This window comes from Nostoc sp. NMS7, assembly GCF_017115085.1.
Taxonomy (GTDB): Bacteria; Cyanobacteriota; Cyanobacteriia; order Cyanobacteriales; family Nostocaceae; genus Nostoc.
Window position 1 is genome coordinate 21,294 of the sequence record NZ_JABXKJ010000229.1, and the last position, 45,791, is coordinate 67,084.

The window sequence follows — 45,791 nt, forward strand, 5'->3', positions numbered from 1 at the left end:
AACTCGGAAGTTGAGCCTCTGAACTCGGAAGTTGCACCTTTGAACTCGGAAGTTGAGCCTCTGAACTCGGAAGTTGAGCCTCTGAACTCGGAAGTTGCACCTTTGAACTCGGAAGTTGCACCTTTGAACTCGGAAGTTGCACCTTTGAACTCGGAATTTTCAAAATTATAAAAGAACAAGTGAAGATTTTGTTTGAAAGAATATGAAATTCAAGCTACATATCACCTTAACAGGGGTACTCCTAACTCCTAACTTCTAACTCCCCAAACTTCGGACTCCACCAGCCTTTTGGCGTACTAAAATAAGCGACATCTTTATGTTTAGTATCCTGACGCGATCGCGGGTCAGAACATCGCAACATTTTCTTACTCTGCCCATCTTTGACATAATTGTACTCCTCTAGAGGTTTCTTACATACTGGGCAGGGATATGCTGTCATTTTCACCGGAGGCTTTTGTTGATTCTCAGCCTGGACTGCTTTCGTTCGTGGTGGCTCCCAAGTTTTGTTAAAGTCGCTCCAAAATAGCACGACATTTTCACAGCCTTTTGTGCATTTGAGAAAATATTTCTTTTTGAGTTTACTGCTCGGAATTTTGGCGAGAAAATTTTTGCATTCAGGGCATCGAGTCTTGGAAGTTTCATATTGGCGCTCGCTGATCACATTCGCTTTACCTGTTGAGGAACTCGCAACTACAGTTTTCGCTTTGGAGAGCGCTGGTACAAAATAATTCTGATTCCAACTAGTTAAATAATGCTGCCAAGAGTTTTTTCCTTCAGAAATTGCATCAAGAGCATCCTCCATTTTCGCTGTGAATTCCGCCTCTAATAAATCTGGTAATGCTTTGAGCAAAAACGCATCAACTTCTAACCCTAACGCCGTCGGTTGCAGATGGTCTTTTTTCAACTCCACATAATTCCGTTTTTTTAAGGTAGCAACAGTAGGAGCATAGGTACTTGGGCGACCAATTCCTTTACGTTCCATCAGTTGCACTAATTTAGGTTCACTATAACGGGGTGGTGGCTGCGTCTGCTTCTGCTCATGTCCAGCATTCTCCAGTTTCAGCGCTTGTCCCTGTTCTAATGAAGGTAAAATACTATCCTTGCTGAGATTGTTCCAGTACCGAGCATAACCGTAAAATTCAATCACTTGCCCTCTAGCTGACCAGAGTAGGGAACCAGACTGAGTAATCACCAAAGTTTTACGCAATTGGGCAGCACGACACTGAGAGGCAATTGAGCGTTTCCAAATCATTACATACAGATTAAACTCATCATTAGGAAGTTCAGAACGCAACTGAATTGAGGGACGAAATACATCCGTTGGACGAATCGCTTCATGTGCTTCTTGAGCCGACTTGCTACTACGATGCTTGGCGACTTGCTGCGGTACATTCTGGGGGTCATTTTGCTCTAACCATTTACGGGCGCTGGCACAAAATTCTGGACTTAGCATCACTGAATCTGTTCGCATATATGTAATCAGCCCTGCCTCATAAAGCTTTTGGGCAACAATCATGGTTTTGTCAGGAGCAAATCTCAGCTTTGAACCGGCTGCTTGCTGAAGGCTGGAAGTTGTAAATGGTGGCGGTGGCTGGCGGTTAACGATTTTTCCTTCAAAATGAATCACCTGATGAGGATGTCGCTGTGCTTCTTCAACTAAACGTGTAGCCTCTGCTTCGGAAAGAACACGCTTAGACTCCGGTGCTTCTGTACTATTACCTACCTTCGCGTCATCGTTAGTTTCAGTTTCTTGTTCTGCTGCATCTTTGGCAGAATCGACCGTCCCTTTGTAAAAAGCCCGGAATCCTTCAGCATAATCTACCCAGACACTCCAGTAATCTTGGGGGACAAAAGCCAGAATTTCGTTTTCTCGCTGACAAATCAGGTGTAACGTGGCGCTTTGGACTCTGCCAACACTCTTAGCCCCGTTATTCAATGCCCAAACTAAAGGGCTACCTTTATAACCTACCAACTTATCTAGGCAATCTCGGCACAGCCCAGCACCGATCAAATTTTGGTCTAGCTTTCTAGGATTAGCGATCGCACTCTGCACCGCCGATGCTGTAATCTCACTATAAATTACTCGTTTCGGTTCCCTTAGACCCAGCGTTTCTTTCAGGTGCCAAGCGATTGTCTCGCCTTCTCGGTCTGGGTCAGTTGCTAAGACAACTTCATCAACCTGCCTCACCGCAGACTTGAGTTTCTGGATTGTTTCCTTCGCTCGTTGGTCACGCGGGACGTAATTGCACCGGACATTACTACCGTCCATGACAAAGCCCAAGGAATCATCCCCTTCATTGCTGAGTTCTCGGATGTGACCACAACTGGCGAGAACTTTCCAATCTGCACCCAGAATTTGACTGAGTTTTTTGACTTTTCCGGGGGATTCTACCACAAGCAGGCGTTTGATCATAGCAACTGCGTTCTCGATTTTGAGCAAATAAACTGGCAATTGCAATCAGCGATGGCTGCGCCAACGCCAAAGGCGAACGCCTATTCTCGTGATATCGATTTTCTAGAATACTGTACCAAAAAGCTTTGGCAATTGCTCAACTCAGTTTAGAGATAAATGATGTTCCTCCAAAGCGATCGCTGTTGGAACTAGCTCAACTACTATGATTTTAGCCTCAACAACCTAGTTAAATTAGGATTTAACGACATCCGCCTACGAGACGAACACCTACCAGGTATCATCTCTGCACTTGCTTGGTATCAATGGAGTTTGGGTGTAATTTACATTACGCTGGTTTTATGGACACTTTCCCGCACGATTCCGGGATTTAATTTGCTGATTTATCTGAAGTAGCTGACTACGCGATTAGATAACAGCCATGAATTTATTATTTTGCCTTTTTTAATCTTTTTATAATTTAGTCAATAATTTTGTTATGAACGGAAACGCAGCGATATTGTTCAATGTTTCTGATCGCATCGATTCATGCGTTACGCAAGAGCTAATGCACGATATGAGATTAGTGATCACACTAACCTATTTTAAGCAACTATTTCCTGAATAATGTCTTTAATCTCTTGGTCAATTTCATCTTTCTCCATTAAACTTGCTAATCGAGAAGTATCTTTTTCTTTCTTAAAACGAACATTATATTTTTTACAAACTTCATCTAGTAGGATATCACCAGGAACTAAGTCTAACTTTTTAGATCGCCAAGCAGCGTTTATCTCATTAGATTTATTTGAATAGATAGTCTCTACATTGGTTTTTTCTAATTCTAACTGATCAATTATCTTTTGGATCGAGTCTATTATCCTAACAACAGTTTCTTGGTTAACAAAATCCTTAAAAATACCTTTTGCATCTGGATAAATAGGTTTACACGCAATTTTAGCAACTCTTTTATCTATGGCAAACTGCTTTAGCATTTCGGCACATACATGAATTTCAGTATTAATTTCGCTTTACGTTGGCGACTCCTGACTTAAATTACTTATTAATTTCTTTTTATACGCTATAAAAATTTTTATAGCTCTTGAGCATATTAAATAATTTTCAATTTCTCGTTTCTTTAAAACTTTAATTTTAGCGTTGTTACCAAGCATCTTTTGCATTTTAATAATTTCATAATCCTCTTTTTCGTCGCGATCAATAAGAAACCACATTTTAACTTGACGCTTTGTTAGAAACTCCAGAGTTGCTTCTGTTGCAAAGTGTGCGAAATTGCGCGCACCGCCCATATGAATAAATCCTACATTTGCTTGACTAAGGTTGATTCCTAATACAGAAGCCCATTCTCGAATGGCATCTTCATCTGATTGACCTTCTACAAAAATAAGACGATCAAACATGAAGAGGGAACTTAACCTAATCCCAAGCTCTTGTGGAATTTTTGCTTCAGCTTCTCCAACATCCAATTGCTGTATTTGAGTCGAGTTTGGTTTTGTCACCAAATACACATTATTCATCTCAGCAGTATCTAAGAAGTTAGTTGAATGAGTTGTTAAAAAAACTTGACAGTCACTACTGATACGTTTTAGATATCGCATCATGCTCGTTTCGATAGCAGGGTGTAAATGTATTTCTGGTTCTTCAACAAGTAGTATATCAGAATGTTCAAATTCAACATCTAGTAATAATCTCAAAGCCTCTTTAATTCCTGAACCATTTACTTCTACTAAAAAGTTATCAACGTCCATCTCAGCCGATGCTTGGCTTGTAGGCGAAGAAGGGCTACTTTCAAAGGCATCTATATGTACCCCCAGCAAGGCAGCAACAGTTTCTTGAATATTTTTAAGAATCTCATTTCCGCCTCGTTTTACTTTTAAGGAAAGAAGGCGATCTGCTTCTTCTTTACCTATCTCTTTACGTCTTTCTGTTAGATAAAGAATTTTTATCTTGCCTATTCTTTGCAACAGATTTTTTACATAATTAGGAATCGAAGAATCTTCACCAGAAAAAGTCCCTACCTTATTCTTCAATGGTTGGTTTAGAATTGCTTGAAATTCTTCCTTAAAATTAGATATAAGTTCTGAAATAATGTTTTCTATTTATTCAAAAGATGCTTTTGAACCAGATCTATTCTCGATTAATGACATAACTTCAGTATTAAAATTTAAAACTGAGGATAAATATTCCATTGGTGGGCGTTCACGTATTTGTCGTGGTAAATATCCTCGAAGTTTCTCGCTGTCAAAAGAACTTAATTCTTCTATTTTTTTACTCAATTTATGGCAGTATAAAAAATTACTATAAATTTCCAAAGCACTAGTTTCATCAATGCTTAAAATAACCCTTTCAGGATCAGAATGTTTTGTTCCAACCTTTCCTGTTCCTCCCAGACTGAGTTTCTTTACATAACTGAAAGATGATAATGAAGGCATAATAACAAGAGTTACAAATAGACGCAGTGAGGGATCAATACCATCAACTGCATTTTTCATTTGTGGCGATTCTGTCACAATGTCTCGAATCAAAACATCTCTTTCAGCCAGTGTTAAAGAAAAAGTATGAGAAATCTCGATAGGAACTTGAGTCTTCTTATCAAAAAAATCAATCTCCCTACCAATTTTCGGTTTAAGAGTAAGTACTTCACCATCATGTAAACAGTTGAAGAAAGCGTGTATAGCTGAAAGAACACTTGATTTACCAGAGTTGTTCTTGCCAATAAGAACGTTAAACCCACCACAATTAGTTAATTCAGAACTCTCAATGCTCCGAAATCTTTTGATAACCACGCTCTCAAGCTTCATAATGTTCTCTTATTTTAATTGCCTAAATTTTAATATTTAGTGGTTGAAATTTTTAATCAAGAAGCTCAACTTGATAAGCTGCCCTCTTGCAAGTAAAGTACAGATTTTTATGCTCAACTTGACTGAGCTTTGAAGGTTGGCACTCATTGCAATAGCAATTAGACTATAAATTCTTGCAGCTACACCATAGTCTTTAGATTGCCCCACCAGCAACTTTAAAGCTACACACCTACCAATAAATTAGCAAGCTAACTCTTATTGGATAGGTTTTTACTTATTATACCTTCAATTGCAGTAAATACATAGATTTCCTACTGTATATCTGCCACTTTTAGGTAAATTAGCAGTGAACTATGTGCATAGTAACTTGCTTTAAGTAAATATATAGTATAGGTGTGTATATCTTCCAAGTCATGTCTTCTTAATAGTATTTTTGTATTGTTAATTTTTTGACGCACTTGGCGGTTAAAAAATGCTGCTTTCAACGCAAAATCAGGCGATCGCACTTCCTGTTTCTCTAGCAGTTTGACTGACAGCAGTAGTTAGCAAAAATTGATGCTGTCCGCACCAAGCTATTCTTATGGAGACGGTTTGCGATCGCACTACAAAGTGGTGTCAAGCGACCTTAACTGAACTATACTGCTGCATCAGACTCCGCTTTGTATAGGTTTGGGTAGGTATTTGCGATCGCTTAATCTTAAATAGAAGGGTAAAAAAACCCGGCTTCTTTATCAAAACCGGGTTTTTAAGTAATTGTTAATTTATTTCTGGACAGTACAACAGGGCAATACCCTAATGAGGTACAGGCACTTGTGCATCGGCTACCTGCTGGGTATTATCAGCAACAATTTTGCGGAATAAATCGCCTTCAATAGTCTCCTGTTCTGCTAGCAAATCTACTAAACGCTCCAAAACTATGCGGTTTTCTGACAACAGTTCTTTGGACTTGATATAACAATTGTTGACAATTTCGCGTACTTGTGCATCAATCTTGGCAGCAATTTCTTCAGAATAGTCTGATTTATTCATCCAGTCACGTCCCAAAAAGACCTCTGCACTCTGGTTTTCCAAGGATAATAGTCCTAATTCTGACATCCCGAAACGTGTCACCATCTGCCGTGCCATCCCTGTTACGTGTTGCAAGTCATTGCTTGCACCTGTGGTCACTTCTGGCTTACCAAAAACGATTTCCTCAGCGGCGCGACCACCCAAAGTAGCAGTAATCCTAGCTTTGAGTTGGGAACGGGAAATTAACCCCTGTTCTTCGTTGGGAGTAAACCAAGTTAATCCTAGTGCTTGTCCGCGTGGGATGAGTGTAACTTTCTGCACAGGGTCATGCTCTTTGAGTAATGTGCCCACTAAAGCATGTCCAACTTCATGATAGGCAATCAAGCGCTTGCTCTTGCTGTCTACCAAGGCGGTACCTTCCATACCTGCAACAACTCGATCTATAGCAGCATCAACTTCTAAAATGGTGACAGCTTCTTTGCGTCTCCTAGCGGTGAGAATGGCAGCTTCGTTGAGTAAGTTGGCTAAGTCTGCGCCAGTAAAACCAGGAGTGCGACGAGCGATCGCTTCTAATGATACGCTAGGATCAACTTTTTTATTCCGCGCGTGGACTTGCAAAATTTCTTGTCGCCCTTTCAGATCCGGTGGATCGACCATCACTTGCCTGTCAAAGCGTCCCGGTCTGAGCAGCGCTGAATCTAAGACATCTGGGCGGTTCGTGGCTGCAATAATAATGATCCCTGTGTTACCTTCAAAACCGTCCATTTCGGTGAGCAGTTGGTTGAGCGTTTGTTCGCGCTCGTCGTTACCGCCACCGATACCAGCGCCCCGTTGTCTACCTACTGCGTCAATTTCATCGATAAATATGAGACAAGGAGCATTATCTTTGGCTTTTTTGAAGAGGTCACGCACGCGAGATGCACCTACACCGACGAACATTTCCACAAATTCTGAACCGGAAATACTGAAGAATGGGACACCTGCTTCCCCGGCGATCGCTTTTGCTAGTAAAGTTTTACCAGTACCAGGGGGGCCAATTAGCAGCACTCCTTTGGGAATACGTGCGCCTACAGCAGTAAATCTTTCTGGCTGTTTGAGGAAAGTCACAACTTCTTCAAGTTCTTCTTTAGCTTCTTCCACCCCGGCGACATCTTCAAATTTCACTCCAGTTTTTGCCTCCATTTGGAAGCGAGCTTTGGATTTGCCGAAATTCATCGCTTGGCTAGAAGCATTGGTAGAGCGACGGAGGAACAATACCATTAAAGCCAGTAGGGGCAAAATCCACATGAGATTGATCAACAGCCCAACAGCAGCTCGACTGTTAGCAGAGGAAACTTCGCCAAAATCAACATTTTTATCTTTGAGTATGTTAATCAACTCTGTGTTTTGTGCCAGAAGTCTCACCTGTTGCGGTGGTGTATCATCCTTTTGTCCCTTGAGATAAACCCTTGCTAGCTGTTCGGTTTCGTCCAGCTCTAGTTTTTGGATTTCTCCCGCCTTCGCTTTCTTGAGCAAGTCGCCATAAGTTAGAGGGGTGGTCTCTGCTTTTTGTGCCAAGACCGGAGTACTCCCGAAAATTCCTGGCAACATAATCAAACTAGCAGCGATTGCACCAACCCAAGCAACTCGCTTTGAGGACTGCTCTTTTCTCAATGCTTTTTTTCCCAAATTTGTCATAATAATTACCTTTTGTCTGCTGGCACAAGTTGAGCTATGGTTTTATGCCTATTCTTCTCTTCAAAATTGTAATAACTGGAAATTACACTTTTCTTATCTAGTCTAACTTCCACACAAAGTTCCGACACAAATCGCTAAAATAACTATAGTCATAACGATTCCGTTTTAGAAAATCAGGCGATAGTAGCTAGTTAATAGTTTGTGGGTTAATTATGGTGAAGATTGTTGGCATTGGTGGTAGTTTAAGACCAGGCTCCTATACCCAGGTTGCTTTACAAGTAGCAATGCAAAGGGTTGAAGCTGTGGGTGCAGAGGTAGAAATTCTCGATTTACAGCAGTTGCAGCTACCGTTCTGCACTGGCGCAAAGGAGTATCCAGAGTATCCAGATGTTCAGAGGTTGCAAGATACAGTCAGTCGCGCCGATGGGTTAATTTTAGCGACACCTGAGTATCATGGTGGCGTTAGTGGTGTCCTGAAAAATGCTCTGGATTTGATGAGTTTTGATCAACTGGCGGATAAAGTCACAGGACTAATCAGCGTATTAGGTGGTCAGTCTAATAGCAACGCCCTAAATGACCTACGGATAATTCTCCGTTGGGTACACGGTTGGGTGATTCCCGAACAAATTGCCATCGGACAAGCTTGGGGTGCTTTCAGTCCTGAAGGCAAGCTCTTAGATGAGAAACTCTCTCAGAGATTTGATCAATTTGCTCAGAGTTTAGTTGATAATACTCGCAAGCTGCGGGGCGTAAATTAGTTGTAGGGTGGGCAAAGCTTTGCTCATCCTACTAAACTTAGGGATTTACAACAAATAAACTATCCAATCTTGTGGGGCGGGCAGCGTTCGACTGAGCGCTCACGCCGAAGTCTTGCCCGCCTTAGCTTACGGGCGGGTGAGACACCCACCCCACAAGAAAATATTGGATGTTTTTGATTTGTCAGTCCCTTAATGGTGGTGATGGTGGTGATGGTGATCACCTGCTAGTTGGGGATTAACTACCAAAGTTTGGTCTGACAACAGCTGTGCAATATAAGCATCAGCCCATTGCGCCGCCATCGCCAAAAATTGCGGATGGTCGTTGACGCAAGCCATCTGCACGTAGTTCGTACCAGTATGCTGTTTTTCTAAAGTATGGATGATATGGTGTACATCCAATAAAGTTTCGTGGTTTTCTGTAGCAAAGCCAATTGGCATAAATATCACTACTTTCGCACCCAATTGAATCAGGTTATTTGCCGCTTGCTCTGCATTTGGCTGTGTCCAATCAATTAAAGGTGTATCGTGATTTAGCCAACCCACTGAGATTAAGGGATAACGATTAATCAACTTATCCCGAACCAAATCATACATCGCTTCACTTTCGGCAATCCCCGAAGTAAATCCTTTAGCTTTATGAGGACAACCGTGGTTCATTAACACAATGCCGATTTGAGAAGGTAGATAAGCTGCGGCTAACTCAGCAATTTTCTCCTCAACCAGATGAGCCATTAAATCGATGTAGGCTGGCTCGTTGAAGAAAGAAGGGATGTAGCGCTGTCCTTTAACCCAGTGTTCTTCACCATCAGTTAATTCAACCAGAGCCTTGTTAACTTGCTCGATCGCAATTCCACTGGTAAAGATAGAATCAACAACTAGCAGTGGGTAAATTAGCAGCTTATCGAAGCCTTGGTTTTTGATTTCTGCCAAGACTTGATTTGGTAGGAAAGGGGCACAGAAGTTGAAAGCCTTGAAAACTTGGACATTATCACCCCATTTTTCTTGTAAATTCTTCTCAATCCCAGCACGCTGCTGTTCAAAGATGGCATTGTGTGGGGAGATAAAATCGTGGTGTGTGTGTCCCCACTCGTGGCGGTCAAATAGCGCCAAAAGTTTTGCCAAGGGGGGATAAATCCAGGTTGGTACTGGTGCAAATTTTGCTGTCAGTAGATTTAAAGCCTGTTCGTTATAGTTGGCGAAATCTTCGTAGCTTTCGACTTCGCCGTAGCCCATGAGCAATACGGCTACACGGTCTTTACCTGATAGATGCTCGTGGGTATGTTGTACTTTTTCCGGCGTGGCAACCACAATCAGTTCCTCTATATAACCAAAGTGCAGAGAGATATGAAGTTAGGGAATAGTTGAACATCCCCCTTACTAGTAACATATTATCCCATCCAGGGGGATAGGATAGGTGGGAAAATGAAAATAATACATCAAAAGAGGTACTGTGATTATTACTGCGTACTGGGCAACTCTTTTCTAGTTAAGTGAGTTTTTGTTGTATATCAGCCAATTGCGGCAAATGGGACGGGTGCGGTAGTCAGGATAGTGCAACGGCTTAACCCAATAGACATCTCCAGAAATTAAATATGCGTTACCCAGAACCCTTGTAGAGACGTAGCAGTGCTACGTCTCTACTTGTTTAAGTAGAACGAGGTGAAAAAACCAAACTATGTAAAGATAAGTAAGTAGAACGAGACATAACGTGTTTTTTGTGAATCCCAATGGCATAGTTTTTGGTTCTAATGGCAGTTTAAATGTCGGTGGTTCATTTGTAGCAACCACTGCCTTCAATAAACCACTTATATAAAGAAAGTACCCAACAAAACAATGATAGCTGGCTTTACCCAACTCAAACCCCAGTTCGTAACTCATTTAGGATTGCTATATCAAAAGTTTTATTTAATTTATTTGACTTGTGTAAATATTAATCACCCGCTTCAGTGCATTCTCAAACTATGCCTTCTGGCAACAATTATTAACAGTCTAGCTGTCAATGTTGTTGCTGCTGAAGTACAAACTTTTGGCCAAGCTGGTAGAAATGGTGTAGATGGTCGGTCTGGACGAGACGGGAACTCTGCATCAGATCAAATAATTCGCGCTAGCGAACAACTACAAATGATTGACCTCTCCGGTACAGATGGCGAAGCCGGAGAATCTGCTACCTCTGGTGAACCAGCTTCTGGATGCCAACAGCCCCAGGATGTGACAGTGAATGTATGCGGTGCTAGAGGTGGTAATGGTGGTAATGGTGGTAATGGTGGTAATGGCGGTAATAGCGGTAATGCTACTGTTTACTTTGAGTCATTATCTCAACTCAAGAATGTGGTGTTACGTAATCGGGGTGGGAGGGCAGGTGTTGGAGGAAAAAGCGGACAAGCAGGTAGTGGATGTAACTGTACCCAACCGCGCTGGAGTGTAAATTATTGCACTTGGGCATTGATGGCGCAACAAATCAATGTAGAGAAAGCACAGTGGAAAGAAATTAAAAGAGAATTATTTCGCTGTACGGGTGATGCGTTCTATGACGAACAACAAAATCGACCCCAGCTAGCAATTTTAGATCCAAACTACCGTTATGGCTGGAAATATATTGGTCTATCACAGCAGAGAGATTTGACTTGTGAGAATGGACTTATTGGTCAACCGGGACGCAACGGTAGAGATGGGGAACTTAGTAGTTACGGTCAAGTATTGTTAGTCAAGGGTACAGAAATTCCTCAAGAACAAATTAGTTATAGCAATCGCGTTAGCCTGTTAGTTGATCGAAGCATTGGGCTGATCAAGAAAAATTTGTCGAAAAAAACGGGACTACGGAGTCTACTTGGTACTGGTTCGGATGTCCGAGATAGTTATCGTTTATTAGAAACCGTCTAAAGTTCTTTTAAAGTGTCTTGGCAAACTGTTAAACGCCCACAGGATTTAGGAGATCCTTCGCTAAAAGTTGAAATTACTGAATCGGGGAAATTGCAATTTTATATTCCAGGGACATTGGAATATAAACTCAATAATTCGCCAAACCAAACCGAAATTGCGATTACTGGAGGTATTCACCCTAAACGTTTAGGACGTTTTAAATTTAAAGGATTTGATCGCTTCTCCGATTCCCGCAATTTTACTCTTTTAGATGAAGGTAAGCTTCTGGGCGAGTTAAAAACGGTTAAATTGACAATTATTTTGTTCCAGAACAACTCCAAAGTCAGCGAGATGTCTTACCCACTTGTTCCACATCGACCCTATCCTCACTGGGCCGATGCTTACCAGATCAATTTGGGCGATCGCTTTGATTCTTGGCTTCAACCAGGGCAACCTGTTAAGTATGAAATTCGCATTGAACAAACTACCCGTTCTGGAGTCACCTATACATCTGGAATGAAAATTGGTTTGGTTGTAGATAAAGTTACTCATTCTCCCGATATTCAATACTACTCAGGAGCGACACTAACAAATCTCTTAAGGCTTATAAATAAGTAGGCAGTAAAAGTTTCGGAATTCAGTATTTTAACAAAGAGATTTTAAATATACTTTGGACACAAATATTTTCGATTCAGTTTGTAAAATCATTTCAAATAATTCTTGTTCTACTGAATCGGCAGACCAGAACCACATAAGAAAAAGAAAACTCCTGCTGGGTGGCTAAATAAAATTTAGCATTTAAGTAAGTCGTGGAGAAAATTTACAAGTATGTAACAAACAATTAAGCAGAAGAATTAGAGCAATTTTATAGACTTGCTCCAACTCGATTCTAGAAATCTATACCCTCCACCTCTTGATTGATCACAGCGAGGACAGATGCTGAGAGTGTCTCCAATCACTTTATAATTAGTTAAAGAACTGCATCTTAAGTAATATGAAACTACCTCAGATTATCGCTACAACAGTCGTAGCAATCGCCTTTGGATACGTCGGCTCTCAATATTTGAGTAGAAATATTATGTATATCATCGGCGGTGCAATGGCTGGACTGGGTGCAGTGGCGTATGTAACTCCGTCCAAATCTCAAGAAAAATTAGAACCGGAATTTCGAGAAGAGTCAACATCTACAGAACTGAAAAAATGAGTTGTAAGCGCTCAAACTCATGCCGAAATCTTTCTAGTAAGTTAAATTATTACTGATTGTAAAAGCTGCTAATACGATAGACGGATGAGTATAATTATTTGCCCTGGAATTCATCAGCCAGATTTAAGTGAAAGTTTTAGAGTAGAATTGTTAGATTTAATTTCTCATAGCTCAGTCAGTCAAAAGCCAGCTAATATACTGGTTTATCCGGGTCAGGATTTTTTAGTTTTATCAGCATTTCACATTTTGCAATTTTTGCGCGTTAGCAAGTCCCTTCAGCTAAAATCACCAATTATATTCATTAGCTTTAGTGCTGGCGTGGTCGGGGCAATAGGAGCAGCATATTTGTGGCAACTCTTGGGTGGTCATGTGAAAGCGTTTATTGCTATAGATGGATGGGGAGTACCACTAGAGGCTAATTTCCCGATTCATCGGATGAGTCATGATTATTTCACCCATTGGAGTTCCTGTTTGCTAGGTAGTGGGCAAGATAATTTTTATGCAGAGCCAGCAGTTGATCATTTGTCAATATGGAAATCCCCCCAAACTGTACAAGGCTGCTGGGTAGATTCGTCTATTGGTATTTTTCCACCCAAAGGTCATCTGACAGCATCTGAGTTTTTGCTTATGCTGTTAAAGCGGTATGAAGCAAATTAATCCGGACAATAGAGTTAGGAGTGAGGAGTTAGGAGTTAGGAGTCAGCATTTATTCTCCCCTCTGCCCAATACTTCTCTACCAGAGGCTGCACCAACGACTTCTCTACGAGACGCTGTTCAGACTTCGCTCAGTACAAGTGCCCAATACTTCTCTACGAGAGGCTACGCCAACGACTTCGCTCAGTACAAGTGCCCAATGCCCATCTACCCAAAGAAAGTATTTAATGTTTCCAACTGAACCTGCTGCTGTTAATAAAGGGTTTGGCTCACTGCTAAAAAACCGTGGTTTTATGCTCCTGTGGATTGGGCAATTGTTGTCCCAGTTAGCAGATAAAGTCTTTTTCGTTTTGCTGATTGCTCTGTTGGAGAACTACCCACCGCTTCCGGGGCTGGCACAAAACTCCATGTACTCAACTTTGATGCTGTCCTTTACAATACCAGCAATTTTGTTCGGCTCTGCCGGTGGCATCTTTGTTGACCGCTTGCCAAAAAAGCTGATTATGGTCGGCTCAGATGTCGTGCGGGGAATATTAACGCTATGTCTTCCCTTATTACCCCGACAGTTCCTGATTCTGTTAATCCTGACTTTTGCCATTTCCACGGTGACGCAGTTTTTTGCACCAGCTGAACAAGCAGCGATTCCTTTGTTGGTGAAGCGAGAGAATTTGTTAGCAGCGAATGCACTGTTTACCAGTACGATGATGGGAGCTTTAATTGTTGGCTTTGCGATCGGAGAGCCGATTTTGAGTTTGGCGAAAAGCTTGATGGGAGAAGAATACGGTCAAGAGCTTGTGGTAGGTGGATTATACATATTATCGGGTGCGATCATCCAACTGATTAAGTTTAAAGAACCCAAACGACCGAAGCAAAATCGGGCATCAAATAACCCTTGGGCTGAATTCACCGAGAGTCTGCGCTATCTCAAGAAAAACCCTTTGATTTTGAACGCCATGCTGCAACTGACAACTTTATATTGTGTGTTTGCAGCCTTAACAGTGCTGACAATTCGATTAGCCGCAGAGTTTGGTCTTAAAGAAAAACAGTTTGGCTTTTTCTTAGCAGCAGCAGGGGTGGGTATGGTATTTGGTGCGGCAATTTTAGGTAACTGGGGCGAAAAATTTCATCACAAGCCCCTACCTTTAATAGGATTTTTGATGATTGCACTAGTTTTAGGAGTATTCACTTTTACGCAGAACTTATTGCTGGCGCTAGGACTCTGTGCATTTTTGGGTATAGGTGCTGCCTTAATTGGTGTGCCCATGCAAACTTTGATTCAACAGCAAACACCACCTACGATGCACGGTAAAGTATTTGGCTTTCAAAATCATGCTGTTAACATCGCTCTGGCCTTACCCTTAGCGATTACTGGGCCATTAACTGATGCTCTGGGCTTGCGATTTGTACTTGTCGGAATGAGTATTGTTGTTGCAGTTGTCGGGGTTTGGGCTTGGAAAAATACCCGCAAAGTCTTGCAAGACGTAATTTAATTAATGTAGGCTAATAGTCTAGATTTATATTTAATCTAAAAAATTCTCGGATTTTGATTGAACTTTTCAATTAAAATGAAATACTAACTACAGAATTCAGCATTTATTTTAGCTATAGTCTGAGGTTTGACCGTGCCATCGCTTTCCGAAATTAGTCTCCTACAAACCGAGAATCACAAACAGTCTCGTATTTCTAGCCCACCAGTCCTACCCAAACGTGCATCTGGCGGTTTTGCCCTGCTTGACAGCCTTCATCGCCACGGTGTTGATTATATTTTTGGTTATCCTGGTGGAGCAATTCTCCCAATTTACGACGACCTGTATAAGGTGCAAGCAACTGGTGCTATGAAGCACATTCTCGTCAGACACGAACAAGGCGCAGCCCACGCTGCTGATGGTTACGCCCGTGCAACTGGCAAGGTAGGAGTATGCTTTGGCACTTCTGGACCAGGAGCAACTAACTTGGTGACAGGCATCGCCACAGCTTACATGGATTCGATCCCAATGGTTGTGGTTACAGGGCAAGTAGCACGTCCGTCGATTGGTACAGATGCCTTTCAGGAAACTGATATTTACGGGATTACCCTACCGATTGTGAAGCACTCCTATGTAGTGCGGGATGCCAAAGATATGGCGCGAATTGTCGCCGAAGCCTTTCATATCGCTAGCACTGGGCGTCCGGGGCCAGTTTTGATTGATGTCCCCAAAGATGTAGCTTTAGAAGAATTTGACTATGTGCCTGTGAAACCAGGTTCAGTGAAGTTACGCGGTTATCGTCCTACGGTAAAGGGAAATCCCCGGCAGATTAATGCCGCGATTCAGTTGATTACTGAAAGTCGCCGTCCGCTATTATATGTCGGTGGTGGTGCGATCGCAGCCGGCGCCCATGAAGAAGTCAAAGAACTAGCTGAATTATTCAATATCCCTGTCACCACAACCTTAATGGGGATCGGTGCCTTTGACGAACATCATCCCCTAGCTTTGGGAATGTTGGGGATGCACGGCACTGCTTACGCTAACTTCGCCGTTAGCGATTGTGACTTGCTGATTTGCGTTGGCGCTAGATTTGACGATCGCGTTACAGGCAAATTAGACGAATTCGCCTCCCGCGCCAAAGTAATTCACATCGACATCGATCCCGCAGAAGTCGGCAAAAACCGCGTTCCCGAAGTGCCCATCGTCGGCGATGTGCGGAACGTCTTAGTAGACTTGTTGCGTCGATGCAAAGAAACAGGCGTTAAGGCTACACCGAATCAAAACCAAGAGTGGTTAAATTTAGTTAACCGTTGGCGCGAAGAGTATCCTCTAATAGTGCCGCACCATGCCGACAGCATTTCACCCCAAGAAGTGATTGTAGAAGTCAGTCGTCAAGCACCCCACGCTTTCTACACCACAGATGTCGGACAACATCAAATGTGGGCAGCACAATTTCTGAAGAATGGCCCAAGGCGCTGGATTTCTAGTGCTGGTTTGGGAACGATGGGTTTTGGCTTACCTGCGGCAATGGGCGCAAAAGTGGCGTTTCCTGATGAAGAAGTCATCTGTATTAGCGGTGATGCCAGTTTCCAAATGTGTTTACAGGAACTTGGCACATTAGCACAGTATGGGATAAATGTCAAGACATTAATTATCAATAACGGCTGGCAAGGGATGGTGCGCCAGTGGCAGCAAGCCTTCTATGGTGAGCGTTACTCATGCTCAAACATGGAAGTAGGGATGCCAGACGTAGAGTTGTTAGCAAAAGCCTATGGGATTAAAGGGATGGTAATTAGCGATCGCAGTGAATTGAAAGATGCGATCGCCGAAATGCTCGCACATAACGGCCCGGTGATCGTGAATGTCCACGTCACCAGAGACGAAAACTGCTATCCAATGGTAATCCCTGGCAAGAGCAACGCTCAAATGGTCGGCTTGCAGAAGCAACCACCGAAAGCCGCAGTAGAAGCAGTATATTGTAGCCATTGTAGTGCGAAAAATGCTCCTACCCACAACTTCTGCGCTGAGTGTGGGACGAAGTTGTAACGCTTTTTGATAATTCTGGGCAGTTTAACTATTTTTATACGTAGAGGAATGTATCCTCTACGTATTTTTTATGAAAAAAGATTCATACCAATGTATTTCTCCGCATTCTTTTGGGAATCCTAAATTTAGGAAGCTTTATCAACTGCTAGGTATTACTTCCTGAAATATCACGTAACTTTTGAAGGATAATTATGTCTAAACGCAAGTTGCCCAAAGGCCGTAGCGCTAGTTCAGTTGCTCTAGAACCAGAAGTTGCAATCGCAGTTATTGGACTCTTTTCCGCAGCTGCTGATGGTGATGGTATAACCATAGAAGAACAATACGGTTTGAGTGAAATGTTGGGTGCCGTTTCCCAATTTGAAGATTTCTCTGATGAAGACTTTGAAGAGTTAACCGAGAAAGTCACCAGCTTACTAGAAGAAGAAGAAGCTGAAGTTCTAATGAAGCAGGCGATCGAATCCTTACCGAATAAAAATTATCGAGAAGCTGCATACACTACCGCTATCTTAGTCGTAGGGATTGATGAGGAAGTACCGGAAGCAGAACAGGATTATATCTCTGAGCTTCAGGAAGCCTTGAAAATTTCAGACAAGCGAGCGCAAGAACTCATAGACGAAGTATTCGGGGCAGAAGAGGAAGACGAGGAAGAAGAGGAAGACGAGGAAGACGAGGAAGACGAGGAAGAAGAGGAAGAACAAAAAGGAAAAGTAAAAGCAAAAGCAAAGCGTTAATTTCCTCCTGTCGAACTGACGTTAAAAAAATGCCACACCAAGGTATTATCATCAAGTAGTTTTAAGAACTATGTGATGACTAGGAAAATTTTTCTTAGCTTGATGCTGCTGTTTCTGGGTACTCAAATTGGTATTACCCAGCCAGCAGCTAAAGCACAAACCCCAGTTGTACCAACAACTACCACAAAATCAATTTGCTCTACCCAACTGGGAACAGCTATAGATGCTGTAATCAATCGTCCCTTATTCAGTCGGGGGCGCTGGGGAATTTTGGTGCAACCCCTGTCAACCGGGCAAACTCTTTACAGTCGGGATGCTCAGAAATATTTTACTCCCGCGTCTAACTTGAAGTTGCTGACAACAGCAGCCGCATTGCAGCAGTTGGGTGCTAATTTTCGGATTCGTACCTCAATTTATCAGAATGGCAAAGGTGTTTTACGTGTTGTCGGTAGGGGAGATCCCAGCTTAAGTGATACTCAACTCCAAACATTAGCACAGCAGCTAAAACAGAAAGGTATTACTCAAATTCAGCAATTGATAGCTGATGATAGTTATATTCAAGGGGATATTGTTAACCCCACTTGGCAATGGGAAGATGTGCAGTCAGACTATGGCGCACCAATCAGCAGCTTTATTCTAAATCAAAATATTTTTAGCTTAAAACTTGTACCGCAGGCTGTAGGTAAATCTTTACAAGTGCTGTGGATTGATGCTGGCGAGGCGAAACAGTGGCGGATAATTAATCAGTCAGTAACGGTTGCCCAAAATCAACCAATCTACGTCAACGTTACCCGCGAATTATCAGGAACAGCATTACGAATTCAAGGACAACTGACAACAAATTCGGAACCGTCTTTAATAGATTTGCCTGTAGTTGACCCTAATTATTACTTCTTACGACGCTTCCGTACTGCTTTGGCAAGAGAAAAAATTACCTTGGGACAAACATTAGTAGAAAGTGGTGGTGTTAATCAACAGGAAATAGCATTTGTAGAGTCGCCACCTTTATCTGAATTATTAATGGAAACTCTTCAGAATAGTAATAATCTTTATGCTGAAGCACTGCTGAGAGCATTAGCTGTGAAAAAAACCAGAGGGAAAAATCAGACTAGCGCTGATGCCGGTTTGGAAGTTGTCAAAGCGAGTTTAACTAAATTGGGAGTTGATCCAGCAAATTATGTTTTAGTGGATGGTTCGGGTTTATCACGTCGTGACTTAGTGACACCACAAGCTTTTGTACAAACTTTGCGAGGAATAGCAAGAACACCAACAGGATATGTGTATCGCGCATCTTTACCCGTGGCAGGTAAAAGTGGAACCTTGAAAGGGCGCTTTCAAGATACATCTGCTGAGGGCATTGTGCAAGCCAAAACAGGTACCTTAACAGGTGTACTTTCTCTATCTGGATATCTGAATGCGCCTAAATATGAGCCGTTGGTTTTTAGTATTATCGTGAATCAATCGGAACAACCTGCAACAGTTGTGCGGCAGGCAATTGATGAAATTGTTGTGTTGTTAACACAGTTACAGCGTTGTTAATATTATTGTCATCCAATTAAACAACAGGTTTACTAAACCTCATCTATGTTGAGAACCGTAGTTTTTGCCCTCACCCTAAATCCCTCTCCCAAATCTGGGATTCGGGGTTGGGGGATGAGGGCAAATCCTTTTGATCACCGAAGAACTACAGGTTTCAAGATAGACGCGGTTTAATTCGGAGTCCCATGATTACTAAGTCTCGTTCAACACTATCAATTTCGGCAACTTTAGGTAAATGTCCCCAGTGTTGAAAACCAAATGTTTCAAAAAGTTTTAAACTGGGTTGATTGTGGGCAAAAATCAAGCAAACTAGGGTCTTCAAACCCAAACTAGGACTTTCGCTAATTGCTTGTGCTAATAGTTGTCGTCCCAAACCACACCGATGAAAGTGAGGGGCTATGTAAATACTAATTTCGGCAGTCGTACTATAGGCAGGTCGCCCATAAAAAGATTGGAAACTAAGCCATCCAGCAATTACTCCCTCTACTTCGATTACCCAAATTGGGCGTTGTGAAAGCGATCGCTCCTTAAACCAAGAAAGGCGACTTTCCAAAGATACTGGTTCTAAATCAGCAGTTGCCATGCGGCTAGGAATTGCAGCATTATAAATTGCCACAATTGCAGGCAAGTCAGTTTCAGTCGCATGGCGAATAGTCATTGCTGGCGTCTTGGAGAAAATCTTGAGAAAATATTCAAAAATAATACAGCGTTACAGATAAATATGGGGTTCCCTTTCCCCTTTCCCCTCTTTTTCATTTTATATCCTATTTTCGTTTATTGCGTTTGTGTAATACAATCAAATTAAAAGACCAAGCCTACCATCTTTATGAATACCTTTTCCAGTATTATTACAGAAGCCGAAGCTGAGGCTATAAAGCAACTTGAACATATACTCAATCAGGAAAATAGTCAACTGAAATTAGTCGCGGCAAACGGCGAAGAAATGACTATTCCTGATTCTGTATGTTGTGTATTACGACAAGTAGTGCAGGCAATGGCATCAGGGAAAAATGTATCTATAGTCACACATAATCCAGAGCTAACAACACAACAAGCGGCTGATTTGTTGAATGTGTCACGTCCCTATCTGATTAAATTATTAGAGCAGGGTGAGCTTCCTTACATTATGGTAGGAACTCATAGACGGGTGAAATTTGAGGATTTAATCAAATATAAACAGCAAAGGGATACTAAACGTAGACAACTGCTAGATGAATTAATAGCCGAAAGCCAAGAGTTAGGATTTTATCAGTAGGGTGTTCTGATTATTTACTGAGTATTATGTATCGTGCTGTACTAGATTCTTGTGTACTGTTCCCTATGTACTTAAGAGATACCCTATTGTGTATGTCTGAGGCTGGTTTATATGTACCACATTGGTCGCAAGAAATACTTGATGGCGCAACTCGTAATCTAGTAAATACAGGTAGACTCACAACTACCCAAGCGATGAGACTGGAAGGGAGAATTAAAGAAGCCTTTCCCACAGCACTAATCGTAGTTCCTGATAATATTATTCAATTAATGACAAATTACCCTAACGATCGCCATGTTCTGGCTGCTGCTGTGGTAGGTAAGGCTAATATAATTGTCACCTCAAACCTAAAGCATTTTCAAGATCAGGATTTAGCACTTTGGCAAGTCCAAGCCAAATCTCCAGATGAGTTTTTAACTGAATTATATAATCTGTATCCGCAACAAGTCATTGAGGTATTACAGCGACAGTCTCAAAGTCTCAAAAAGCCAGCCATGAGTTTTTTTGAGCTTCTAGAATTACTCAGTAGAGAAGCACCAAGATTTACAAACAATATTAAATCCCAAACTTGATAGCTTAACGTTGACTGCTAATGTTACATCTAATAACATCGAGTGGGGAAAAACCAACGTGAAAGCACAGGTATTTAGAGGCGTTAATCAACTGTCTTACGAAGATATCCCAGTTCCAACCCTAGAACCAGATGAAGTGCTGGTACAGGTGCGGGTTGTGGGATTATGTCAGTCAGATATTAAAAAAATTCGTTATCCACTCTATGAACCGCCGCGCATTTTTGGACATGAAACTGCCGGCACGATCGCAGCATTAGGCAATAATGTCAAAGGTTGGCAAGTTGGACAACGGGTGGCAGTGATGCATCACATCCCTTGTATGCGTTGCGCCTACTGCCTAAATGATAATTTCTCTATGTGCGATGTTTACAAAAACATCTCCACAACCGCAGGCTTTAACGCCAGTGGCGGCGGTTTTGCTGATTATGTCAAAGTTCCGGGTCATATTGTAGAAAATGGTGGGCTAATTCCCATCCCCGATCGCATCAGTTTTGAAGAAGCGAGTTTTGTCGAACCAACTAACTGCTGCTTGAAAGCTGTAAAAAAAGCCCAAATTGCCCCAGGACAAACTGTGTTAGTTACTGGTGCTGGTCCCATTGGGTTAATGTTCATGATGTTGGTGAAGTATTTTGGAGCAAATGCGATCGCTACCGATTTACTACCCTCTAGAATTGAAAAAGCCTTGAGTGTGGGTGCAGAGGCGGCTTTTGATGCCCGTGACGCCGATTTAACCGCCAAAATTCATGCCTTAACTGGTGGACTAGGTGTTGATGTTACTTTGCTGGCTGTTCCGAGTGAAAAAGCTTTCTTTCAAGCGCTTGATAGTACCCGCAAAGGTGGCAAAATCTTGTTTTTCGCCGAATTCCCTGATGAGGTAGAAATTCCCATCAACCCTAATATCCTCTATCGTCGCGAAATTGACTTGATAGGTAGTTATAGCTCATCTTATCGGCTTCAGAATCTATCAGCTGATATTGTATTTAATCAGAGGATAGACGTGAAAGCGTTAATTAGCGATCGCTATCCATTAAAAGATTTATCAGCAGCTGTGGAAGTTGCGATCGCACCCACACCGGATACTTATAAAATCTTAATTTATCCGTAAAAGGGAGATGAGGGAGTGTTAAATCATTCGTAATTCGTAATGACGCTCTCTAAGAGACGCTAAAAGCGTAGCTTGCTTCTCCGTAAGAGTACGATGACTGGCTAACGCTAGGCTAACGTAATTCGTAATTAAGTTTTGTGACAGGGATTTAGACCCCGACCCAAAACTTACCGGTTATTGAACCGGGGGACTTCAACCCACGGTACTCTGTTAAAACTAGAAGTCTAAAGTTCAGAGGTTCAGCGACTAAGCTCAGAGGTTGAACGACCAAGCTCAGAGGTTCATCCTCATCTTTCCCATGTTCCTTACCTGCCTATATATGCCGTATACTCTACTTTCCGTCGCCTTACTAGCTTTCTACGTCGCCTGGAATCTCGGAGCAAACGATGTCGCTAACGCGATGGGAACCTCTGTAGGTTCCAAAGCTGTCACCCTGAAACAGGCACTAATAATTGCTGGGATATTAGAGTTTACGGGTGCTGTGTTGTTTGGACATGAGGTAACAGAAACCCTAGCGACGAAAATTGCTAATCCTGCCTTATTCGCAGCTACACCTCAAATATTTGTTACTGGGATGGTAACGGTACTAATATCGTGTGGTGTGTGGTTGCAAATTGCCACATCACGCGGTTTACCCGTCTCATCTTCTCATGCGGTTGTTGGTGCGATCGCTGGATTTAGTTGGGTAGCTTTGGGAGTAGATGCAATTGATTGGTCATCAATTAAATTAATTACCATTGGCTGGATTTTAACGCCGTTAATTAGTGGTGCGATCGCTGCTTTATTCTACAGTCAAATCAAGCACTGGATTTTAGATCAACCCAATCAATTAGTCCAGTTACAAGAATGGATTCCCTGGTTGAGTACTTTGCTACTGGGAATATTTGGTGTAATTGTATTACCCTCGCTGACTGAACCCATAACCAATTTTGTAATTGAGCAAATTGGTTTTACAATCCCTGCTTACGACATTCCACTATTAACGGGTGCAGTAGCAACAGTTGGACTCACAATCATTAGTTGGCGACAATTGGAAGACAAGGGGACAACAGGACAAACAGAATCTATCCAATGTCCAATGCCCAATCCCGTAGAAAGATTATTCGCCCGATTCCAATTATTGAGTGCTTGCTTTGTAGCCTTTGCTCATGGTTCTAATGATGTGGGAAATGCGATCGCTCCTTTAGCTGCGATCGTCTACATCAATCGCACTGGTAGCGTACCTACAGATGGTATCACTATCCCTATTTGGATTTTAATCCTTGGTGGTGCTGGTATTGTTGGTGGTTTAGCTGTCTGGGGTAAAAAAGTCATCGCCACTATTGGCGAAAACATTATTGCCTTGCAACCTAGTAGTGGATTTTGTGCCGAACTTGCCACTGCTACCACCATCCTCATTGCCTCCCGGCTAGGTTTACCAGTCTCCACCTCTCACGCCCTCGTCGGTGGTGTAGTGGGTATTGGACTGGTGCAAAACATCAACTCGATTAAGTTCCAAACACTAAAAGGTATTGCCGCCGCATGGCTAATTACAATCCCGGTGAGTGCTATCCTTAGCGCTGCCCTCTTTAGCATCGCCCGGATTTTATTCTTCTAAGAATTATTAATATTTCCTAACTTTTTCCTCTATTGCATCTACTCAAAGTACAACCTAGACTGCAACAACGCCAAAAAAGCGTGTTTTTGCAGAATTGCTGCTCATTCATTAGAATGTGTGCAGGGGTTAGCGTAACTTTGAATTTACACAGAAAGATACTTTAATCTGCATTTAGAAATGTAAACTGTCACAGAAGTTACATTCCACACAAATTTACAGCTAGTTTCGCAAGTCAGACAATTTTGTGGCGATGTTTGGGGAAAGTCGCTTTGCGTCAACGCGCAAGTGCTTGCTAACTACTATTGGTAGCAAAACAATAAATATTTATTTTAAGTAAGATTTTTTTAAAAGTAAAAATCTCATTGGCGAATATATTTATGAAAATTAAAACTGACCAAATACTTGTCAATGCTGAAGATAAGACCGTGTAGTAAGCAGTGGAGCAAATTTGATCCTTTGCTAACCTGTGTCCAGTATGACAGAATTACGTTGAAATGCCCAAGTGCTGTTAAAACTTTTAATTTATCTGACAAAATACAGGAAATTACTATGAGCGCCAAGTGTACGGGAAGCAGCTTTATCGTCAAGGTGTTAGAGGTTAGAAGCTAATGGGGCGATTCGAGAAGCAACCAGAAAACCCAAGAGTCAGAGGCGAGCTACCTAGAGCAGCAGAAAATGCTCTTTGGGCTGTAGTTGAAGACTTAGAAAATCTTCAGCAGAATGTCCTCAGAGCTTTGCAGGAAGACGTAAAGCGGCTTCAGTCCGAAAAAAATCGGTTATCTGATGAGATTCAAAGCTTGGTAGAGGAAAAAGAGCATTTACAACAAGTGCGCCAAATCACTGAGCAGCAAGTGTTAATTCGTCAACTGGCAGAAGTTCTGGCAAAACATATATCTTCACAACTGCAATCCTCTCTGGCAACTTTAGCTAACCAAATCATTGAGGGCAAATCTTATGAACAAACTGCCCTGAAGTCCGCCCAAGTGAGTAGCAATGTTGTAGTAGGTGAAATCAATGAAAAAGTCGAACACATGTTTGACAGCCTGGATGACACCGTTACTGTTACTTTTAACTCGCTGCAACAAGAACTGAAGAACTATCAAAGTAATCTTTCCCAACAGTTGTCACGGATGTATAGCCAGCAGCAACAAGGGGAAACGATTTTGGCGGAGTTTGTTAATCGCCTGCATGGAGAACTAGACAAAACTATAGAAGAAACTGCACGCAAACCAGCAACAGCAGGTAAACCTACTGTTTTGCAGTTTACGGAGCCAGAGAAAAACAGTTCTTTCGAGACATCCCCGCCACAGTCTGGCGAAGTAGTCAGAAATTCCCCTGAGCCAATTTCCCCGATCCCCAATAAATTTTCAGAAGGGGAAAGGATATCACAGCCGTCGGTTGTGAAAGAAAACGGCGCGAATCCAATTTCTGTCCCCAGCAAAGACTTATCGCAAAGGGAAACGACATCACAGCCGCCGGTTGTGAAAGAAAATGGCGCGAATCCAATTTCTGTCCCCAGCAAAGACTTGTTGCAAAGGGAAACGACATCACAGCCGCCGATTATCAGAGAAAACGGCGCGAATTCAATTTCTGTCCCCAGCAAAGACTTGTCCCAAAGGGAAACAACATCACACGCGCAGGCGGTTATAGTTCCGCCACCAAAAGAAAACGCTGTTGAACCAATTTCTGTCCGCAATCAAGACTTGCCGGAAAACGAAAGGACATCAGAGCCTCCGACTGTATCTGTGCCATCTTCACGAAGGAGAAACGCTGCTGAACCAATTTCTGTCCTCCGCAGAAACGGAGCACAGAGCAAAGCTAAATCTTCATCGACTACTGCGCTAGAGCCGCAACCGGAAGCAAAGCCCCCACAATCACGATCGCCTAATTCATCTGGCTTATCTACACTCCAAATCGGTTTCTTGTTGATTGTCTTATCAGTAGTGGTATCGTCGCTTTATAACGTCGCCATCAAGATAATTTTTCACCAAGGTTCCCAGATTTTTGGAGTATTAGAGGTAGAGCGCTTGCTGCCACCGACTTTGGGCAATACTCTATTAATTTTGACGCTCCGGTTTATGGTAGTAGTACCATTGATGCTGCTGTTGTCTCCAATACTGCATCCCCGATTGTGGCAAGACTTGGAAAATTTGGCTAATTCAGTCCGAGGAAATCCCACACCAGTTAATGCAGCTACTAAGCAGATTTTGCTGTTGTCGATTGTGAGCGGGGGCTTTTTGTTTTTGTCTCAGGTGCTAATTTACATTGCGATCGCTCAAGTCACAACTGGAATGGCGATCGCACTCTTCTTTGTCTATCCAATGGTTACTGGTTTATTGTCCTGGTTTCTGTTCCGCGATCGCCCTACTATATTTCGGATCAGTGCGATCGCCGCGATTTGCTGCGGTGAATTGTTAGTTTTAAGCGGTTCTCCCAGCACAGGTATGGGTAATATTTCAATGGGAAATAGCGCCGCCATTCTTTCCGGGGTGGCTTTTGCTGCCTACATAATTCTGACGCGCGTTTGTGCTAGCAAACTGCATCCGGTGACTTTTACTTTAATTAACTTCGCTACGATGTTGTTGTTGAGCTTTATCTGCTTAATGCTACCTTTACCAACCAGTTGGAACTTGATAGTTGATCCCTCTAAGATGCTGGAACTGGTTTTAAGCGCATTTATTTTGGGTGTGCTGACTCTTGCCGGATATTTGCTAAACAATGTTGGTATTACTAAACTAGGGGCTTCCCGCTCGGCGCTCATCGGTGGGACTATTCCAGTTTTAACCGTGATTTTCGCTGGCTTAATCATTCAAGAAAATTTGGATATTGTGCAAATTCTGGGAGTGTTGTTAGTAACCTTTGGCGCGGCTGCTTTCAGCTTTGAAACAATGCGAAATCAGGTTAAACCCTCTAATCCCACGAATTAAATGGCGAGTTCAATCAGTTTAGCTGTGATGGGAGCTACTTTACCTCCCATCACTCTGGGCATGAATCCTGATGCCCACTTGTAACTTCTTTAAACTAATGCGATTGCAGGTATTCCATATATTTAGATCCTAAATTTCTATATCTATAGCAGTTCTCGTACCCTGCGTTAAGCCACTAGGCGTCTATGAATGCAACACATGGTAAGGGCACAGCATTGCTGTGCCCCTACTTGACTTGTAATATATTTTTAGAAATTTAGCCTGATACAGATAGGGAAAACACGTATATATAAGCAGTATGAGTAGTACTGACTCAAACAATTGAGGACGAGCTATCGCTTACAGAGCAAATTGGCAAGGAGTTAAGACCATTGCAGCACATTTTGAAACTAAGAGATCAAGAAGTAGCACAAATGTTTAGAGTAACCTGTTTTTCAGCGTGGGAGACTATTCTAGCTACATGAATATATGGAGCGATCGCCTATGAAACAGCTAGTACATTTATTCTACTAAAACCCCTGCGAGTAACGCAAGATTCAAAATTCCTCATTTCTGTGCTTTTGGGTTTCGTGAGATGGTATGTTTATTTCTGCCGGTCTGTAAAAGGTCAACTTGGACTGCGATCGCCCAGATGCCCAGAAAAAGAAGCTTATATCGTAGCCTGCTGCGGATGCTCCTTCTTTTATAGCAACAAACTATCTACGCAATTTAAGTCCCTCAAATATCTAAAACAGCGAGGTAAAAACATACTTGAAAGGAGTTAATGAATTAGTTGAATCATGAAAATTTAAAGTTCTTTCATGAAAGAAACATAAAGTCATCGTGAAAAAATCTCTAAATAACCATCAGATGGAATCCAATATGTTTTATTATTTCTATGGTTAGTAACTAATCTTCAGGTTATTAGCACGAACAACAAAGGCTTATGGGTATGCGATTCCATCGGAATTAATCGCAGATTTCTGTGTCCAATCCTCAACAGAAAACGATAAATCAGACTTAGATTTAGGAGTAGACATGAAAATATCATCAAACCTTGATTTAACCAGAATAGGAAGTCTTCTAATAAGCATGATTGCTCAACTTTCTAGTACATAAGTTTATTCCCAATCCCCAAAACAATGATATGATAAATAACGATATTTGAAAAAAGAACAGGTATTTTGAAATTGGAATTAATTGCTCTACTTGATGTCTATTATCTTCCCTCAACCCAACGGCTGATGCTGCCGAGACATCACTGGAGGTTGTGAACGGGATGAGAGTTCACAACCAGCCGTGTGGCTCAACCTCTGAATGTGGCTACACCTAGCGATTTCTTTTAAGACCACTTCCAATTATTTCTAGTCATCTGTGTGCTACAAATAATTTGCCAAAGCTGAAAAAACCCATCTTTTTCGAGTAACAGATATCCCAGATAAACCGCGCAAACTAGTTTTTACTCCCAGTCGGCATAGTGCCATAATTAGGTGTAAGCAGCTTGACGTTGTTGCTCTTGAAAGATGAGAAAAACCCCAGAAAACTGAAAGGCTTTGTAAATTACTTGCACCACACTTGATCTTGGGATGTAAACCGTCCTCAAGTTGGACTTGGTAATGTCTGTAATTTTCCGGTCAGATGCAGAGACAGTTTTAGTAATAACCACCGAATCTGCTTGTGTACCAGAAAATATGTGAGAATGGTAGTTTGGGCTACCACAGATTTGATAGTTATCGCATACTAATATAGTCTGAACGTGAAGACATTACCTTGCTTCAGGTGTATACTACCCTATTCTCACTCGATTAAAAACTGTGTAAACGTGCTATTCAATTGTCTGTCATATGAGTAACGACATAGATCTGATCAAACGTCTTGACCCCAGTGCGATGGATCAGATCATGCTTTATCTGGCTTTTAGTGCCATGCGGACGAGTGGGCACAGGCATGGGGCATTTTTAGACGCAGCCGCAACAGCAGCAAAATGTGCAATTTACATGACCTATCTGGAGCAGGGACAAAACCTGCGGATGACAGGGCATTTGCACCATTTGGAACCGAAACGCGTAAAAATTATTGTAGAAGAAGTCAGACAAGCGCTAACAGAAGGCAAACTGTTAAAGATGCTGGGTTCTCAAGAACCGCGTTATCTGATTCAATTGCCTTATGTTTGGCTAGAAAAGTATCCTTGGCAACCGGGGCGATCGCGCGTTCCTGGTAGCAGTCTGACAAGTGAAGAAAAAAGACAAATTGAGCAGAAACTGCCAAGTAATCTACCTGATGCCCAGTTAGTTAGCTCTTTTGAGTTTCTGGATTTGATTGAGTTTTTGCACAAGCGATCGCAAGAAGAATTGCCACCCGAACACCAAATGCCATTGAGTGAAGCCTTGGGTGAGCATATCAAGCGCCGTCTACTCTATTCAGGCACGGTAACACGCATTGATTCTCCTTGGGGAATGCCCTTCTACGCACTTACCCGTCCTTTTTATGCCCCAGCAGACGATCAAGAACGCACTTACATCATGGTGGAAGATACCGCGCGGTATTTCCGTATGATGAAAAATTGGGCAGAACGGCGACGAAATGCCATGCGCTTGCTAGAAGAACTTGATATCCGCCCAGAAAAAATGGAGCAAGCTATGGAAGAATTGGATGAAGTTATCCGTGCCTGGGCAGATAAATATCACGAAGACGGTGGTATTGCAGTAGTATTGCAGACAGCTTTTGGCGAAAGAGAAGACTAGCGCCATTACGCTGAATTCAAAATTAAAAAAGCTGATAAAATAAGCTTTTTACTGATTTTGTCCCTTGTTTAAGAGTCAGGGCGTGGTTGGTCTATTGACAATTACCGAAAATCGGCGGAAATTCCATCCCAACATTCTTGGGTGGGAGGAATAGCCGCCCGCCTTTCCATTGTCATTAGTCATTAGTCATTGGTACTAACGACTCGAAATAGTAAACTCAGCGAGTTTCGTGAGGAACTCGCTGAGGTTATTATGAGTTAAAAAGCACTGAAATTTAATTAGTGCCCGGTTGCGTTGGAATAATCGGTTGCAATGGAACAACCGGCTGTGCGGGAGCAAGCGGCTGCGGCGTTTGAATTGGGGTAATCTCTGGACTTGGACTTGATCCGGTAGGAATTATACTCGGCGGTGTAGACGAAGATGAAGCACCGATAACGCTATCACTAGCATCGATACAAGTTTCCAATATCTGGGTAGGGGGAAGATCGATTTTACTACTATGGAAGCCAACCACACACTGACCAAAGCGCACGGGCAACAAACTACGGCCACAGTAATCTAAAGCTGCGGGATTAATTGCTTCCTGAGTACTAGAGCTGACGCCGACTACACAGGTAGCTAACTCCTCAGGACGCCGGGCTTTTCCACAAGAAGAAAGCGCATCTGTCGCGGTAATTTGGGTTTGCTTCTCAATTTTAACCACGCAAGCGGCCAAATCCCTTGGACGCAGTGCCTTTGCACAACCTTGTGATGCCGCTTGTGCCGTTACACCCAGGCTCAAAAGGCGACCCGCACAAACACTATAATCATTGCTGTAAGAGGCAGCAACAGCCACATTAGGCAAGATCGTTGTTAACCATCCAGCTATAGCCAAAACTGGTACTATTAGAATCCTGGAGGTGGAACTGCCTTGTTCGTTCTTACCTTTGCTAACCACTTTTTTCCTCATTGATATTGCCATTCTCCAAACACCCAACGTTATGCTAACTCAAATATTATTTTAAAAAAATTATTTTCAAATCCTCTGCAATCAAAGAATTTCGGCGGGAATAAAGTATATACATAATTAATTATCTCGAAAATTGTGCTAATATAACTGTTTGAATGATAAGTAGGCAACGTAAAAAGTATTTCCGAGTAAGAATACTACGTAAACCAATCTGATGATTGAGTAGCCTACGAAACTAAATAAACACAAAAAACTTATTGGCAGGAGTACGGCGGGACACGTCGGAATTCAGGCTTGGAAGCCAGTGCGTCGATACCGACTTAAAGCAACTAGCGCAATTGATGCCTCTACATTGGTATGATACGTCATACCAAGGCAAGCAGCCTCAAAAAACCAAGAATTCCCTGATTTCTGATCAGGGGAATGTCAAAATGGAATGTTTGGGTAAAGTTTAAACAGGATTAGATTAAGGAAACTCATGTCCCGATATAGAGGGCCACGCCTCAGAATTGTCCGTCGCTTGGGCGACTTACCAGGATTGACTCGTAAAAGCGCCAGACGCGCTTACCCACCTGGTATGCATGGTCAGAACCGCAAGAAGCGCTCTGAGTATGCTATCCGTCTAGAGGAAAAGCAAAAACTCCGCTTCAACTACGGTTTGACTGAAAAGCAATTGCTCCGCTATGTGCGGAAAGCCAGACGTGTTACTGGTTCTACCGGACAAGTGCTGCTGCAATTGCTAGAAATGCGTTTGGATAATACCGTTTTCCGCTTGGGTATTGCCCCGACTATTCCAGCAGCGCGTCAACTGGTAAATCACAGTCACATCACTGTTAACGGTCGTGTGGTGAATATTGCCAGCTACCAATGCCGTCCTGGTGAAGTAATTGCGGTCAGGGATCGGGTACAATCACGGAAAATGGTGGAAACCAACTTACAATATCCCGGTTTGGCTAACCTTCCCAGTCATTTGGAGTTTGACAAAACTAAGTTGGTTGGTAAAGTTAACAGCGTTATTGAGCGCGAATGGGTGGCATTACAAGTTAATGAACTACTTGTGGTGGAATACTACTCACGACAAGCGTAATAGTCATTTGTCCTTAGTTATTTGCGAAGGGCAAGTTCTAAAGTGTGAGCAGAAGAAACGAAACCTCTGCTCACACTTTTTAATTGAGAATAATTAGTATGGGGGTCTGTATTCAAGCACACCCGTTATTTTCCTTTGAGGTCGGCTATTTAGTGTGAAGATGTCACTGTAGAACCATCTATTATTTTCATATTCTGACCACAGGATAAATCGTGTGTTGGTACTTTCTACAGCACTTGCGGCAGCTATAAGGTACATCCTCAAAGCTGAAAGGTATGCGCTAGGAAAGGGGTAAAGAGAAAAGCTATATTCCATAATAGCCGGAAGCGCTGTATTCTAGATTTTGTGCAGAGAAGTTAATTTTTTTTAACAATACTTCTGGCAATATTGACCGTGCTTGGCAATATGCACTCGTATCAGCTGAAGAATTTATACTTCTTGCCCTGCCAAATATCCAATTAATTATTTTCGGTATTGAATCAAAACCACAATTTTATGGAGAATTATTAGCTTCAGGAAGAACAATTGTAATTCCATATTCGGGAGCAGTTGCTAATATCCGGTCAATGGCTTCTTGAGTTATGGGTAACGGTGGAACTGACGAATTTTCTACTTTAGTTCCGACTTGTGCAAAAAACTTCTCTAGCCCGCCTGGAGTAGCCCAAATCAGCATTTTGGCTGGTACAGAACCAATATTTTTAAAACTATGGAGTTGGCCTTTAGGAGAATGCAAGAATGTTCCGGGAGTTGCTACAACTGTTTTTTCATCAAGATAAAACCAATCGAACCCTCTTGAATATAGAATGCTTCATCTTCTCGACTATGAATATGTGGCGGCGGGCCTAATTCGGGTGCAAGTACTACTTCAAACAGTGCATATTTGCCATCTGTTTGTTCGCTCGTAGCTTTAAAGGTGGCTACATCACCTGCTACTGAATAACTATCACCTTCACCTGGTTGCGATAATATTCCATAATTAATTGTCATTTTCAATCATCTCCTGAGTTTTATGACAAACAGATTGCGCCGCTTGCACAAATCAACAAAACACAGCCTAGCCATGATTAAAAGTCCAGTAATTAAGCTCCAATGGGCTTGCTACGATTGTTGGTACGAAAAGTAAGTATGACGCTTACCTTGAATGCTAAAAATAATTCAATTTAAAGCGATCGATCAAATTATTTCTTTATTTTTAATCTTTGCTGACTTAATGGCACTATCATATCTTGGGACAATGGATAGATAATACCATCAGTAGGCAGAGATTTAATAAAAGCTATTACCTCTTTTGTCTAAAGTCCAATTCTAACCGACGTTCGTTGAAGTTTGAAGCTCAATTGGTTAGTGGAGCAAACAATTAATGACTTAGAAAACGACATTACTCTTTATAGTACTGGCAACTTTAGTAGTAATACTTCTGGGTTGGCTAACCTCAATTGGAATATTACCAATTAGTCAGATGATTAACTATAGCGATGCTGGACTGAGATTTATTCGAGTCTGGATCTTGTTAGCGATCGCTATTGGGCTTATTGTTCCTACAATTACCTTTGTTATTTGGTTTAAGTATCCTGAAATCCGCAAAATCTTTGGCTTATACTTGCTAGTTCTGATTATCCAAATTGTCACTGAACAAATAGTCAGTATTTGGTTGCCAAGTCTAGTGGTAATTATTGGCCAGAGGCTAAAAATGCTGCTCGTTGCGGCTCTGCCGCAAGTCTTGAGGCGGAGCCTCAAGGACGAGCATTAAGAGTCGGAGACTCTTAACGAGACAATCTTAAAAGCTGCTTATAGACTGGCTTTCACGTTAAGTTGACACGTATGCCCGCCGCTCTCCTCGCTCCTCACCCTGTCGAGTTGAGCAAATCTATAATTTAACACCCCATACAGGAAGAGATTTTCAGCCTTTGATTCAAGATGACCAATAACTATCCGCCAATTTGCGACATCGTGCGGGTGTATATACCCTTATTACCAGAATCGCGCCCTTTAAAGTTAATTTCTGGCTTGATTGCGAGTAAACTACTCACCTGCTCTTGTAATTGGGCGGTGCTGACACCAGAACGGAGAGCAGTTTTTAAATCTATTTGACCAGTTTCATTTAATAAACAGGGACGCAGCCAGCCATCCGCACTCAGGCGCATCCGGTTACAACGATCGCAAAAACATTCCGACATCTGACTAATAAATCCTAGTGTCCCCTTCGCGCCGGGAATTTGAAAGACATCAGCAGGGCCAGCACCACGAACTTGAGATTCTGTCAAGCCCCAGCGATCGCAAATTTGTTGTCGTAACTCGGCTGAAGATACCCAACCGCGATCGCCAAATAAATGCACATTACCAATAGGCATAAATTCAATAAATCGAACGTGCCACTGTTTGTCAATTGTCAGGGCGGCTAAATCGAGAACTTCATGATCGTTGACGCCAGGAATCACTACCACATTTAGTTTCAGTGGGTCGAATCCGACATGATGGGCAGCTTGAATCCCTTGCCAAACTTGTTGCCAACGGGAACGCCCCTGATTACCGATAATTTGATCAAAAATGTCGGGATCAAGAGAGTCCAGACTAATATTAATTCGTCGCAGACCAGCATTGTAAAGGTTTTGTGCCATCGGAGCCAGCAAAAAACCGTTGGTGGTCATTGAGATATCTTGAGTTTGGGGAAGAGTTGCGATCGCGCCGACCAACTCTACCACACGCGGACGTAATAAGGGTTCACCCCCAGTCAAGCGAAACCGGGTAAAGCCTACGGGAATAAATACCTCTTGAATTAGGGTGAGTAGTTCTTCATCAGTCAACAGCTGTTGCTTGAGAATATAGTCCAGTTCTACTCCTTCTGGCATACAGTATTGACAACGAAAATTGCAGCGATCGATTAAGCTAATGCGGAGGTAGTCTACCGGGTTCATCGTTTTATTTTTATTCTCTCTGATCAATTAAAGATTTCGCTAGGTGGTTTACCCCTTCCTACCATTTTGCTGTAATTCAAGATACCGCACCACCTCTTAGGTTAGAATCTACAGATTGTGGCATAATAAGCCGATCGCATCCACTAGTTAGTCATCAATCGTGCAAGATACCGACTCCATCAACGACCTTGCTGCTGCTTTACTACAGCCAGAAGATATCAGCTTTGAACTGCCCGATCCAGAAGATGAACAGATTTTAGAGTCAGATTTTCAACAGCAGCTAGAAATAGCTTGGCAGGTATGCGATCGCTTTGATTTGCAAACTGAAATCTGGCGGGGGCGAATCTTACGGGCGATCCGCGACAGAGAGAAAATTGGTGGTGACGGACGCGGTACTGGCTTTCTGCGATGGCTAAAAGAGCGGGAAATCAGCAAAAGTCAAGCTTATTCCTGGATTCAACTGGCCAATAGTGCCGATACTCTCATCGAAGACGGTAAACTTGACCCCGGAACTGTGAACAACTTCAGCAAACGGGCATTTATCGAAACCTCCAAAGCATCCCCCGAAGTGCAACAGATGGTGAGTGAAGCCGCCCAAAAAGGCGATCGCATCACCAGGCGGGAAGTGCGTCAACTCAGCGATGAATGGACAGCCATGTCCTCAGATTTATTACCGGAAGCAGTTAAAGAAAAAGCCGCAGATAACACCCTTCCTCCACGCTACATCGCCCCACTGGTGAAGGAAATGGAAAAACTGCCAGAATCGCATCAAAAGTTTATCCAAAAGGAAATTGCTGCTAACCCCGATGTCGATACCCTCAAACAGGTAACTACCGAAGCGCGTAACTTGGCGAAATATCTCAAAGGGGCGGCGCAAGTTCAGGCGCTGACGCAAGAAGATGTTGATATTGAAACAGCCTTAGAAGAAGCGCAAAGAGTCGGCTGTTTGAGCATTGCTGCTGACTTGGTGAATCAAGCATCGCAGATGGAACAAACGATCGCTAAACTTTACATGACTTGGAAACGGATCAGTAATTTAGCAGATCGATTATATGTAGATACTGGCGCAAGTACACCCAATTTGCGATCGCTCCTCACTTGCTTGGAACCTCTGGGTGGTGAAATCATGGAATTGCAACTTAGTGGTGCGACTGAACATACTATTCGTTTGCAAATTCAGGAAACGAGTTAGGGAATGCGGAGTGAAGAATTATTCTCGCCCTGCTTCCCTTGCTCTCCTCTTTCCCCTCACTGGGGATAAAGTTTGGGTTTTTCGGTCATCAATATGACATTTACTCATTGTCTGGCTGATCAAAAAGCGCATCTAAATCACGATAGCCACTAACCACTCGCAGAACTTCAATTCCAGTTTCAATTGGGCGATAAAATAATGAACTACCCCACCCTACTTCGTTGAGGGTGGGGTTTAAACGCACTTTAGCTATTAGCCCGCAATTTATTGCAGGGCGAGAAAGCAATGCAAAACTGAGGTTTTAGAGATGGGAGGTTTAACACCAGCCGTCTTAAAATTACCATCTCTCAAATTTTAATTAGCAGCGCAAGATGTAGCCACGAATGAGGAGTTATGGGGCGACCCATTGGGTACTTGAGCAACCAAAACCACGTTCCCATCCGCATCTATAACCCACCCTTGCGCTTCCACAATTTGAGTAGGTTCATTGACAAAATTGACTTTTTGTGATTTTTGTTCTGTGTTTCGCTGCTTGTGAACAACCACTCTTTTCTGAATACCGCCAGCACGATTCTTACTCTCTGGCTCCAGTGTAATCCAATCTGCTAGCACCGCATCATCAGCTATCAATGGCTCCGTGGGATCGGGTGCTAGTCCTCCACGTCCAGTTGCAATAAATGAACTCTTGGCTATTTTTCCACCAGTATTACAATCGGCAACAATTTGCTGCGAAGCATCAACCAGATTTACGGGTAATTGTACTAATCCTTTACTGGGGTCAACATCTGGTGAGTTGATTTGTACAGTGCCACTTAATGAAGGGTTTTCCTGAGAAAATGCGGTGATGTCACTTGTTGGCAGGTTATTCGGGTTGATTTCCTTTGAATTAAGCCTCTCTACCTCTGCACGAGTGCGCGGCACAAACCCAAAGATGTTTTTAGCAGTGATTGCAATTTTACCACCAGAGCCAGAGAAGGCATTGGCAGTGATATCGCTATTTCCCAAAGGAGTAGCGACGATAAAGCCATTAGGTGCTTTGATGGTGATATTACCGCCATCTCCACTAAGCCCTGTTGTACCTGCGTTAGTGGTTATTTTACTTTCGTGGCGCATCAGTAATAATTCTGCCACCTGTAGCGTAATATTCCCGCCTCGACCTGAGTCGGTTTCAGCTGTGAGTTTTCCTTTGTTGTCCAGAAGTATGAAGCGAGCGGTTATATTTAAATCGCCTGCTTTCCCTAAGTTATTTGGATCTAAGTCAGAAATTACATTTTTTCGAGCTTGGCTACTCACAGAGATTGCAGCCCCATCCTGGATAAGCAATCGCCCTGTCGTTAGGGTCAAGTTACCGCCATCTCCAGGCCCTTGAGTTCCAGAAAACAAGCCACTGAGCCTAGAACCATTTGGTGATGTTCCAATTAGTTCTACGGACTCAGAGGCGTTCACCGTCAAATTCCCTGCTTTTCCTGTAGCTGGTATAAGTTGGTTAGAAATATAGCTATATATACTTTCAGAGGTTGTTGATATACTTGCCCCTCCTTCGATACGCAACTTTCCAGTGTTAATTGTGATGCTGCCAGCGTTTTTATCGCCATAAGTTGCACTAAATAATCCACTGGATATTAAATCACTACCATCTGCCAAGACAGGAATGGGGGTGCCGCTGATTAGTTCCACGGAATCTGAGGCGTTTATGGTCAATTGCCCCTGCATTTGTGCTCCATCTCTGACGACCAATTTTTTAGTAGTGACATTTATGTTTCCAGAGTTTCCGGTGGAGAAACTCTGAGTAAACAGTTGTGCATTTTGCTCAAGTAGTACAGAGTCTGAGGCGTTCACTGTCAAATTCCCCCCTGATTGCTCTTCCAAGGGATAAACTAAAATTACGTAACTACCAGCTATCCGCACAAGTTTGCCTTGGATCTGGACATTGCTGTAACCCTCTCCATGAGTATCGATGGTAGATGAAATTTGGTTTGATTTGATTAATTCGATGTTCTGGAAATTTTGAACACCTTCATATCCAAATGCCCAACCTTGGTTTGTTGGACTTAAACTGACCAAACTATTACCAGCGACGCTTCCTAACTCAACGCTTCCGTCCTCTGCTGTGATATTTCCCCCATCTAGCGTGATATCACCGCCGATAAGTGCCAAGGTTTTGCCTTGCTGCACCTGTAGACCAACGCCATCTCCAAAGATATTAACTGCGCCATCTGGTTCTGCTTGGGATTGATTGCGGATAGGAGCAGCAGTTGTTCCAAATTGTAAACCAATGGGAACACTTACTGTCAGCAAGGGTGTACTTTGAGGAGATATAGCACTAAACTTTGTCCCATCAGCAAAGTTCAAGCTACTCGCAGTACTAGCCACAAATGAACCGCCGATATTTAAAGAAGCATTTGGCCCAAAAACAATGCCCTTAGGATTAATCAGAAACAGGTTGGCTGTGCTGTTAGCTTTCAGAATGCCATCTATATTAGAAATAGAATTGCCTGTGACCCGACTGATAATATTTTGAATATCTATTGGATTGTTAAAGTAGGCTGTCCTTCCCGTAGATACAGAAAACTGTTCAAAGCTGTGGAACAAATTTGTACCACGAACTGCCCCACCATCAATCTGGTCTGTAGGCTGACCATCAATTAGCTTTGGTGTAATGATTGAACTTTCAGATCCAAGTGTGCGATCATTTTGTATTTGGGCTAAAGCAAAACTCTCAAAGAAAGTCAGCACTCCAGCAATTGCTAAAGTACTCACTATCCCTAACTCCCAGTACCAACTGCTTCGGTATCGAGGCATGACAAACTTACACCCAAAATATCAAAGTATATTGAAATACTGCTCCTTGCTAATTAGATATAGGGATACTTGAGATTCTCTCTGCAACCTAACTAGTAAATGCAAAGTTCAGCATTTTTATACTCACTAGAATAAACTTTTTAGGGCTCATTTATAAATATAAAGTAAAAATAAAATTCCTGTAAGGGAACCACTTGTGCAGGTTTCCGAGGCAACAGACAGTCACGTATTCTCTACCAGACGCTACGCCAACCCTATCGAGCCTCGGAAACCTCCGCTCATTCTGCCTCCCCTACTTAAGATTTACTTTATAAATGGTCTTTTACAGTCCGAAGACTAAATTATTTAGGAATAAGAATTAAATAAGATACAATTTATGTCCTTGGCTTACCTCACCCTCAATCCCTCTCCGATATATTGGAGAGGGAAGTTAGAGACAGGATGATTGCATTTATATTTAATCTACATTCCTTAGCAGTTACAACCGAGAGGGCTGCCAGTTGAAGGGCAAGGGATACACCATGATTTTTGCATTAGGAGAATTCCTTGTCCTGGGCGTCCTGAGTTTGCTGGTAATAATTCATTAGGTTGCTGTTCACCAACTGCATCACCAGATTTGATTTTATTTAGGTCAAGATTGCACTCCCACTGAACTATCAGGGCTCTATCTTCTAATACGCCGTATTTTTCAAGCACTGCGTATAAGTCAGCGTTATGAACGCTTTCAAGCAGCTTCTGTTGAATCTCGTCTTGTAACTGCTGTAATGTTTCAGGGTTCATGACTGTTTCCATTTCCTATAAGATGTATATAATTATTGATTCAGCTTGGCTAGTAAGAATTTCGCATAGTGTCACAAAATTTAATGCTTAAATTTTAATCTCAAGTGGGTTTCCACTCACGGCTAATTCTTAATCCCCGTGGTGGCAATACCCTGAATAAACTGACGCTGACCGATGAGAAATAATACCATCACTGGAACTGTGGCGATCGTCACTGCTGCCATCATTAAAGGCCAATTATTCGTAAATTGCTCTTGAAACTCTGCCAACGCTAGCTGCACCGTCCTTAATTCGGGTCGTGTCGTAAATACCAGAGGCTTAAACAAATCATTCCATTCGCCGATGAAGGTGAACAAAAACAACGTCACCAAAGCGGGACGGGCTAAAGGTAACATCACCCGCCACAAAATTTGTAGTCGGTTCGCCCCATCGATGGCGGCGGCTTCCTCTAACTCTACGGGAATTGTCTGGAAATATTGACGTAATAAGAAAATCCCAAAGCCGTTGACAGCCGTGGGTAAAATCAGCGCCCAGTATGTATTTATCAGGTGTCCCCACTTCAACACCAAAAAGATGGGAATCACCAATAACTGAAAAGGAATTACCAAAGTTGCTAAAACGACTAATAGCAGGGCTTGGCGTCCCCGAAACTTCAGCCGTGCGAGGGCGTAACCCGCTAAAGCAGAAGTAAGAATCTGAAACGCCGTCACCGCGATCGCTACCAAGGTAGAATTAGCAAACGCCAGTAAAAATTTTCCCTGTTGCCATGCAACGCGGTAATTAGCTAAAGACCAGTTATTTTTGAACAAATTTTCTGGGCTGGCGGCCGTCGCTGCAAAGGAGGTGAAAAAGACCACAAACAGAGGTAGTAAAACGATAAATGCCCCTAGCAGTAACACTACTAGACTCAAAAAATCGCCAGATTTCAGATTCGGGTTTGGTTTGGACATAACTTGAGCTGCAAAGCATTTGTTTCGCTAGTACTACAGTATTGCCCCCAGCAACAATTAATCTATAAAGATAGTCTACTTGTTAAGTTAAATTAAACCACAGTGATTATTACCCTCAGTTCATAGGGTAAATTGAATCCTGGTGTCAAATAATTCAGGTTTACAGGAGTAAACATACCATGCAGCAGCTAGCAGACCAATTTAAAGAATTAGATTTCCAGAGCGAAACATACAAAGATGCTTATAGCCGGATTAATGCGATCGTGATTGAAGGGGAACAAGAAGCCCATGAGAATTACATCACACTAGCTCAACTGCTGCCAGAATCTCATGATGACTTGATTCGCCTATCTAAGATGGAAAGTCGCCATAAAAAAGGATTTGAAGCTTGTGGACGCAATTTGCAAGTAACCCCAGATTTGCAATTTGCCAAGGAGTTTTTCTCTGGACTACACCAAAATTTTCAAACGGCGGCTGCCGAAGGCAAGGTCGTTACTTGCTTGTTGATTCAGTCTTTAATTATTGAATGTTTTGCGATCGCAGCATACGAAAATTATATCAACGTCGCCGACGACTTCGCCCGCAAAATCACTGAGGGAGTAGTAAAAGAAGAATATAGCCACCTCAACTTTGGAGAAGTTTGGTTGAAAGAACATTTTACAGAATCCAAAGCTGAACTAGAAGAAGCAAACCGCCAAAACCTACCCATCGTTTGGAGAATGCTCAACGAAGTAGAAAGGGATGCCCACACAATGGCAATGGAAAAAGATGCTTTGGTAGAAGCCTTTATGATTCAATACGGTGAAGCATTAAGTAATATCGGTTTCACAACTCGCGATATTATGCGGTTGTCAGCCTATGGACTCATAGCCGCTTAAAAAAGTTAGGAGTGAGGAATGCTCAGGGAGAAATTATCAGTCGTACTCCTAACTCCTAACTCCTCACTCCTCACTCCTAACTCCTAATTCCCAACTCCTCACTCTACTAAATTCCACGCGCTCAAGACAGCATAAGCTTAAGAATCACTACATGTTTGGTCTAATTGGACATCTCGCTAGTTTAGAACACGCTCAAGCGGTAGCTCAAGAATTGGGATACCCAGAATATGCCGATCAAGGGCTAGACTTTTGGTGCAGCGCCCCGCCGCAAATTGTCGATACCATTATTGTCACCAGCATCACTGGGCAAAAAATTGAAGGACGGTATGTAGAATCTTGCTTTTTGCCGGAGATGCTAGCGAGTCGTCGCATCAAAGCCGCAACACGCAAAGTCCTCAACGCTATGGCTCATGCACAGAAGCATGGTATTAACATCACAGCTTTAGGCGGATTTTCCTCAATTATTTTTGAAAACTTTAAGTTAGAGCAGTTTAGCCAAGTCCGCAACATTAAACTAGATTTTGAACGCTTCACCACAGGAAACACGCATACTGCCTACATTATTTGTAAGCAAGTGGAAGAAGCGTCGAAACAACTGGGAATTGATCTATCAAACGCGACTGTTGCTATATGTGGGGCAACTGGGGATATTGGTAGTGCAGTTACACGCTGGCTAGATGCAAGAACAGATGTCAAAGAACTTTTGTTGATAGCCCGTGACCAAGAACGTCTCAAAGAGTTGCAAGGCGAACTGGGGCGAGGAAAAATTATGAGTTTGACAGAAGCACTGCCCCTAGCTGATGTTGTAGTTTGGGTTGCCAGTATGCCCAAAGGTGTGGAAATTGACGCTACCACTTTGAAACAACCCTGTTTGTTGATTGATGGTGGCTATCCTAAAAACTTAGCGACGAAAATTCAGCATCCTGGTGTATACGTGTTAAATGGTGGAATTGTAGAGCATTCCCTGGATATTGACTGGAAGATTATGAAAATCGTCAATATGGACGTGCCAGCCCGCCAGTTGTTTGCTTGTTTTGCCGAATCAATGCTGCTGGAATTTGAGAAGTTATACACGAACTTTTCGTGGGGACGGAATCAGATTACCGTAGACAAAATGGAGCAGATTGGTCGGGTATCAGTAAAACATGGATTTAGACCATTGCTGGTTTAGTCATTAGTCATTGGTCATTGGTGAGCCAGTGCGGTCTTCTCCCAAGGGGAGACGCTAAAAGCGATAGCGCAGCGTTAGCGAGTCATCGAGCGTCTGGGGGTTTCCCCCATGAGCAACTGGCGAACCCGAAGGGTCATTGGTCATTTGCAAATAACAAATGACCAAGGACAACTGACAAAGGACAAAAGATAGATAACTCATAACTCGTAATTCATAATCCCTACGATGGCAACTACCGAGCGTAAACCGCTACTGTTAGATTTTGAAAAACCCTTAGCAGAACTTGCAACCCGAATTGATCAAATTCGGCAACTTGCAGAAGAAAATAGTGTCGATGTTTCTGGTCAAATTCGTCAACTAGAAGCACGCGCTATGCAATTGCGTGAGGAAATTTTCACTAGTCTATCCCCGTCCCAGCGATTGCAAGTCGCCCGTCATCCGCGTCGCCCCAGCACTCTCGATTACATCCAGGCTATTAGTGATGAATGGATGGAATTGCATGGCGATCGCACTGGTGGTGACGATCCGGCTTTAGTTGGTGGTGTCGGTCGTCTGAGTGGACAACCTGTGGTGATGTTGGGTCATCAAAAAGGTCGAGATACCAAAGACAATATTGCCCGTAACTTTGGAATGCCTTACCCTGGCGGCTACCGCAAGGCGATGCGGTTGATGGAACACGCCAATAAGTTTAGTATGCCGATACTAACTTTTATCGACACGCCCGGAGCTTGGTCTGGGGTGGAAGCAGAACACCAAGGTCAAGGAGAAGCGATCGCCTACAACTTGCGGGAAATGTTCTGCTTAGATGTGCCAATTATCTGTACAGTCATTGGTGAAGGTGGTTCTGGTGGCGCACTCGGTATTGGCGTAGGCGATCGCCTCCTGATGTTTGAACACTCCGTTTATACTGTTGCCACCCCCGAAGCCTGCGCCGCCATTTTGTGGAAAGATGCTGGTAAGGCTCCCCAAGCCGCCGTTGCTCTGAAAATTATTTCCCACGACCTGAAAAAGTTGGGAATTATCGACCAAATACTACCTGAACCTACTGGTGGCGCTCATTCCGACCCTTTAAAAGCCGCTACCACTCTCAAACAAGTGCTGCTAGAAAATTTGGACGAACTCAATCGTTTAACCTCTCCAGAACGCCGGCAACTGCGCTATGAAAAATTCCGCAAAATTGGTGTTTTTACAGAAGTTGCCCACTAATAGCACTGGATAATCATTGATTAGCAGAGCAGAAATGCTATAATTGCCTATGTGCTTAAAGATTTTTAACAATCTAGCCATAGGCATTTGGATGTTTGTTAAATCTACTCAATTTGATTGAGTGGGTTTTGTACTATTAAGTAATTTAATTTGAGTGTATGGCGTGGTTTCCAAGCGATGATTTGTTGTCTTCACTGGTAAAACCCAAAAGATGCCCAGTATTGCACTATATTATAGCAGTTACTTAATGAAAATCATCAGATTTTTAGATTCCTTTAATCTATCCAAACCGAAAAGTGTGAATAATTGGTTGGTAATAGGCTTTGGGAACTGCCAAAAAATTCGGAGACACCATGAGTGTTGAGCAAAAACGACGCGCCCTAATTACTGGGGCAAGTAGTGGAATCGGGAAAGCAACGGCTTTAGCCTTTGCAAAAGCCGGAATAGATGTGGCTTTAGTCAGCCGTTCTTTGGATAAGTTGGAGGCGGTAAGAGAAGCTCTACAGCATACTGGGGTAGAAGCGAAAGCTTACGCTGTAGATTTAGCGCGGCTATCACAAGTTAAAGAAAAGATCCAAGCGATCGCTCTTGACTTTGGCGATATAGACATTCTGGTAAACAATGCTGGCATCGGCTATACAGGTAATTTGAGCGAAACTCTCCTAGAGGACTGGCAGCAGGTAATTGACTTGAATCTGACTGCCGTGTTTCAGTGCATTGTGGGGATTTTGCCTTCAATGCGCGATCGGGGCACAGGCACAATTATCAACGTTGCCTCAATAGCCGCCAAGCAACCGTTTCCCGGTTGGGGAGCATACAGCGTCAGCAAAGCTGGTTTGATTGCCCTCTCTCAAACCCTGGCACAAGAAGAACGCACCCACGGCATTCGGGTAACAGCTATCTGTCCGGGCGCAGTCAATACTGAACTTTGGGACACAAAAACAGTCCATGCCAACTTAGACCGTTCCAAAATGTTAACCCCGGAAATTGTGGCTCAGTCAATTCTCTACACAGTTCTGTTACCACAACAGGCAGTTATTGATGAATTAACCCTGATGTCCAGTGCTGGCGCACTTTAATTAGTCCTTTGTCTTTTGCAAATGACTAATGACTAATGACTAAACCATAACCAAGACTGAATCATGACTATCGTTAGTTCCAACGGTTCAAATAGTTCTCAATCGCCTCTGAATCCAGACTTGGCAGAAGTCATAACTCCTAGACCCGATCGCAATACTCATAACGGGCGAGAAGCGGATTTGTTCCAGCCAAAAGAGGAACAGATGGAAGAAATGAAGGACGCCGTGCGGACACTAATATTGGGAGTTGGCGAAGACCCCGAACGCGAAGGACTCCTCAAAACACCCAAGCGAGTGGCCGAGGCAATGCGGTTTCTTACCAGTGGCTACAACCAATCCCTTGAAGAACTCGTTAACGATGCCATCTTTGATGAAGGGCATAGCGAGATGGTACTGATTAGAGATATTAATTTCTTTAGTCTATGCGAACACCACATGCTGCCATTTATGGGTAAGGCCCACGTTGCTTATATCCCTAACCAAAAAGTTGTGGGATTGAGTAAGCTAGCCCGAATTGTAGAGATGTATTCCCGTCGTTTGCAAGTGCAGGAGAGGTTAACCCGCCAAATTGCCGAAGCAATTCAGACGATTCTGGAACCTCAAGGCGTAGCCGTGGTGATGGAAGCTAGCCATATGTGCATGGTAATGCGGGGTGTCCAGAAACCAGGTTCTTGGACTGTCACTAGCGCAATGATTGGTGTGTTCCAAGAGGAACACAAAACCCGCGAAGAATTTTTTAACTTGATTCGCCACCAACCAGGATTTTTTTAAGGAGCAGAGACGCGATTAATCGCGTCTGTACAGGAGTTAAAGCTCGTCCATTTTGAAACCTGGGGTAGTGTGGGCAGCGTTCGACTGACTTGTACTGAGCTTGCCCTTCGGCAGGCTCAGGGTAACACCTGCCCTGATCCTGTCGTTCGCGCAGCGTCTCGTAGAGAAGGGTCGAAGTAGCGCTCACGCCGAAGTCTTGCCTGCTACTACCAGTAAATAGATAGACCACGCGGTAGGGGCACAGCAATGCTCATTGGTGTCAACTTAAGCCTTGGCGAATGGAATTCGCGGCGACACAAACAAAGTCCACCTCCGTGGACTAATACAAAATCAAGGATTTTTAACCCACGGAGGCGGTCCCTGAGCTTGCGTTGCCCTGAGCTTGCTTGCCCTGAGTCCTTCGACAAGCTCAGGGTAACACCTGCGCCGTACCCTTCGGGAAGCAAGCTACGCGCAGCGTCTCGTAGAGAAGGGTCGAAGGGTCGAAGTGTGGGTAAAGCCTCGTGTAGACAAGCCAGTGCGTTGGGCGGGCAATGCCCGACTTGTTCGCGCAGCGTTTCCCTCTGGGAGAAGCAACTGGCGTGCGGTTTCTAACCGCCCTTTTAACCTTAAGTTGACAATCACTCCTACCTTTCAAGAAACACTTGACGTAAAGCTTATGTAGAAAGGGTTTGATAAAATTAAG

At 42.9% G+C, this 45,791-nt stretch carries 40 protein-coding genes and 1 pseudogene; 25 read left to right on the top strand and 16 right to left on the bottom strand.

Translation table 11 applies throughout. The annotated features are described in order from the left end of the window. Positions 1–241: 241 nt before the first annotated feature. Positions 242–2,413, bottom strand: a complete 2,172-nt coding sequence (gene topA / locus HWQ38_RS28865) for a type I DNA topoisomerase (RefSeq protein WP_292800741.1) — start codon at positions 2,411–2,413, stop codon at positions 242–244. Between the two features lie 174 nt (positions 2,414–2,587). Between topA and HWQ38_RS28870 the strand changes: the two are divergent. Next, a pseudogene (locus tag HWQ38_RS28870) lies at positions 2,588–2,806 on the top strand (pentapeptide repeat-containing protein); the annotation flags it as partial. A gap of 188 nt (positions 2,807–2,994) precedes the next feature. On the opposite strand, the gene HWQ38_RS28875 reads toward HWQ38_RS28870, so the two are convergent. The 4 genes from HWQ38_RS28875 to ftsH form a co-directional block, all read right to left on the bottom strand. Next, on the bottom strand, positions 2,995–3,381 hold the full coding sequence (locus tag HWQ38_RS28875; RefSeq protein ID WP_292800743.1) for a hypothetical protein: 387 nt from the start codon (positions 3,379–3,381) through the stop codon (positions 2,995–2,997). A gap of 36 nt (positions 3,382–3,417) precedes the next feature. Continuing rightward, the gene (locus tag HWQ38_RS28880; protein WP_366933353.1) at positions 3,418–4,434 is read right to left on the bottom strand and encodes an AAA family ATPase; all 1,017 of its coding nucleotides are present in this window, start codon (positions 4,432–4,434) and stop codon (positions 3,418–3,420) included. 69 nt (positions 4,435–4,503) lie between these two features. Next, a complete protein-coding gene (locus tag HWQ38_RS28885) occupies positions 4,504–5,205 on the bottom strand; it encodes an AAA family ATPase (RefSeq protein ID WP_292800745.1) in 702 nt (233 codons plus the stop codon). Positions 5,206–5,997: 792 nt separating this feature from the next. Continuing rightward, the gene (gene ftsH / locus HWQ38_RS28890) at positions 5,998–7,890 is read right to left on the bottom strand and encodes an ATP-dependent zinc metalloprotease FtsH (RefSeq protein WP_292800747.1); all 1,893 of its coding nucleotides are present in this window, start codon (positions 7,888–7,890) and stop codon (positions 5,998–6,000) included. 212 nt (positions 7,891–8,102) lie between these two features. Between ftsH and HWQ38_RS28895 the strand changes: the two genes are divergently transcribed. Next, positions 8,103–8,648 carry an NADPH-dependent FMN reductase gene (locus HWQ38_RS28895; RefSeq protein ID WP_292800749.1) on the top strand — a complete coding sequence of 182 codons (546 nt, stop codon included), beginning with the start codon at positions 8,103–8,105 and terminating at the stop codon, positions 8,646–8,648. A gap of 189 nt (positions 8,649–8,837) precedes the next feature. Here HWQ38_RS28895 and HWQ38_RS28900 read toward each other — a convergent pair whose 3' ends face one another. Next, the gene (locus HWQ38_RS28900) at positions 8,838–9,956 is read right to left on the bottom strand and encodes a ferrochelatase (protein WP_292800751.1); all 1,119 of its coding nucleotides are present in this window, start codon (positions 9,954–9,956) and stop codon (positions 8,838–8,840) included. Positions 9,957–10,356: 400 nt separating this feature from the next. Here HWQ38_RS28900 and HWQ38_RS40610 point away from each other — a divergent pair, with 400 nt between their 5' ends. The 9 genes from HWQ38_RS40610 (at position 10,357) to dacB (ending at position 19,147) form a co-directional block, all read left to right on the top strand. Then, on the top strand, positions 10,357–10,461 hold the full coding sequence (locus HWQ38_RS40610) for a filamentous hemagglutinin N-terminal domain-containing protein (RefSeq protein ID WP_366933354.1): 105 nt from the start codon (positions 10,357–10,359) through the stop codon (positions 10,459–10,461). A gap of 20 nt (positions 10,462–10,481) precedes the next feature. Further along, entirely contained in the window at positions 10,482–11,528 is a 1,047-nt protein-coding gene (locus HWQ38_RS28905) for a hypothetical protein (RefSeq protein WP_292800753.1), read from the top strand. A gap of 12 nt (positions 11,529–11,540) precedes the next feature. After that, complete coding sequence (locus HWQ38_RS28910) at positions 11,541–12,125, top strand: hypothetical protein (RefSeq protein ID WP_292800754.1); 585 nt, start codon at positions 11,541–11,543, stop codon at positions 12,123–12,125. Positions 12,126–12,501: 376 nt separating this feature from the next. Continuing rightward, positions 12,502–12,711 (top strand): hypothetical protein, encoded by a 210-nt coding sequence (locus tag HWQ38_RS28915; protein ID WP_292800756.1) that lies wholly within the window; start codon positions 12,502–12,504, stop codon positions 12,709–12,711. 84 nt (positions 12,712–12,795) lie between these two features. After that, positions 12,796–13,368: a hypothetical protein gene (locus HWQ38_RS28920; protein WP_292800758.1), complete on the top strand. Its 573-nt coding sequence runs from the start codon at positions 12,796–12,798 to the stop codon at positions 13,366–13,368. Positions 13,369–13,592: 224 nt separating this feature from the next. Then, positions 13,593–14,855: an MFS transporter gene (locus tag HWQ38_RS28925; protein ID WP_292800813.1), complete on the top strand. Its 1,263-nt coding sequence runs from the start codon at positions 13,593–13,595 to the stop codon at positions 14,853–14,855. A gap of 132 nt (positions 14,856–14,987) precedes the next feature. Next, positions 14,988–16,877 (top strand): biosynthetic-type acetolactate synthase large subunit, encoded by a 1,890-nt coding sequence (ilvB, locus tag HWQ38_RS28930; RefSeq protein ID WP_292800760.1) that lies wholly within the window; start codon positions 14,988–14,990, stop codon positions 16,875–16,877. A 191-nt stretch (positions 16,878–17,068) separates the two neighbouring features. Further along, positions 17,069–17,608: a tellurite resistance TerB family protein gene (locus tag HWQ38_RS28935; protein ID WP_292800761.1), complete on the top strand. Its 540-nt coding sequence runs from the start codon at positions 17,069–17,071 to the stop codon at positions 17,606–17,608. 75 nt (positions 17,609–17,683) lie between these two features. Then, positions 17,684–19,147, top strand: coding sequence for a D-alanyl-D-alanine carboxypeptidase/D-alanyl-D-alanine-endopeptidase (gene dacB / locus HWQ38_RS28940; RefSeq protein ID WP_292800763.1), 1,464 nt, complete (start codon positions 17,684–17,686; stop codon positions 19,145–19,147). Between the two features lie 154 nt (positions 19,148–19,301). Here dacB and HWQ38_RS28945 read toward each other — a convergent pair whose 3' ends face one another. After that, positions 19,302–19,805, bottom strand: coding sequence for a GNAT family N-acetyltransferase (locus HWQ38_RS28945; protein WP_292800765.1), 504 nt, complete (start codon positions 19,803–19,805; stop codon positions 19,302–19,304). A gap of 168 nt (positions 19,806–19,973) precedes the next feature. Here HWQ38_RS28945 and HWQ38_RS28950 point away from each other — a divergent pair, with 168 nt between their 5' ends. From HWQ38_RS28950 to HWQ38_RS28970, 5 genes are all read left to right on the top strand, one after another. Next, entirely contained in the window at positions 19,974–20,402 is a 429-nt protein-coding gene (locus HWQ38_RS28950) for a helix-turn-helix domain-containing protein (protein WP_292800767.1), read from the top strand. A 26-nt stretch (positions 20,403–20,428) separates the two neighbouring features. Then, the gene (locus HWQ38_RS28955) at positions 20,429–20,974 is read left to right on the top strand and encodes a PIN domain-containing protein (RefSeq protein ID WP_292800769.1); all 546 of its coding nucleotides are present in this window, start codon (positions 20,429–20,431) and stop codon (positions 20,972–20,974) included. 58 nt (positions 20,975–21,032) lie between these two features. Continuing rightward, positions 21,033–22,079 (top strand): zinc-dependent dehydrogenase, encoded by a 1,047-nt coding sequence (locus HWQ38_RS28960; protein ID WP_292800815.1) that lies wholly within the window; start codon positions 21,033–21,035, stop codon positions 22,077–22,079. A 319-nt stretch (positions 22,080–22,398) separates the two neighbouring features. After that, positions 22,399–23,676: an inorganic phosphate transporter gene (locus tag HWQ38_RS28965; RefSeq protein ID WP_292800771.1), complete on the top strand. Its 1,278-nt coding sequence runs from the start codon at positions 22,399–22,401 to the stop codon at positions 23,674–23,676. Positions 23,677–24,284: 608 nt separating this feature from the next. Next, positions 24,285–26,603 carry an EamA family transporter gene (locus HWQ38_RS28970; protein ID WP_292800773.1) on the top strand — a complete coding sequence of 773 codons (2,319 nt, stop codon included), beginning with the start codon at positions 24,285–24,287 and terminating at the stop codon, positions 26,601–26,603. Between the two features lie 1,465 nt (positions 26,604–28,068). Here HWQ38_RS28970 and HWQ38_RS28975 read toward each other — a convergent pair. Beyond that, on the bottom strand, positions 28,069–28,248 hold the full coding sequence (locus HWQ38_RS28975; protein ID WP_292800775.1) for a hypothetical protein: 180 nt from the start codon (positions 28,246–28,248) through the stop codon (positions 28,069–28,071). A gap of 178 nt (positions 28,249–28,426) precedes the next feature. Here HWQ38_RS28975 and hetR point away from each other — a divergent pair, with 178 nt between their 5' ends. After that, positions 28,427–29,326 (top strand): heterocyst differentiation master regulator HetR, encoded by a 900-nt coding sequence (hetR, locus tag HWQ38_RS28980; protein WP_292800777.1) that lies wholly within the window; start codon positions 28,427–28,429, stop codon positions 29,324–29,326. Positions 29,327–29,600: 274 nt separating this feature from the next. Here hetR and HWQ38_RS28985 read toward each other — a convergent pair whose 3' ends face one another. Next, positions 29,601–30,275: a hypothetical protein gene (locus tag HWQ38_RS28985; protein ID WP_292800779.1), complete on the bottom strand. Its 675-nt coding sequence runs from the start codon at positions 30,273–30,275 to the stop codon at positions 29,601–29,603. A gap of 478 nt (positions 30,276–30,753) precedes the next feature. Here HWQ38_RS28985 and rpsD point away from each other — a divergent pair, with 478 nt between their 5' ends. Further along, positions 30,754–31,362: a 30S ribosomal protein S4 gene (rpsD, locus tag HWQ38_RS28990; RefSeq protein ID WP_196515572.1), complete on the top strand. Its 609-nt coding sequence runs from the start codon at positions 30,754–30,756 to the stop codon at positions 31,360–31,362. A 493-nt stretch (positions 31,363–31,855) separates the two neighbouring features. Here rpsD and HWQ38_RS28995 read toward each other — a convergent pair whose 3' ends face one another. Both HWQ38_RS28995 and HWQ38_RS29000 read right to left on the bottom strand, forming a co-directional pair. Next, positions 31,856–32,095 (bottom strand): hypothetical protein, encoded by a 240-nt coding sequence (locus HWQ38_RS28995; protein ID WP_292800783.1) that lies wholly within the window; start codon positions 32,093–32,095, stop codon positions 31,856–31,858. A gap of 17 nt (positions 32,096–32,112) precedes the next feature. Further along, positions 32,113–32,349, bottom strand: coding sequence for a hypothetical protein (locus tag HWQ38_RS29000; protein WP_292800785.1), 237 nt, complete (start codon positions 32,347–32,349; stop codon positions 32,113–32,115). Between the two features lie 472 nt (positions 32,350–32,821). Here HWQ38_RS29000 and HWQ38_RS29005 point away from each other — a divergent pair, with 472 nt between their 5' ends. Then, positions 32,822–33,112 carry a hypothetical protein gene (locus tag HWQ38_RS29005; protein ID WP_292800787.1) on the top strand — a complete coding sequence of 97 codons (291 nt, stop codon included), beginning with the start codon at positions 32,822–32,824 and terminating at the stop codon, positions 33,110–33,112. Between the two features lie 178 nt (positions 33,113–33,290). Here the strand turns inward: HWQ38_RS29005 and moaA are convergent, their stop codons facing one another. Next, positions 33,291–34,277 (bottom strand): GTP 3',8-cyclase MoaA, encoded by a 987-nt coding sequence (gene moaA, locus HWQ38_RS29010; RefSeq protein ID WP_292800789.1) that lies wholly within the window; start codon positions 34,275–34,277, stop codon positions 33,291–33,293. Positions 34,278–34,437: 160 nt separating this feature from the next. On the opposite strand from moaA, the gene HWQ38_RS29015 reads away from it, so the two are divergent. Next, positions 34,438–35,469, top strand: a complete 1,032-nt coding sequence (locus HWQ38_RS29015) for a hypothetical protein (RefSeq protein ID WP_292800790.1) — start codon at positions 34,438–34,440, stop codon at positions 35,467–35,469. A gap of 100 nt (positions 35,470–35,569) precedes the next feature. Here HWQ38_RS29015 and HWQ38_RS29020 read toward each other — a convergent pair whose 3' ends face one another. The 4 genes from HWQ38_RS29020 to HWQ38_RS29035 form a co-directional block, all read right to left on the bottom strand. Then, the gene (locus HWQ38_RS29020; protein ID WP_292800792.1) at positions 35,570–35,713 is read right to left on the bottom strand and encodes a hypothetical protein; all 144 of its coding nucleotides are present in this window, start codon (positions 35,711–35,713) and stop codon (positions 35,570–35,572) included. Positions 35,714–35,823: 110 nt separating this feature from the next. After that, positions 35,824–38,229 carry a filamentous hemagglutinin N-terminal domain-containing protein gene (locus HWQ38_RS29025; protein WP_366933355.1) on the bottom strand — a complete coding sequence of 802 codons (2,406 nt, stop codon included), beginning with the start codon at positions 38,227–38,229 and terminating at the stop codon, positions 35,824–35,826. 513 nt (positions 38,230–38,742) lie between these two features. Then, positions 38,743–39,051 (bottom strand): hypothetical protein, encoded by a 309-nt coding sequence (locus HWQ38_RS29030; protein WP_292800796.1) that lies wholly within the window; start codon positions 39,049–39,051, stop codon positions 38,743–38,745. Between the two features lie 122 nt (positions 39,052–39,173). Further along, positions 39,174–40,001: a carbohydrate ABC transporter permease gene (locus tag HWQ38_RS29035; protein WP_292800798.1), complete on the bottom strand. Its 828-nt coding sequence runs from the start codon at positions 39,999–40,001 to the stop codon at positions 39,174–39,176. 179 nt (positions 40,002–40,180) lie between these two features. Here HWQ38_RS29035 and HWQ38_RS29040 point away from each other — a divergent pair, with 179 nt between their 5' ends. The 5 genes from HWQ38_RS29040 (at position 40,181) to folE (ending at position 45,106) form a co-directional block, all read left to right on the top strand. Next, positions 40,181–40,879, top strand: a complete 699-nt coding sequence (locus HWQ38_RS29040; protein ID WP_292800800.1) for an aldehyde oxygenase (deformylating) — start codon at positions 40,181–40,183, stop codon at positions 40,877–40,879. 151 nt (positions 40,880–41,030) lie between these two features. Further along, positions 41,031–42,050: a long-chain acyl-[acyl-carrier-protein] reductase gene (locus tag HWQ38_RS29045; protein WP_292800802.1), complete on the top strand. Its 1,020-nt coding sequence runs from the start codon at positions 41,031–41,033 to the stop codon at positions 42,048–42,050. Positions 42,051–42,275: 225 nt separating this feature from the next. Continuing rightward, positions 42,276–43,256, top strand: coding sequence for an acetyl-CoA carboxylase carboxyltransferase subunit alpha (locus tag HWQ38_RS29050; RefSeq protein WP_292800804.1), 981 nt, complete (start codon positions 42,276–42,278; stop codon positions 43,254–43,256). A 353-nt stretch (positions 43,257–43,609) separates the two neighbouring features. Beyond that, positions 43,610–44,335: an SDR family oxidoreductase gene (locus HWQ38_RS29055; RefSeq protein ID WP_292800805.1), complete on the top strand. Its 726-nt coding sequence runs from the start codon at positions 43,610–43,612 to the stop codon at positions 44,333–44,335. A 63-nt stretch (positions 44,336–44,398) separates the two neighbouring features. Further along, positions 44,399–45,106 (top strand): GTP cyclohydrolase I FolE, encoded by a 708-nt coding sequence (gene folE / locus HWQ38_RS29060; RefSeq protein ID WP_292800807.1) that lies wholly within the window; start codon positions 44,399–44,401, stop codon positions 45,104–45,106. Positions 45,107–45,791 lie beyond the last annotated feature (685 nt).

Coding starts and splice junctions, on each gene's coding strand:
- topA (WP_292800741.1), bottom strand. CDS start 2,413: ATGATCAAACGCCTGCTTGTGGTAGAATCCCCCGGAAAAGTCAAAAAA.
- HWQ38_RS28875 (WP_292800743.1), bottom strand. CDS start 3,381: ATGCTAAAGCAGTTTGCCATAGATAAAAGAGTTGCTAAAATTGCGTGT.
- HWQ38_RS28885 (WP_292800745.1), bottom strand. CDS start 5,205: ATGAAGCTTGAGAGCGTGGTTATCAAAAGATTTCGGAGCATTGAGAGT.
- ftsH (WP_292800747.1), bottom strand. CDS start 7,890: ATGACAAATTTGGGAAAAAAAGCATTGAGAAAAGAGCAGTCCTCAAAG.
- HWQ38_RS28895 (WP_292800749.1), top strand. CDS start 8,103: ATGGTGAAGATTGTTGGCATTGGTGGTAGTTTAAGACCAGGCTCCTAT.
- HWQ38_RS28905 (WP_292800753.1), top strand. CDS start 10,482: ATGATAGCTGGCTTTACCCAACTCAAACCCCAGTTCGTAACTCATTTA.
- HWQ38_RS28915 (WP_292800756.1), top strand. CDS start 12,502: ATGAAACTACCTCAGATTATCGCTACAACAGTCGTAGCAATCGCCTTT.
- HWQ38_RS28920 (WP_292800758.1), top strand. CDS start 12,796: ATGAGTATAATTATTTGCCCTGGAATTCATCAGCCAGATTTAAGTGAA.
- HWQ38_RS28925 (WP_292800813.1), top strand. CDS start 13,593: ATGTTTCCAACTGAACCTGCTGCTGTTAATAAAGGGTTTGGCTCACTG.
- HWQ38_RS28935 (WP_292800761.1), top strand. CDS start 17,069: ATGTCTAAACGCAAGTTGCCCAAAGGCCGTAGCGCTAGTTCAGTTGCT.
- dacB (WP_292800763.1), top strand. CDS start 17,684: ATGACTAGGAAAATTTTTCTTAGCTTGATGCTGCTGTTTCTGGGTACT.
- HWQ38_RS28945 (WP_292800765.1), bottom strand. CDS start 19,805: ATGACTATTCGCCATGCGACTGAAACTGACTTGCCTGCAATTGTGGCA.
- HWQ38_RS28950 (WP_292800767.1), top strand. CDS start 19,974: ATGAATACCTTTTCCAGTATTATTACAGAAGCCGAAGCTGAGGCTATA.
- HWQ38_RS28955 (WP_292800769.1), top strand. CDS start 20,429: ATGTATCGTGCTGTACTAGATTCTTGTGTACTGTTCCCTATGTACTTA.
- HWQ38_RS28965 (WP_292800771.1), top strand. CDS start 22,399: ATGCCGTATACTCTACTTTCCGTCGCCTTACTAGCTTTCTACGTCGCC.
- HWQ38_RS28970 (WP_292800773.1), top strand. CDS start 24,285: ATGGGGCGATTCGAGAAGCAACCAGAAAACCCAAGAGTCAGAGGCGAG.
- hetR (WP_292800777.1), top strand. CDS start 28,427: ATGAGTAACGACATAGATCTGATCAAACGTCTTGACCCCAGTGCGATG.
- HWQ38_RS28985 (WP_292800779.1), bottom strand. CDS start 30,275: ATGAGGAAAAAAGTGGTTAGCAAAGGTAAGAACGAACAAGGCAGTTCC.
- rpsD (WP_196515572.1), top strand. CDS start 30,754: ATGTCCCGATATAGAGGGCCACGCCTCAGAATTGTCCGTCGCTTGGGC.
- HWQ38_RS29000 (WP_292800785.1), bottom strand. CDS start 32,349: ATGACAATTAATTATGGAATATTATCGCAACCAGGTGAAGGTGATAGT.
- HWQ38_RS29005 (WP_292800787.1), top strand. CDS start 32,822: ATGATTAACTATAGCGATGCTGGACTGAGATTTATTCGAGTCTGGATC.
- moaA (WP_292800789.1), bottom strand. CDS start 34,277: ATGAACCCGGTAGACTACCTCCGCATTAGCTTAATCGATCGCTGCAAT.
- HWQ38_RS29030 (WP_292800796.1), bottom strand. CDS start 39,051: ATGAACCCTGAAACATTACAGCAGTTACAAGACGAGATTCAACAGAAG.
- HWQ38_RS29035 (WP_292800798.1), bottom strand. CDS start 40,001: ATGTCCAAACCAAACCCGAATCTGAAATCTGGCGATTTTTTGAGTCTA.
- HWQ38_RS29040 (WP_292800800.1), top strand. CDS start 40,181: ATGCAGCAGCTAGCAGACCAATTTAAAGAATTAGATTTCCAGAGCGAA.
- HWQ38_RS29045 (WP_292800802.1), top strand. CDS start 41,031: ATGTTTGGTCTAATTGGACATCTCGCTAGTTTAGAACACGCTCAAGCG.
- HWQ38_RS29050 (WP_292800804.1), top strand. CDS start 42,276: ATGGCAACTACCGAGCGTAAACCGCTACTGTTAGATTTTGAAAAACCC.
- HWQ38_RS29055 (WP_292800805.1), top strand. CDS start 43,610: ATGAGTGTTGAGCAAAAACGACGCGCCCTAATTACTGGGGCAAGTAGT.
- folE (WP_292800807.1), top strand. CDS start 44,399: ATGACTATCGTTAGTTCCAACGGTTCAAATAGTTCTCAATCGCCTCTG.